This is a genomic window from uncultured Aquabacterium sp. (assembly GCF_913773725.1).
Taxonomy (GTDB): Bacteria; Pseudomonadota; Gammaproteobacteria; order Burkholderiales; family Burkholderiaceae_C; genus Aquabacterium.
Window position 1 is genome coordinate 1 of record NZ_CAJYGK010000144.1, and the last position, 44818, is coordinate 44818.

The 44818-nt window shown below is 61.8% G+C and carries 45 protein-coding genes, 2 tRNA genes and 1 pseudogene; 39 read left to right on the forward strand and 9 right to left on the reverse strand.

Annotated elements, in window-relative coordinates; all coding sequences use genetic code 11:
- From QZ709_RS16990 to QZ709_RS17075, 18 genes and pseudogenes are all read left to right on the forward strand, one after another.
- A pseudogene (locus QZ709_RS16990) lies at positions 1–269 on the forward strand (elongation factor Tu); the annotation flags it as partial.
- Positions 270–282: 13 nt separating this feature from the next.
- A tRNA-Trp gene (locus QZ709_RS16995) sits at positions 283–358 on the forward strand.
- A 90-nt stretch (positions 359–448) separates the two neighbouring features.
- Entirely contained in the window at positions 449–835 is a 387-nt protein-coding gene (secE, locus tag QZ709_RS17000; protein ID WP_273623886.1) for a preprotein translocase subunit SecE, read from the forward strand.
- A complete protein-coding gene (nusG, locus tag QZ709_RS17005) occupies positions 832–1425 on the forward strand; it encodes a transcription termination/antitermination protein NusG (protein ID WP_294638627.1) in 594 nt (197 codons plus the stop codon). The genes secE and nusG overlap by 4 nt, the downstream gene beginning before the upstream one ends.
- A 129-nt stretch (positions 1426–1554) precedes the next feature.
- Positions 1555–1986 carry a 50S ribosomal protein L11 gene (gene rplK / locus QZ709_RS17010; RefSeq protein ID WP_044397362.1) on the forward strand — a complete coding sequence of 144 codons (432 nt, stop codon included), beginning with the start codon at positions 1555–1557 and terminating at the stop codon, positions 1984–1986.
- Complete coding sequence (rplA, locus tag QZ709_RS17015) at positions 1987–2682, forward strand: 50S ribosomal protein L1 (protein WP_015012232.1); 696 nt, start codon at positions 1987–1989, stop codon at positions 2680–2682.
- A gap of 233 nt (positions 2683–2915) precedes the next feature.
- Positions 2916–3422, forward strand: coding sequence for a 50S ribosomal protein L10 (gene rplJ / locus QZ709_RS17020; RefSeq protein ID WP_044397358.1), 507 nt, complete (start codon positions 2916–2918; stop codon positions 3420–3422).
- 42 nt (positions 3423–3464) lie between these two features.
- Positions 3465–3842: a 50S ribosomal protein L7/L12 gene (gene rplL / locus QZ709_RS17025; RefSeq protein ID WP_294638628.1), complete on the forward strand. Its 378-nt coding sequence runs from the start codon at positions 3465–3467 to the stop codon at positions 3840–3842.
- A gap of 288 nt (positions 3843–4130) precedes the next feature.
- Positions 4131–8243 (forward strand): DNA-directed RNA polymerase subunit beta, encoded by a 4113-nt coding sequence (rpoB, locus tag QZ709_RS17030; protein WP_294638629.1) that lies wholly within the window; start codon positions 4131–4133, stop codon positions 8241–8243.
- Between the two features lie 131 nt (positions 8244–8374).
- Entirely contained in the window at positions 8375–12607 is a 4233-nt protein-coding gene (rpoC, locus tag QZ709_RS17035; protein WP_294638630.1) for a DNA-directed RNA polymerase subunit beta', read from the forward strand.
- Positions 12608–12757: 150 nt separating this feature from the next.
- On the forward strand, positions 12758–13294 hold the full coding sequence (locus tag QZ709_RS17040) for a hypothetical protein (protein ID WP_294638631.1): 537 nt from the start codon (positions 12758–12760) through the stop codon (positions 13292–13294).
- Positions 13295–13546: 252 nt separating this feature from the next.
- On the forward strand, positions 13547–14854 hold the full coding sequence (gene rsmB / locus QZ709_RS17045; RefSeq protein ID WP_294638663.1) for a 16S rRNA (cytosine(967)-C(5))-methyltransferase RsmB: 1308 nt from the start codon (positions 13547–13549) through the stop codon (positions 14852–14854).
- Positions 14855–14858: 4 nt separating this feature from the next.
- Entirely contained in the window at positions 14859–15464 is a 606-nt protein-coding gene (locus tag QZ709_RS17050; protein ID WP_294638632.1) for a DUF4390 domain-containing protein, read from the forward strand.
- A gap of 26 nt (positions 15465–15490) precedes the next feature.
- A complete protein-coding gene (locus QZ709_RS17055; protein WP_294638633.1) occupies positions 15491–17782 on the forward strand; it encodes an ATP-binding protein in 2292 nt (763 codons plus the stop codon).
- 204 nt (positions 17783–17986) lie between these two features.
- Positions 17987–18667 carry a response regulator gene (locus QZ709_RS17060; RefSeq protein ID WP_294638634.1) on the forward strand — a complete coding sequence of 227 codons (681 nt, stop codon included), beginning with the start codon at positions 17987–17989 and terminating at the stop codon, positions 18665–18667.
- Between the two features lie 52 nt (positions 18668–18719).
- Positions 18720–18795: transfer RNA gene (locus QZ709_RS17065), tRNA-Phe, on the forward strand.
- 374 nt (positions 18796–19169) lie between these two features.
- A complete protein-coding gene (locus tag QZ709_RS17070; RefSeq protein ID WP_273624977.1) occupies positions 19170–19766 on the forward strand; it encodes a DUF6088 family protein in 597 nt (198 codons plus the stop codon).
- Positions 19759–20787 carry a nucleotidyl transferase AbiEii/AbiGii toxin family protein gene (locus QZ709_RS17075; protein WP_294638635.1) on the forward strand — a complete coding sequence of 343 codons (1029 nt, stop codon included), beginning with the start codon at positions 19759–19761 and terminating at the stop codon, positions 20785–20787. The genes QZ709_RS17070 and QZ709_RS17075 overlap by 8 nt, the downstream gene beginning before the upstream one ends.
- On the opposite strand, the gene QZ709_RS17080 is transcribed toward QZ709_RS17075, so the two are convergent.
- Genes QZ709_RS17080 through QZ709_RS17095 form a run of 4 tightly spaced genes read right to left on the reverse strand, consistent with a single transcriptional unit; the run spans position 20762 to position 23303 of the window.
- Complete coding sequence (locus tag QZ709_RS17080) at positions 20762–21229, reverse strand: LacI family transcriptional regulator (protein ID WP_294638636.1); 468 nt, start codon at positions 21227–21229, stop codon at positions 20762–20764. The genes QZ709_RS17075 and QZ709_RS17080 overlap by 26 nt on opposite strands.
- On the reverse strand, positions 21226–22584 hold the full coding sequence (locus QZ709_RS17085) for a recombinase family protein (RefSeq protein WP_294638637.1): 1359 nt from the start codon (positions 22582–22584) through the stop codon (positions 21226–21228). Before QZ709_RS17085 ends, QZ709_RS17080 begins: the two co-directional genes overlap by 4 nt.
- Positions 22581–23087: a DUF2924 domain-containing protein gene (locus tag QZ709_RS17090; RefSeq protein ID WP_294638638.1), complete on the reverse strand. Its 507-nt coding sequence runs from the start codon at positions 23085–23087 to the stop codon at positions 22581–22583. Before QZ709_RS17090 ends, QZ709_RS17085 begins: the two co-directional genes overlap by 4 nt.
- On the reverse strand, positions 23088–23303 hold the full coding sequence (locus QZ709_RS17095; RefSeq protein WP_294638639.1) for a hypothetical protein: 216 nt from the start codon (positions 23301–23303) through the stop codon (positions 23088–23090).
- A gap of 306 nt (positions 23304–23609) precedes the next feature.
- On the opposite strand from QZ709_RS17095, the gene QZ709_RS17100 reads away from it, so the two are divergent.
- The 14 genes from QZ709_RS17100 to QZ709_RS17165 all read left to right on the forward strand — a co-directional run bounded on the left by QZ709_RS17100 (position 23610) and on the right by QZ709_RS17165 (position 36433).
- On the forward strand, positions 23610–25811 hold the full coding sequence (locus QZ709_RS17100) for a hypothetical protein (protein WP_294638640.1): 2202 nt from the start codon (positions 23610–23612) through the stop codon (positions 25809–25811).
- 160 nt (positions 25812–25971) lie between these two features.
- On the forward strand, positions 25972–26256 hold the full coding sequence (locus tag QZ709_RS17105) for a DNA-binding protein (RefSeq protein WP_294638641.1): 285 nt from the start codon (positions 25972–25974) through the stop codon (positions 26254–26256).
- The gene (locus tag QZ709_RS17110; protein WP_294638642.1) at positions 26253–26723 is read left to right on the forward strand and encodes a hypothetical protein; all 471 of its coding nucleotides are present in this window, start codon (positions 26253–26255) and stop codon (positions 26721–26723) included. The genes QZ709_RS17105 and QZ709_RS17110 overlap by 4 nt, the downstream gene beginning before the upstream one ends.
- Before the next feature lie 5 nt (positions 26724–26728).
- Complete coding sequence (locus tag QZ709_RS17115) at positions 26729–27043, forward strand: hypothetical protein (protein WP_294638643.1); 315 nt, start codon at positions 26729–26731, stop codon at positions 27041–27043.
- Complete coding sequence (locus tag QZ709_RS17120; RefSeq protein ID WP_294638644.1) at positions 27040–27927, forward strand: ATP-binding protein; 888 nt, start codon at positions 27040–27042, stop codon at positions 27925–27927. The genes QZ709_RS17115 and QZ709_RS17120 overlap by 4 nt, the downstream gene beginning before the upstream one ends.
- 2 nt (positions 27928–27929) lie before the next feature.
- Entirely contained in the window at positions 27930–28535 is a 606-nt protein-coding gene (locus QZ709_RS17125) for a hypothetical protein (protein WP_294638645.1), read from the forward strand.
- A 13-nt stretch (positions 28536–28548) separates the two neighbouring features.
- Entirely contained in the window at positions 28549–30225 is a 1677-nt protein-coding gene (locus QZ709_RS17130; RefSeq protein WP_294638646.1) for a DEAD/DEAH box helicase, read from the forward strand.
- 155 nt (positions 30226–30380) lie between these two features.
- A complete protein-coding gene (locus tag QZ709_RS17135; RefSeq protein WP_294638647.1) occupies positions 30381–30644 on the forward strand; it encodes a DUF6511 domain-containing protein in 264 nt (87 codons plus the stop codon).
- On the forward strand, positions 30644–31399 hold the full coding sequence (locus tag QZ709_RS17140; protein ID WP_294638648.1) for a hypothetical protein: 756 nt from the start codon (positions 30644–30646) through the stop codon (positions 31397–31399). Before QZ709_RS17135 ends, QZ709_RS17140 begins: the two co-directional genes overlap by 1 nt.
- The gene (locus QZ709_RS17145; RefSeq protein WP_294638649.1) at positions 31396–33588 is read left to right on the forward strand and encodes an AAA family ATPase; all 2193 of its coding nucleotides are present in this window, start codon (positions 31396–31398) and stop codon (positions 33586–33588) included. The genes QZ709_RS17140 and QZ709_RS17145 overlap by 4 nt, the downstream gene beginning before the upstream one ends.
- Before the next feature lie 299 nt (positions 33589–33887).
- Positions 33888–34355, forward strand: a complete 468-nt coding sequence (locus QZ709_RS17150) for a hypothetical protein (RefSeq protein ID WP_294638664.1) — start codon at positions 33888–33890, stop codon at positions 34353–34355.
- Between the two features lie 2 nt (positions 34356–34357).
- Positions 34358–34561 (forward strand): hypothetical protein, encoded by a 204-nt coding sequence (locus QZ709_RS17155; protein ID WP_294638650.1) that lies wholly within the window; start codon positions 34358–34360, stop codon positions 34559–34561.
- On the forward strand, positions 34554–34934 hold the full coding sequence (locus QZ709_RS17160) for a DUF6362 family protein (RefSeq protein WP_294638651.1): 381 nt from the start codon (positions 34554–34556) through the stop codon (positions 34932–34934). The genes QZ709_RS17155 and QZ709_RS17160 overlap by 8 nt, the downstream gene beginning before the upstream one ends.
- 200 nt (positions 34935–35134) lie before the next feature.
- Positions 35135–36433: a site-specific DNA-methyltransferase gene (locus tag QZ709_RS17165; RefSeq protein ID WP_294638652.1), complete on the forward strand. Its 1299-nt coding sequence runs from the start codon at positions 35135–35137 to the stop codon at positions 36431–36433.
- Between the two features lie 7 nt (positions 36434–36440).
- Here QZ709_RS17165 and QZ709_RS17170 read toward each other — a convergent pair whose 3' ends face one another.
- The 5 genes from QZ709_RS17170 to QZ709_RS17190 form a co-directional block, all read right to left on the reverse strand.
- Positions 36441–36719, reverse strand: a complete 279-nt coding sequence (locus QZ709_RS17170; RefSeq protein WP_294638653.1) for a type II toxin-antitoxin system RelE/ParE family toxin — start codon at positions 36717–36719, stop codon at positions 36441–36443.
- The gene (locus QZ709_RS17175) at positions 36719–36928 is read right to left on the reverse strand and encodes a hypothetical protein (RefSeq protein ID WP_273624995.1); all 210 of its coding nucleotides are present in this window, start codon (positions 36926–36928) and stop codon (positions 36719–36721) included. The genes QZ709_RS17170 and QZ709_RS17175 overlap by 1 nt, the downstream gene beginning before the upstream one ends.
- 68 nt (positions 36929–36996) lie before the next feature.
- A complete protein-coding gene (locus QZ709_RS17180) occupies positions 36997–37449 on the reverse strand; it encodes a DUF3489 domain-containing protein (RefSeq protein WP_294638654.1) in 453 nt (150 codons plus the stop codon).
- Between the two features lie 40 nt (positions 37450–37489).
- On the reverse strand, positions 37490–37711 hold the full coding sequence (locus QZ709_RS17185) for a hypothetical protein (RefSeq protein WP_294638655.1): 222 nt from the start codon (positions 37709–37711) through the stop codon (positions 37490–37492).
- Positions 37712–37757: 46 nt separating this feature from the next.
- Positions 37758–37964 carry a hypothetical protein gene (locus tag QZ709_RS17190; RefSeq protein ID WP_273624998.1) on the reverse strand — a complete coding sequence of 69 codons (207 nt, stop codon included), beginning with the start codon at positions 37962–37964 and terminating at the stop codon, positions 37758–37760.
- Between the two features lie 355 nt (positions 37965–38319).
- On the opposite strand from QZ709_RS17190, the gene QZ709_RS17195 reads away from it, so the two are divergent.
- Genes QZ709_RS17195 through QZ709_RS17225 form a run of 7 tightly spaced genes read left to right on the forward strand, consistent with a single transcriptional unit; the run spans position 38320 to position 44712 of the window.
- The gene (locus QZ709_RS17195) at positions 38320–38847 is read left to right on the forward strand and encodes a hypothetical protein (protein WP_294638656.1); all 528 of its coding nucleotides are present in this window, start codon (positions 38320–38322) and stop codon (positions 38845–38847) included.
- A complete protein-coding gene (locus QZ709_RS17200; protein ID WP_294638665.1) occupies positions 38771–40672 on the forward strand; it encodes a phage terminase large subunit family protein in 1902 nt (633 codons plus the stop codon). Before QZ709_RS17195 ends, QZ709_RS17200 begins: the two co-directional genes overlap by 77 nt.
- Positions 40673–40690: 18 nt before the next feature.
- Positions 40691–40897 carry a hypothetical protein gene (locus QZ709_RS17205; protein ID WP_294638657.1) on the forward strand — a complete coding sequence of 69 codons (207 nt, stop codon included), beginning with the start codon at positions 40691–40693 and terminating at the stop codon, positions 40895–40897.
- Between the two features lie 2 nt (positions 40898–40899).
- On the forward strand, positions 40900–42405 hold the full coding sequence (locus QZ709_RS17210) for a phage portal protein (protein ID WP_294638666.1): 1506 nt from the start codon (positions 40900–40902) through the stop codon (positions 42403–42405).
- Positions 42402–43520: a head maturation protease, ClpP-related gene (locus QZ709_RS17215; RefSeq protein WP_294638659.1), complete on the forward strand. Its 1119-nt coding sequence runs from the start codon at positions 42402–42404 to the stop codon at positions 43518–43520. Before QZ709_RS17210 ends, QZ709_RS17215 begins: the two co-directional genes overlap by 4 nt.
- Positions 43521–43541: 21 nt before the next feature.
- Entirely contained in the window at positions 43542–43886 is a 345-nt protein-coding gene (locus tag QZ709_RS17220) for a head decoration protein (RefSeq protein WP_294638661.1), read from the forward strand.
- Positions 43887–43917: 31 nt separating this feature from the next.
- On the forward strand, positions 43918–44712 hold the full coding sequence (locus tag QZ709_RS17225) for a major capsid protein (protein ID WP_294638662.1): 795 nt from the start codon (positions 43918–43920) through the stop codon (positions 44710–44712).
- Positions 44713–44818: the final 106 nt, after the last annotated feature.

Below are 44818 nucleotides of genomic sequence, written 5' to 3' on the forward strand. Positions count from 1 at the left end.
CCGCTGAAGTGTATGTGTTGAGCAAGGACGAAGGCGGCCGCCACACTCCCTTCTTCAACAACTACCGTCCTCAGTTCTACTTCCGTACGACTGACGTGACTGGCGCCATCGAGCTGCCAGCCGACAAGGAAATGGTGATGCCTGGTGACAACGTGTCGATCACTGTGAAGCTGATCAACCCCATCGCCATGGAAGAAGGTCTGCGCTTCGCTATCCGTGAAGGCGGCCGTACCGTGGGCGCTGGCGTGGTTGCCAAGATCATTGCTTAATTAGCGTGTTCGTAGGGGTATAGCTCAATTGGCAGAGCGTCGGTCTCCAAAACCGAAGGTTGTAGGTTCGATTCCTACTGCCCCTGCCACTTGAATGTGGCTCAAACAAAGCCCGCCAGGATCTGGCGGGCTTCGGTGTCTTGTGTGATGCCGTGTGAAATGAAGTGGAAATATTAAACATGGCTGCCTCACAGGTTGAAACCGTCAGTTCGGGTGCAGACAAGGCGAAGCTCTTTGCTGTTGCTGCCTTGGTCGTTGCTGCTGTTGCCGGCTTTTATTTCTTGGCAAAGCAAGGTGTCTATGTTCAATGGGGCGTCTTGCTGGTTGGCTTGGTGGCAGCGGCAGGCGTATTCCTGATCTCCGAGTCCGGTCGTCAGTTTGTTGCTTTCGCCCGTGATGCATGGCGCGAAGTCAAAAAGGTGGTGTGGCCTACGCGCAAGGAAACACTGCAGATGACTGCTTATGTGTTTGCCTTCGTTGTCATCATGGCGCTTTTTCTGTGGTTTACGGACAAAACCCTGGAATGGGTTTTTTACGACCTCATTTTGGGATGGAGAAAGTCATGACAACCGATGCTGTGATGGTAGATGGTGGTGCTTCGGCGCCTGCGGCGTCTTCTAATCCTGATTTGCGCTGGTATATCGTCCATGCCTATTCAGGCATGGAGAAGGCTGTAGAGCGCAATATTCTTGAGCGTATTGGCCGCGCAGGAATGCAAGACAAGTTTGGTCGCATTCTCGTTCCCACCGAAGAGGTGGTGGAGATGAAAAACGGCCAGAAGAAAACAACTGAACGCCGACTGTTTCCGGGCTATGTCTTCGTCGAGATGGTCATGGATGACGATACGTGGCACTTGGTAAAGCACACCAACAAAGTGACGGGTTTTGTCGGCGGTGCGAAGAATCGCCCTGCCCCGATCTCTGAAGAAGAGGTGCAAAAGATCGTTAGCCAGATGCAGGAAGGCACTGACAAGCCTCGCCACAAGATCGAATTCATGGTGGGTGAGTTGGTTCGTGTCAAAGAAGGCCCATTCACTGACTTCAATGGTTCGGTGGAAGAGGTCAATTACGAGAAGAATCGTCTGCGTGTGTCGGTGATGATCTTTGGTCGTTCGACTCCTGTGGAATTGGAATTTGGTCAGGTTGAAAAAACCTGATCTGAAAGTGGCCCTCGCATTTTTCGGCTCAATGCGAGGATTTGTTTGATGAGTCGTTAACCCCGGGGAGCCGGTTTTCGTACGCGACGGTGCACGAGAGCTGGCGTTACAACCCGCAAGGAGCAAAACATGGCGAAGAAAATCGTCGGTTTTATCAAGCTGCAAGTTCCAGCTGGTAAGGCCAACCCATCCCCACCAATCGGTCCTGCACTGGGTCAACGTGGTCTGAACATCATGGAGTTCTGCAAGGCGTTCAATGCCCAGACCCAGGGCGTTGAGCCAGGTCTGCCACTGCCCGTGGTGATCACTGCGTTTGCCGACAAGAGCTTCACCTTCATCATCAAGACGCCACCAGCGACGACCTTGATCAAGAAGGCCATCAAGCTCGAAAAGGGTTCTTCCAACGCGCTGAAGACCAAGGTAGGCAAGATCACACGCGAACAGCTCGAAGAGATCGCCAAGACCAAGATGAAGGACATGAATGCTGCTGACGTGAACGCCGCTGTGCGCACGCTGGCTGGTTCTGCTCGCTCGATGGGCGTGACGGTGGAGGGTTTGTAAATGGCCAAGTTGACTAAAAAGCAAAAGGCCCTGCAGGGCAAGGTAGACAGCACCAAGCTGTACGCTTTCGCTGATGCCGTGGCTTTGGTGAAGGAAGCAGCTACTGCCAAGTTCGATGAATCCATCGACGTGGCTGTGCAGCTCGGCATCGACGCCAAGAAGTCTGACCAAGTGGTGCGCGGCGCTGTGGTGCTGCCCAACGGCACAGGCAAGACAACTCGCGTTGCCGTGTTTGCACAGGGTGCCAAGGCTGAAGAAGCCAAGGCTGCCGGCGCTGACGTGGTTGGTATGGACGACCTGGCTGCCATGGTCAAGGCCGGTGACATGCCTTTCGACGTGGTGATTGCTGCTCCCGACGCGATGCGTGTGGTGGGTACGCTGGGTCAAATTCTGGGCCCACGCGGTCTGATGCCTAACCCCAAGGTTGGCACAGTGACTCCCGACGTTGCCACGGCTGTGAAGAACGCCAAGGCTGGTCAGGTGCAGTTCCGTGTCGACAAGGCCGGTATCGTGCACAGCACCATTGGTCGCCGTTCGTTCGACAACGAAAAGCTCCAGGGTAACCTGGCTGCGTTGATCGACGCGCTGAACAAGGCCAAGCCTGCTTCGAGCAAGGGTCTGTACCTGCGCAAGGTGGCTGTTTCCTCCACGATGGGCGTTGGCGTCCGCGTGGACACACAGTCCATCGCAGCGTAATTGCAAGAAATCTTCGGGTCTTTCGCGAGGCCCGATGTGGTGGGCTGGGAGTGCTGCACAAGAACTCCCAGGCCATCCAAGACCGTTGGTGTGCGCTGCTGCACTTAATCCGTTAGAGGGCCAACGCAGATGGCGATCCCGCTGCAGATGGAATTCGTTCCGAAACAGTTGGTCGCTGCAACAAGAGCGTGCATGAGGGTGAAAACCTGATTGCGCAAATGAAGGAGTAGACCTTGAGTCTTAATCGCAGTGAGAAAGAAGCGGTCATTTCTGAAGTGACCAGCCTCGCCGCAAAAGCTCAAACGCTTGTGATCGCGGAATACCGTGGCATCACGGTCGCCGACATGACCAAACTGCGCGTTGAAGCACGCAGCAAGGGTGTGAGCCTGAGTGTTCTGAAGAACACCCTGGCCCGCCGTGCTGTGGCTGGCAGCCAGTTTGACGTGGTGGCCGACCAGATGACTGGTCCCCTGATCTATGGCTTCTCCGAAGATGCCGTGGCCGCCGCCAAAGTGGTGGCCGATTTCGCGAAGACCAACGACAAGTTGGTGATTCGCGGCGGTGCTTTCGGTGGCAAGGCCCTGGATGTCAACGGCGTTAAGCAACTGGCCAACATTCCTTCCAAGGAAGTGTTGCTGGCCCAGTTGTGTGGCTTGCTTATGTCGCCTATTTCCCGCACCGCAGTGGTGTTGGGTGCCTTGGCGGCGAAAAAAGGCGAAGGCGAAACTGCCGCTGCTTGATAGCAGTGCAGTCACGTGTTAACCAATTGTTAGGAAATCAAAATGGCATTCGATAAAGACGCATTTCTGACCGCTCTCGACAGCATGACGGTCCTGGAACTCAATGACCTGGTGAAGGCCATTGAAGAGAAGTTTGGCGTGAGCGCTGCAGCCATGGCTGCTCCTGCTGCCGCTGGTGCTGGCGCTGGCGCTGCTGCTGCTGAAGAAAAGACAGAATTCAACGTGGTGCTGACCGATGCTGGCGCCAACAAGGTTTCCGTCATCAAGGCAGTGCGCGAAATCACCGGTCTGGGCCTCAAGGAAGCCAAGGACCTGGTGGACGGCGCTCCCAAGAACGTCAAGGAAGGCATTGCCAAGGCAGACGCCGAAGCCGCTGTCAAGAAGCTGGTGGAAGCTGGCGCCAAGGCCGAACTCAAGTAATTCGGTTCCTTTCAAGGGCTGGAGTGCTCCTCAAGGGCCTCCAGCCTTTGGCGCTTTCAGAGCGCACTCGAAAACCGGCTTGGCTCTTCATTCAAGGGCCCTGCAACAGCCCAGGTTTTCGAGTGTCTTCTGACAACCCCGACAGCAGAAGATACCTTGGTTCGGGTGATGTGCAACGCATCGCCGTCCGCCATGGTTGGTAGTGGCCAACCGCCAAGCCCGCACAGGAACGCACCTTGCGGGTCAGTCGTCGAAGACCCAGGACTCATGTCTTTGCCCGGAGATCTCATGGCCTATTCTTACACCGAACGCAAGCGAATTCGCAAAAGTTTCGGCAGCCGCGATAGCGTGCTCGAAGTTCCTTACCTGCTGCAGATGCAGAAGGATGCGTACACCGCTTTCTTGCAGGCTGATACGCCCCCCCAGAAACGAACCATCGAAGGGCTTCAGGCCGCTTTCGACGCAGCTTTCCCTATCGTCTCTCACAACGGTTTTGTGGAGATGAAGTTCATTGAGTACAACTTGGCCAAGCCTGCCTTTGATGTACGTGAATGCCAGACCCGTGGTCTGACGTTTGCGTCAGCCGTGCGTGCCAAGGTGCAGCTCATCATTTATGACCGCGAGTCTTCGACTTCGCAGTCCAAAGTGGTCAAGGAAGTGAAAGAGCAAGAGGTCTACATGGGCGAAGTGCCCCTGATGACTGACAAGGGCTCGTTCATCATCAACGGCACGGAACGCGTGATCGTGTCCCAGCTGCACCGTTCGCCCGGCGTGTTCTTCGAACACGACAAGGGCAAGACGCACAGCTCGGGCAAGTTGCTGTTCTCCGCCCGCATCATTCCTTACCGTGGTTCGTGGCTGGACTTCGAATTCGATCCGAAGGACATCCTGTACTTCCGCGTGGACCGTCGTCGCAAGATGCCCGTCACCACGCTGCTCAAGGCCATTGGCCTGAACCCCGAGTCGATCCTGGCCAACTTCTTCGTCAACGACAACTTCCGCCTGATGGACAGCGGCGCACAAATGGAGTTTGTGCCCGATCGCCTCAAGGGTGAAGTTGCCCGTTTCGACATCACCGACAAGAGCGGCAAGGTCGTCGTCGCCAAGGACAAGCGCATCACCGCGCGCCACACGCGCGAGCTGGAGCAGTCCGGCACGACCCACATCAGCGTGCCCGAAGACTTCCTGATTGGTCGCGTCGTGGCCCGCAACATTGTGGATGCGGACACCGGCGAAATCATCGCCAAGGCCAACGAAGAGCTGACCGAAGCCCTGCTTAAGAAACTGCGCTCCGCTGGCGTGCGTGACCTGCAAGTCATCTACACCAACGAACTCGACCAAGGCGCCTACATCTCGCAAACCCTGCGCATTGATGAAACGGCCGATGAGTTCGCTGCGCGCGTGGCCATCTACCGCATGATGCGCCCCGGCGAGCCGCCGACGGAAGACGCCGTGCAGGCCCTGTTCCAGCGCCTGTTCTACAACCCCGACACGTACGACCTCTCGCGCGTGGGCCGCATGAAGTTCAACGCCAAGATCGGCCGCGACGAATCCACAGGCCCCATGGTGCTGTCCAACGAAGACATCCTGGCCGTGGTCAAGATCCTCGTGGATCTGCGCAATGGCCGTGGCGAGGTGGACGATATCGACCATCTGGGCAACCGCCGCGTGCGCTGCGTGGGCGAACTGGCTGAGAACCAGTACCGCACTGGCCTGGCGCGTATCGAAAAGGCTGTGAAGGAACGTCTGGGTCAGGCTGAGCAAGAGCCGCTGATGCCCCATGACCTGATCAACAGCAAGCCGATCTCGGCTGCTCTGAAAGAATTCTTCGGCGCATCGCAGCTGTCGCAGTTCATGGACCAGACCAACCCTCTGGCCGAAATCACGCACAAGCGCCGTGTGTCCGCTCTGGGCCCAGGCGGTTTGACCCGTGAGCGCGCAGGCTTTGAGGTGCGTGACGTGCACGTGACCCACTACGGTCGCGTCTGCCCTATCGAAACGCCTGAAGGTCCCAACATTGGTCTGATCAACTCGCTGGCTTTGTACGCCCGCCTGAATGAGTACGGCTTCATTGAGACGCCTTACCGCCGTGTGGTGGACGGCAAGATCACCAACGAGATCGACTACCTGTCGGCCATCGAAGAAGGCAAGTACGTGATCGCTCAGGCGAACGCGCAGCTGGACAAGGACGGCCGCCTCACCGGTGATCTGGTGTCTGCCCGTGAAAAGGGTGAATCCATCCTCTGCAGCGCAGACCGTGTGCAATACATGGATGTGTCTCCCGCACAGATCGTGTCGGTGGCTGCCTCGCTGGTGCCGTTCCTGGAGCACGATGACGCCAACCGCGCGTTGATGGGTGCGAACATGTCGCGTCAGGCGGTGCCTGTGCTGCGTCCTGAGAAGCCCCTGGTGGGTACGGGCATTGAGCGCGTGGCGGCTGTGGACTCCGGCACCGTGGTCACGGCCAACCGTGGTGGCGTGGTGGACTACGTGGACGCCACCCGCATCGTGGTGCGCGTGAACGACGCTGAAGCTGTGGCCGGTGAAGTGGGTGTGGACATCTACAACCTCATCAAGTACCAGCGTTCCAACCAGAACACGAACATCCACCAGCGTCCCATCGTCAAGAAGGGTGACAAGCTGGTCAAGGGCGATGTGATTGCAGACGGCGCCTCGACCGACTTCGGCGAAATCGCCATCGGCCAGAACATGCTGATCGCGTTCATGCCCTGGAACGGCTACAACTTCGAAGACTCGATCCTGATCAGCGAGCGCGTGGTGGCTGAAGACCGCTACACCTCGATCCATATCGAAGAGCTGGTTGTGATGGCCCGCGACACCAAGCTGGGTGCCGAGGAAATCACACGCGACATTCCGAACCTGTCGGAGCAGCAACTGAACCGCCTGGACGAGTCCGGCATCATCTACGTGGGTGCTGAAGTGCAGCCTGGCGACACGCTGGTCGGCAAGGTCACACCCAAGGGCGAAACCACGCTCACGCCTGAAGAGAAGCTCTTGCGCGCCATCTTCGGTGAGAAGGCATCGGACGTGAAGGACACCTCGCTGCGTGTGGACCAGGGCTCGTCGGGCACCGTGATCGACGTGCAAGTCTTCACCCGCGAAGGCATCCAGCGCGACAAGCGTGCCCAGCAGATCATCGACGATGAACTCAAGCGCTTCCGCCTGGACCTGAACGACCAGCTGCGCATTGTGGAAGCCGATGCGTTTGACCGTATCGAAAAGCTGCTGACCGGCCGTGTGGCCAATGGCGGCCCACAAAAGCTGGCCAAGGGCACCAAGCTCGACAAGGCGTACCTGTCTTCCGTGGAGAAATTCCACTGGTTCGACATCCGCCCTGCCGAAGACGAAGTGGCGACCCAGCTCGAATCCATCAAGAACGCGCTGGAGCAAACCCGCCACAGCTTCGACCTGGCTTTTGAAGAAAAGCGCAAGAAGCTCACCCAAGGCGACGAGCTGCCTGCTGGCGTGCTGAAGATGGTCAAGGTGTACCTGGCCGTCAAGCGCCGCCTGCAGCCTGGTGACAAGATGGCCGGCCGCCACGGTAACAAGGGTGTGGTCTCCAAGATCGTTCCCGTCGAAGACATGCCTTACATGGCTGACGGCACCCCTGCCGACATCGTTCTGAACCCGCTGGGCGTGCCTTCGCGGATGAACATTGGTCAGGTGCTGGAAGTCCACTTGGGCTGGGCTGGCAAGGGCATTGGTCAGCGCATTGGCGACATGCTGCAGCAAGAAGCCAAGGCTTCTGAGCTGCGCGCGTTCCTGGAAGAGGTTTACAACTCGCGTGGCCGCAAGGAAGACCTGTCGCAGCTGTCGGACGAAGACCTGCTGGCCATGGCGCAGAACCTGACGGCCGGCGTGCCTTACGCAACGCCAGTGTTCGACGGTGCTTCGGAAGAAGAAATCAAGGACATGCTGAAGATTGCATACCCTGATGACATCGCCGAGCGCAAGGGCCTGACGCCTACCCGCACGCAAGCCTATCTGCACGACGGCCGCACGGGTGACCGCTTCGAGCGTCCCACGACCATCGGCTACATGCATTACCTGAAGCTGCACCACTTGGTGGACGACAAGATGCACGCCCGCTCGACTGGTCCTTACTCGCTCGTCACGCAGCAGCCGCTGGGTGGTAAGGCGCAGTTCGGTGGCCAGCGTTTCGGGGAAATGGAAGTGTGGGCGCTGGAAGCGTACGGCGCCGCCTACGTGCTGCAGGAAATGCTGACCGTGAAGTCCGACGACGTGGTGGGCCGTACCAAGGTGTACGAATCCATCGTCAAGGGCGAACACGCCATCGAAGCCGGCATGCCGGAATCGTTCAATGTGCTGGTCAAGGAAATTCGTTCCCTGGGCCTGGACATCGAACTCGAACGCTCCTGAACAGGATCGGGATTATTAAAAAAGTGAGCTGCTAGCGCTTGTTGATAAAGGCTTTGCGTGTGTTTAAGCATCCAAAGCCCCGTGTATCAAGCGCTGCTAGCTATGATTTTTGACGAAAAGGAAAGAGTCACATGAAATCGCTACTCGACCTGTTCAAGCAATTCACGCCGGATGAGCATTTCGATGCCATCCGTATTGGCATGGCCTCGCCCGAGAAGATCCGTTCGTGGTCTTTCGGTGAAGTGAAGAAGCCCGAAACCATCAACTACCGTACGTTCAAGCCCGAGCGCGACGGCCTGTTCTGCGCCAAGATTTTTGGTCCTATCAAGGATTACGAATGCTTGTGCGGCAAGTACAAGCGCCTGAAGCACCGCGGTGTGATCTGCGAGAAGTGCGGCGTTGAAGTCACACAGACCAAGGTGCGCCGCGAGCGCATGGGCCACATCGACCTGGCCGCGCCGTGCGCCCACATCTGGTTCCTGAAGTCGCTGCCATCGCGTCTGGGCCTGGTGCTGGACATGACGCTGCGCGACATCGAACGCGTGCTGTACTTTGAAGCCTACGTGGTGACCGACCCTGGCATGACCCCGCTGAAGAAGTTCAGCATCATGTCCGAGGACGACTACGACGCCAAGCGCAAGGAATACGGCGACGAATTCGTCGCCAAGATGGGCGCGGAAGGTATCAAGGACCTGCTCGAATCCATCGACATCGACCTGTCGATCGAGAAGCTGCGCGGCGACCTGACCGGCTCCGAAGTCAAGGTCAAGAAGAACGCCAAGCGCCTGAAGGTGCTGGAAGCGTTCAAGAAGTCGGGCATCAAGCCCGAGTGGATGGTGCTGGAAGTGCTGCCCGTGCTGCCCCCGGACCTGCGTCCGCTGGTGCCCCTGGACGGTGGCCGCTTCGCCACGTCTGACCTGAACGACCTGTACCGCCGCGTCATCAACCGCAACAGCCGTCTGCGCCGCCTGCTGGAGCTGAAGGCCCCAGAAATCATCGCCCGCAACGAAAAGCGGATGCTGCAGGAAGCCGTTGATTCGCTGCTGGACAACGGTCGCCGTGGCAAGGCCATGACGGGCGCCAACAAGCGCGCTCTGAAGTCCCTGGCCGACATGATCAAGGGTAAGTCGGGCCGCTTCCGCCAGAACTTGCTGGGCAAGCGCGTGGACTACTCCGGTCGTTCCGTGATTACCGTGGGCCCAACGCTCAAGCTGCACCAGTGCGGTCTGCCCAAGCTGATGGCGCTGGAGCTGTTCAAGCCCTTCATCTTCTCGCGCCTCGAAGCCATGGGCATCGCGACGACGATCAAGGCCGCCAAGAAGGAAGTCGAATCCGGCACCCCCGTGGTGTGGGACATTCTGGAAGAGGTCATCAAAGAGCACCCCGTGATGCTGAACCGTGCGCCTACGCTGCACCGTTTGGGTATCCAGGCCTTTGAGCCCATCCTGATCGAAGGCAAGGCCATCCAGCTGCACCCCCTCGTTTGCGCGGCCTTCAACGCCGACTTCGACGGTGACCAGATGGCTGTTCACGTGCCGCTGTCGGTGGAAGCGCAGATGGAAGCCCGCACGCTGATGCTGGCCTCCAACAACGTGCTGTTCCCTGCTTCGGGCGAGCCCTCCATCGTTCCTTCGCAGGACGTGGTGCTGGGCCTGTACTACGCCACCCGTGACCGTATCAACGGCAAGGGCGAAGGCCTGGTGTTTGCTGACACCGGTGAAGTGCAGCGCGCTCTGGACGCTGGCGAAGTGGAACTGGCTGCGCGCATCACTGTGCGCATGACCGAGTGGACCAAGGACAAGGAAACGGGCGAATTCGTGCCTTCGACCTCGCTGGTGGAAACCACCGTGGGCCGTGCACTGCTGTCCGAGATCCTGCCCAAGGGCCTGCCGTTCTCGAACATGAACAAGGCGCTCAAGAAGAAGGAAATCTCGCGCCTGATCAACGTGTCCTTCCGCAAGTGCGGTCTGAAGGAAACGGTGGTGTTCGCCGACAAGCTGCTGCAAAACGGTTTCCGTCTGGCCACACGCGCTGGTATCTCCATCTGTATCGACGACATGCTGGTGCCTCCACAAAAGGCCAGCATCATCGAGCGCTCCGAAAAGGACGTGAAGGAGATTGCACAGCAGTACGCCTCCGGTCTGGTGACTTCCGGTGAGCGCTACAACAAGGTGGTGGACATCTGGGGCAAGGCCGGTGACGAAGTCTCCAAGGTGATGATGGCCCAGCTGTCCAAGCAGAAGGTGGTAGACCGCCACGGCAAGGAAGTGGACCAGGAGTCCTTCAACTCCATCTACATGATGGCCGACTCCGGCGCCCGCGGCTCTGCAGCCCAGATCCGTCAGGTGGCCGGTATGCGGGGTCTGATGGCCAAGCCAGACGGCTCGATCATTGAAACGCCTATCACCGCGAACTTCCGCGAAGGTCTGAACGTGTTGGAGTACTTCATCTCCACCCACGGTGCCCGTAAGGGTCTGGCCGACACGGCGCTGAAGACCGCCAACTCCGGTTACCTCACCCGCCGTCTCGTGGACGTGACGCAGGACCTGGTCGTGACCGAAGAGGATTGCGGCACTGCCAATGGTTCGCTGATGCGCGCCATCGTTGAAGGCGGTGAAGTGATCGAATCGCTGCGCGAACGTATCCTGGGCCGCACGGCTGCGGAAGACATCCTGCACCCCGAAAACCGCTCGGTGCTGGTGCCTGCCGGCACGATGCTGGAAGAAGACCTGATCGAAGAGATCGAGGCTGTGGGCGTGGACGAAGTCAAGGTGCGCACGGCGCTGACCTGCGAAACCCGCTACGGCCTGTGCGCCAAGTGCTATGGCCGCGACTTGGGCCGCGGTGGTTTGATCAACCTCGGCGAAGCCGTGGGTGTGATCGCTGCCCAGTCCATCGGTGAACCCGGCACGCAGCTGACCATGCGTACCTTCCACATCGGTGGTGCCGCTTCGCGTGCTGCCATCGCTTCGAGCGTGGAAGCCAAGTCCAACGGCGTGATCGGCTTCAATGCCACGATGCGCTACGTGAGCAACACCAAGGGCGAGCTGGTGGTGATTGCACGTTCGGGTGAAATCATCATCCAGGACGAGCATGGCCGCGAGCGTGAGCGCCACAAGGTGCCTTACGGTGCGACGCTGACCGTGAAGGCCGACCAGGCCATCAAGGCCGGTACGATTCTGGCCAACTGGGATCCGCTGACCCGACCCATCATTACCGAATTCGCCGGTCAGGTGAAGTTCGAGAACGTGGAAGAAGGCCTCACCGTCGCCAAGCAGGTCGACGAAGTGACCGGCCTGTCCACCCTGGTGGTGATCGACCCCAAGCGCCGTGGCGCTGCCAAGGTCGTTCGCCCCCAGGTGAAGCTGATCGACGCACAAGGCCAGGAAGTGAAGATCCCCGGCACCGACCACTCGGTGACGATCGGCTTCCAGGTGGGCGCTCTGATCCAGGTGCGCGACGGCCAGGACGTGGGCCCCGGCGAAGTGCTGGCCCGTATCCCTGTCGAAGGTCAGAAGACCCGCGACATTACCGGCGGTCTGCCCCGTGTGGCCGAGCTGTTCGAAGCCCGTACGCCGAAGGACAAGGGCACGCTGGCAGAAATGACCGGCACCATCTCCTTCGGTAAGGAAACCAAGGGCAAGGTTCGTCTGCAGATCACCGATCCCGAAGGCAAGGTGTGGGAAGAACTCGTGCCCAAGGAAAAGAACATCCTGGTGCACGAAGGCCAGGTGGTCAACAAGGGCGAATCGATTGTGGACGGCCCCGCCGACCCACAAGACATCCTGCGCTTGCTGGGCATCGAAGAGCTGTCGCGCTACATCGTGGACGAAGTGCAGGACGTGTACCGCTTGCAGGGCGTGAAGATCAACGACAAGCACATCGAGGTGATCGTTCGCCAGATGCTGCGCCGTGTGGTGGTCGAGAACGTTGGCGAGTCGAACTACATTGCCGGCGAACAGGTCGAGCGTTCCGAGATCCTCAACACCAACGATGCGCTGCAGGCCCAAGGCAAGATCCCTGCCACGTACTCCAACGTGCTGCTGGGTATTACCAAGGCATCGCTGTCGACCGACTCGTTCATCTCTGCGGCTTCCTTCCAGGAAACGACCCGCGTGCTGACCGAAGCGGCGATCATGGGCAAGCGCGACGAGCTGCGCGGCCTGAAGGAAAACGTGATCGTGGGTCGCCTGATTCCTGCCGGTACGGGTCTGGCCTACCACCAGGCGCGCAAGGCCAAGGATGCGATGGACGACGCCGAGCGCCGCGCCATTGCCGAAGCAGAAGCCGCCGAAATGGCCGCGACTGCCGACGACTCCGAGGTGGAGAGCAGCGCTTCCGCGTCTGACGCCGCTGCCGACTAAGCCCTTGGGCTTTGTCTGAAAGCGCTCCCGTCCTGCCGCTAGGTGGGCCGGGAGCGTTTTTTATTGGAACCGTCTTTCTCTTTTTCTCTGTGCTTTGGCTGTTGGTGCCATGGCCCGCCAGGGCCGCGCATTGCCTTGTTTGTGCCCTGTATGTGGTCGTCCCCCCTGTTCTGGATCTTGGTTGCGGTGATGGTGTTCTGGGCGCTGGGCGCCTACAACCGCCTGGTGCGCCTGAGGGCTGCAGCGCAAGCGGCTGATACCCAGTGGCAGGAGGTGCTGCGCCGCTGGGTACAGATGTCACAGGCCTGGCGGGCGGCATCCCCAGTGCAAGCTGCTGATTTGGCAGACGGCGCTGCCTTGGCGGTGAATGAGCGGCTGGAGCACGCGAGCCAGGTGCTGGAAGCAGCCCTGGTGGCCGCCCAAGCGCGGGGTGGAGAGCGCCTGCCCAGCCACCCGGAATGGGACGCTTGCCGCGCCCTGCTGGCAGCTTGGACTGACATGCTGGCCAACGCTGGCGGCACCGAGGGGGCAGAGATGGCGCCCTGGCGTGCGCAGGCTGCCGATTTGCAGGCCGTGACCACCATCGCCGCGCGCAATGCGGAAGAGGCCATGCAGGCGTACCAAGCGGCCATTGGCCAGTTCCCCGTCAGCGTGTTGGCGCAGGTTTGTGGCTTTGGTCCAAGGTAGCGGCCCTCTTGCGCTACCGGCGAGATGGCCGCCCCTCTTTTTTGAAGCTGTTGCACACTGCTGCGTGCTGACTTGTCACTGGATTCCTTGATGAACCCCTCTGCCCCACGCCCTGCGCGCCCCGCCCGACCCACCTCCCGACCTGCGGCCCCGAGCGCTCAGGGCGCCACTTCACGCTCGCCCGCCGCAGCGTCCGGTGCGCCAGCGTCTGCGGCGCCTGCGGGCACCGGCGTGCCCTTGTGGCAGCAGCTGATGCTGGTGTGCCAGGCGCTGCAGGGCATTCGTGGCGGGCAGTCGGGTACGGCGGTGATCGAGGGCGTGGAACCGCGTCTGCGCCCCGGTGTGCAGGCGCTGTTGTTCCAGGTGCTGCGCAACCTGGGCCGGGCCGATGCGCTGCGCAGCCAGCTCGTCGCCCGCAAGCCGCCCCCGGCGGCAGACGCGCTGCTGTGCACGGCGCTGGCGCTGGCGTGGGACCCGCAGGCCGCGCCCTATGAGCCCTTCACCTTGGTCAACCAGGCGGTAGAAGCCGCCAAGCGCGGCCAGGCCACGCGGGGGCAGGCCTCTTTCATCAACGCCTGCCTGCGCCGCTTTTTGCGTGAGCGTGATGCACTGGTGGCCGCCACCGATGGCGACCCCGTTGCGCGCTGGAATCACCCCGCCTGGTGGATTCGCCGGTTGCGGCAAGACTATCCGGCAGATTGGGAGCGCATTCTGCAGGCCAACAACGCACACGCGCCCATGGCGCTGCGGGTTAATCAACAAAAATGCACTCTGGCGCAATACCAGCAAGCGCTAGCAGCTATCAATTTAGAAGCGAAGGTGGTCGGGCCGCAGGGCCTGGAGCTGGCACAACCCGTGCCGGTGCAGGTGCTGCCGGGGTTTGCTGATGGCTGGGTGTCGGTGCAAGACGCTGCTGCCCAGCAGGCGGCGCCCCTGGTGCTGCAAGGGCTGGATTTGACGCAGCCCTTGCGCGTGCTGGATGCCTGCGCTGCGCCGGGTGGCAAGACAGCGCATCTGCTGGAACATGCGCCCGCGGGCTCGCCGCTGCAGGTCACGGCGCTGGAGGTGGATGCAAAGCGCAGTGCGCGCATCCACGACACGCTGGCGCGGCTGGGCTTGTCGGCGCAAGTGCTGGTGGCCGATGCGTCGCGCCCCCAGGACTGGTGGCAGTCGCAGTGCGGCGGAACCCCCTTTGACGCCATCTTGCTGGATGCGCCTTGCACCGCCTCGGGCATCGTGCGCCGCCATCCTGACGTGCGCTGGTTGCGGCGCGAATCGGACGTTGCGCAGCTGGCGCAGCTGCAGCGCCAGATTCTGGAAGCGCTGTGGCCGCTGCTCAAACCGGGCGGACGCCTGCTGTATTGCACCTGCTCGGTCTTCAAGGCCGAGGGCGATCTGCAGATCCAAACGTTTCTTGCACACAACACCAACGCCCAGTTGCTGCCCTCTCCAGGCCATTTAATTCCAGGAGTGGGGGAAAAATCCGGGCCTGTCCGGGACAATCCGGCAGGTGACCACGACGGTTTCTTTTACGCCCTGTTGCAAAAATCGGCCCATTGAGTCCATGGTGATTCGCTGGCTACGCTTTGTCGTGTGCTGCTGGGCCCTGTGGTGGGCCCCCGGCGCAGCTGTGTTTGCGCAGCAGGACGCAGGCGAGGCGCAGGGTTTGCGCATAGAGCGTACAGAAGACGGCCTCTACCTGGGCGCGTCGTTCGACTTCACCTTGCCCGATCTGGCCGAGGATGCCTTGCACAAAGGCATTCCCATGTTTTTCGTGATGGAGGCCCAGGTTCGGCGCGATCGCTGGTATTGGTCAGACCGTGTGGTGGCTGAAGCCACGCGCTACCTGCGCCTGAGCTACCAGCCGCTCACGCGCCGCTGGCGGCTCAGCACCTCTTCGGTGCCGTTCACCAACAGCGGACTGGGCGTGGTGCTGGGGCAGAATTTTGACGAGCTGGACGAAGCCCTGTCCGCCATGCGGCGGGTGATTCGCTGGCGCATTGGAGATGCCGATGTGCTGGAGCCCAACGCCGCGCACACGGTGCAGTTGCGCTTCCGGCTGGACATGTCCCAGCTGCCGCGGCCCTTGCAGATTGGCGCCGTGGGTCGCTCGGACTGGAACCTGCTGGTGTTCCGCAGCCAGCGGCTGCCTTCGCGCGCGCAGCCTTAACCCCGCCTTTTTCTGAAATGCCTACTGTGCCGGACGCTTCCTCCGCCCCCCGATCCGCCTCCGCCGAAGCCGCCAGCCGCGCCTCGGTCGCCGTGCGCTGGGCTGTGGGCGTGGGCGCCGCCATCATGACGGCCATTGGCCTGGTGCTGCTGTTCCTGCTCACACTCGCCACCAACAACCGGGCGCTGTACGAGCGCAACTACGCGTGGCTGTTTGGCGTCAACGTGCTGGTGGCGGCACTGCTGCTGGGGGTGCTGGTGTGGATTGGCGCCCGGCTGGTCTTGCGATTGCGCAAGGGGCGCTTTGGCAGCCGTCTGCTGGTCAAGCTGGCGGCCATCTTTGCGCTGGTGGGGCTCATGCCGGGGGTGCTGATCTATGTGGTGTCGTACCAGTTCGTCACGCGGTCGATTGAAAGCTGGTTTGACGTGAAGGTGGAAGGCGCGCTGGTGGCGGGGGTGAACCTGGCTCGGGTGTCACTGGAGTCACAGGCCGCTGACATGGCCGCCAAGACGCGCACGGCCAGTGCGCAGGTGGCCCAGGGCTCATCGGCCACCGTGGGGCTGGCGCTGGAACGCATCCGCGACCAGCTGGGCGCCACCGATGTGGTGCTGTGGAATGCCGCCGGCCAGCCGATTGGCAGCGCGGGGCAGTCCCGCTTCAGTCTCAATCCCGAGCGGCCCAGCGCCGCCTTGCTGCGCTCGGTGCGTGAGCAGCGCGCTGTCACCCAGATCGAGGGGCTGGACGATATTGCCGACCCCAACGCCGTGCAGATGGCCCGCGTGAAAGTGCTGGTGCTGGTCGCCAACCCGGGGCTGGGCCTGTTGACAGAACCCCGGTTTTTGCAAGCCACCTTGCCGTTGCCCCCCGCGCTGGTGTCCAACGCCATCGAGGTCCAGGAGGCCAACCGCGAGTACCAGGAGCGTGCGCTGGCGCGGGGCGGTCTGCGCCGCATGTATGTGGGCACGCTCACGCTCAGCCTCTTCCTGGCAGTGTTTGGCGCGGTGCTGCTGGCGGTGTTGCTGGGCAACCAGCTGGCGCGCCCGTTGCTGGTACTGGCCGAGGGCGTTCGGGAGGTGGCCGCAGGCAACCTCAGCCCGAAAGCTGCCTTGCCGGGCAAGGATGAACTGGGTGGACTGACCCGATCATTTGCCATGATGACGCAGCAGCTGGCCGATGCGCGGGCGGCGGTGGAGCAAAGCATGGTCAAGGTCGATGCTGCCCGCTCGAACCTGCAAACCATTCTGGACAACCTCACCTCCGGGGTGATCGTGCTGGGGGAGGGCGGGATCATCCGCTCTTCCAACCCTGGCGCCACCCGCATTCTTCGCGCACCGATGGCGGCGTACGAAGGCCGACCATTGTCCGAAGTGCCTGGGCTGGCTGATTTTGCGGCAGCCGTGGAGCGGCATTTCCTGGCGTTTTTTGGTGACCGCGACCGCCACGGGCTGGACCACTGGCAGCAGCCTTTCGAGTTGCATGCATCGTCTGCTGGTGCGGGGCAGCACGCGACCAGCCTGGTGGCGCGGGGGGCGGAGCTGCCCGATGGGGCGCAACTGTTGGTTTTTGACGACATTTCAGAGATTGTTTCCGCCCAGCGTGCGCAGGCCTGGGGCGAGGTGGCGCGCCGCCTTGCACACGAAATCAAGAACCCGTTGACCCCCATCCAGCTGTCTGCCGAACGCCTGGAAATGAAGCTGTCGGGCAAGGTACCGCCTGCGGAACAGGCCATCCTGGCCAAGTCGGTCAAGACCATCGTGGACCAGGTCGATGCGATGAAGCGCCTGGTCAACGAGTTCCGCGATTACGCGCGGCTGCCAGCGGCAGAGCTGCAGCCCCTGGACCTCAATGCCTTGATCGCCGATGTGCTGCATCTGTACGGGGAAGAAAACGCCTCAGTCCCCGTGAAAGTCGAGCTGGACCCGCGTTGTCCTCGCATCGCAGGCGATGCGCAACAGCTGCGCCAGGTCGTGCACAACCTGCTGCAAAACGCCCAGGACGCCACCATGCAGGCACGGGCAGAGGGCAAGGAAACAGAGCCGTTCGTTCGCATCTCGACCCGGTTGAGCGAGTCCTCGGGGCGGGTGCGGCTCATCGTTTCAGACAGCGGCACGGGCTTTCCGCCTCACATCCTGCAGCGTGCCTTCGAGCCCTACGTGACCACCAAGGCCCGGGGCACAGGCTTGGGTTTGGCGGTGGTGAAAAAGATCGCCGACGAGCATGGCGCCCGCATTGATCTGTCCAACCGCATGGAAAACGGCGAGTTGCGCGGCGCGCAAGTGTCGCTATCATTTGCCCCAGAAACCGCGGTGGTGTCTTAGTCACCCTCCGCACAACTCCTGCGGACTGTGTTAGTGCACACCTCGGGTGGTCGGTAAGTTGGCACCGGTGCTTGCGCATGGCGCCAACGGATCGTGGCCTCGGCACAGCCCACCCGGGCTGCAGTCCAGACTCCCGCCCAAAAGAAGCTGTGCAGAGAGTCTCATCGTTACCGCACGGCAGCATTCCTAGGCGCTTCTATACACATGGCAAATATTCTGGTGGTCGACGATGAACTTGGCATTCGCGACCTGTTGTCTGAAATCCTGAACGACGAGGGCCACAGTGTGGACCTGGCGGAAAACGCCACGCAGGCCCGTGCGGCCCGCCTCGCCAACCAGTACGACCTGGTGCTGCTGGATATCTGGATGCCCGACACCGATGGCGTGTCCCTGCTCAAGGAGTGGGCCGCCGCCAGTGTGTTGACCATGCCCGTGATCATGATGAGTGGCCATGCCACCATCGACACCGCGGTGGAAGCCACGCGCATCGGCGCTTTCTCCTTCCTGGAAAAGCCCATCACCATGCAAAAGCTGCTCAAGGCGGTGGAGCAGGGGCTGGCACGCAACCACGCGCGCCCGGCCGCTCCTGCCGCGGCAGCGCCCGCCGTCATGCAGGCGCCGGTGGACCCGAACGTGACCACATTTGCTGCCATCACCGTGCCTGTGGGCGTGGACCCCGGCCCGCACGCACACCAGGGCTTTGATCTGGACCGCCCTTTGCGAGAAGCGCGTGACGGTTTTGAAAAGGCGTACTTCGAGTTCCATCTCGCGCGTGAAGGCGGCTCCATGACCCGGGTGGCCGAGAAAACAGGCCTGGAACGCACCCACCTGTACCGCAAGCTGCGCCAGCTCGGCGTGGATTTGGGGCGCAGCAAGCGCAATTAATTTTCATAAATTCCGTTTTGCTGGAAATTCTCTGGTTATAATTTGAGGCTCAGGCCCGGTAGCTCAGTCGGTAGAGCAGAGGATTGAAAATCCTTGTGTCGGCGGTTCGATTCCGTCCCAGGCCACCAAAATTCAAACCCCAACCACTCTCGGTTGGGGTTTTTTCTTATGTGCTCCCGCCAGACCCCGCGAACATGCGCGGAACGCTGAGTAGGTTTGCGGACTTCGACCGTCCGGCTGCCAGCCTCCCTCTGGCCACATGGCGCTCTCTCCGGGCCATTCCTCTCTCCTTTCTGACCGGCTCAAAACTGCCCGAAGTCCGCAGGCGACACGCCAGCAACCTATGTAAATCAACAGCTTGCGCGTTGATTGATCAAACGGTTGTTTTTTGGCATCGGTAAGCAATCTGTGATTTCGTCCTTGGCCAGCACCGCCATGCACTCACCTGTTGTTTGCAGTTTGTCAGAAGTAGATATACACTTCTGACAAACGGAGCCTGACCATGAGCCATCTTGCTGAAACCATCTTGTCTACTGCACAAGCCTTGCCCGAAGGCGGCTTGCTGTCGGCTAAAGAGTTCCTGCATCTAGCCTCCAGAGCTGCGGTGGATCAGACCCTCACCCGTTTGACACGCGAAGGCAAGCTGATGCGCGTTGGGCGAGGTGCCTACGCCGCACCGGTGATCAGCCGCTTTGGTGCGCGCCCCCCCTCGACCGAAGCCGTGGTCAAGGCCATCGAGTCGGCCAGCGGCGAGGTGATCGTTGCCAACGGAGCCACCGAAGCCAACGCACTGGGTTTGACCACCCAGGTGCCCACCCGTGAGGTATTCCTGACCTCGGGGCGCTCGCGCAAATTGCAGCTCGGCAACCGAACCGTCGAGCTCAAGCATGGCAATCGATGGCAGCTGGTTCTGGGTGCGCGTCCGGCCGGCATGGCGATCCGTGCCCTTTCCTGGCTGGGACCTGAGCAAGCATCCTCGGCACTGAAGATGCTGCACACCAAGCTAGCACCGGCGGAATGGGCGGCGATGCGCTCCGCCCGAGCCGTCCTGCCCAGTTGGATGGCGCGCGCGGTGAGCGAGGTCAGCGAACATGCCTGAATCCTGGTTTGAACTCAGTTCCGCTGACCAGTCCGAAGCCCTTGAGGTGGCCGCAGGTCGGAGTGGCAGGCCAGCACACCTGCTGGAAAAAGACATCTGGGTCGTCTGGGCCTTGTCCGCAATCTACGACTCGCCGCTGGGCGATAGCCTGACCTTCAAGGGCGGCACGTCACTGTCCAAGGTGTACAAGGTCATCGACCGCTTCTCTGAAGACATCGATCTGACTTACGACATCCGCGAACTGGTGCCGGATCTGTTGCGCGACGGCAATCCCATACCGGCGTCAGCAAGCCAGGAGAAAAAGATTACCAGTGCGGTGCGCAGCCGCTTGCCACAATGGATCGAGCAAACTGTCCAACCCGTCATCGAGCAGGCATTGGTGGCCAGCGGGCTGCAAGCCGAGCTGAGCCTGGCCGGCAAAGACAGTGACAAGCTCATCATCACTTATCCGGCGACCAAGAAGGGAACAGGTTACGCCGCAGCTACGATCCAGTTGGAGTTTGGTGCGCGAGCCACCGGCGAACCCCATCAGCGACATCACGTGGCCTGCGACATCGCCCCGCTCATTGACGGGGTGACATTTCCGACAGCGCAGCCCTTGGTGATGGCGGCAGAGCGTACCTTTTGGGAGAAGGCGACGGCGGCACACGTGTACTGCCTGCAAGGGCGGCTGCGAGGTGATCGCTATTCGCGCCACTGGTATGACCTCGCCGCTTTGGCCAAAACGACGCACTTCGCTTCAGCGGCAAGCGATCACGAGCTGGCGCGGCAGGTGGCCGAACACAAGTCCATGTTCTTCGCTGAGAAAGATGTCGACGGCGGAAAGGTCGATTATTTCCAGGCGATCTCGGGGGATCTCCGGTTGATCCCGCAGGGGCCGTCACTGGACGCGCTGGAGAAGGACTACGCAGCCATGCTGGAAGATGGACTGCTGGCTTTTGAACAGCCCACCTTTGAAGCCGTGATGGCGAGCTGCGCAGCTATTCAAGACGAGATTAATCGTCTGGCTCGGCGAGACTGACAACACGGCACACGGACTGAATCTGCGCCCGCTGCTCATCCCACAGCAGCGGCGTGCCCGACGCGAGGTCAAACAGCGTCACCTCTGACGGCAGCGTTTCGTCGAGAATGGCGGCCACGATGTCCGGCGCCAGCGTCGTGAGGTTAACCATCCGGCTCACGTAAGACCGATCCATACCCTCGCGCTCGGCAACCTCCGTCAGGCTTTCTGCCTCCCCGGATTCCAGCATCGCCAACCAGCGGTGACCACGCGCCAGCGCCATTTGAATGGGCGTCGGTTTGTCGTTGATGGGCCTGGGCTTCAAGGTATTGCCGTCGGGAAGTCTCACCACCTTGCGACCGCCACGCCGCTTGATCTGGATAGGTACCGACAAGGTCAACCGACCGTCACTGGTGCTGACCACATCCGGCTGGCCAGTCTTTTCGATGCGCACCTCATTCATGCTGCCACCTCCGCTGCTTCCTTGGCTGACTCAGGCCGCAACTCGAGCACCAGCCGCTCGATGCCGTTCGGTCGCAGTCGGACCTCGAGATCGGTGGGCGAGACGATCACCTTCTCGATCAGCAATTTGAAGATCCGGGTTTGCTCAGCGGGGAACAGTTGATCCCAGATCGCATCGATGCGCGTCATGGCGACCGTCACCTTGGCCTCGTCCAGTGACGGGTCCAGCTTCGCTGCGCGCGGCAGGATGTCGGCCAGCAAGTCCGGCGAGCGCAAGATTGATCGGACCTGATCAAACACAGCGGCTTCCAACTCGGCAGCTGGCAGGCGTGGTAACCCCGAGGCGCCGGCATGCTCCTTGGCGTCTCGTTGAGGGATGTAGTAGCGATACCGCCGGCCGTTGCTTTTTTTGACCGTGTGCCACGGTGACAAGGCCCGCCCATCATTGCCGAAGACCATGCCCTTGAGCAGGAACGGCACCTTCGAGCGGGTGTTGTTGCCACGCACGCGGCTGTTGGTCGACAGGATCGCATGCGCTTTGTCCCACCACTCCTGCTCCACAATCGGAAGATGCTCAGCCGGGTACCACTGGTCCTTGTGGCGCAACTCGCCAAGGTAGGTCCGGTTGTGAAGCAGTGCGTACACGAGGGTCTTGTCGATCAGCTTGCCCTCGCGCACCCGACCGTCCTGCGTGGTCCATGACTTCGAGGTGACCCCGTCCAACCGCAGCTCCTTGACTAGCAAGGTGCTCGATCCCAATTCCACAAATCGCCGGAAAATGTGCTGTACCACCTTGGCTTCCGCCTTGTTGGGCACCAGACGCCGGTTCTCGACGTCATAGCCCAGCGGGGGAATGCCGCCCATCCACATGCCCTTTCGTTTGCTGGCTGCGATCTTGTCGCGGATGCGCTCGCCGGTGACCTCGCGCTCGAACTGGGCAAAGGACAGCAGGATGTTCAGCATCAAGCGGCCCATCGACGTGGTCGTGTTGAACTGCTGGGTCACAGACACAAAAGACACCCCATGCCGTTCGAACACATCGACCATCTTGGAAAAGTCGGTGAGGCTTCGCGTCAGCCGGTCGATTTTGTAGATCACCACCACGTCAATCAGCCCAGCCTCGATGTCGGCCATGAGCCGCTTCAGAGCTGGCCGTTCCATGTTCCCGCCGGAAAACGCCGGGTCGTCATAGTCATCGGCCACCGGAATCCAGCCCTCAGCCCGCTGGCTGGCAATGTAGGCATGGCCGGCGTCACGCTGCGCGTCGATGGAGTTGTATTCCTGATCGAGTCCCTCGTCAGTGGATTTGCGCGTGTAGACCGCGCAGCGCATCCGGCGCTTGAGAACCTCGCTCATCGACGGACTCCCTTGCGGGCTGATTTCTTGGGCCGGACGTTGGTCTTGAGGCCAAAGAACACCGGCCCCGACCACCGGGTGCCGGTGATCTCACGCGCCAGTTGCGACAGGCTGGTGTAGGGTTGGCCGCCGTGCAGAAAAGTCCCGTCGGCTTGGACTAGCACTTCGTGTTCAACGCCCTGGTAATGGCGGCAGAGCACCGTGCCCGGGGTCAGCGCGTAATCGGCCGACCGGGTCTGTGATTTCTGCTTGCCGATCTCCAGCAGGTTGTCGATACGACGCTGATTGCGCTCAAGCAGGTTGCGGTCGGTCTTGCGGCACTCGATGATCTGCAGTTTGTAGGCGATCCGGCGCTCGAGAAACTGCCGGTTGTGCGTCGGGGTGTCCGCTCCGAACAGGCGCCGCCAGAGCGACTTGATCTCCGGCATGCCCAGCTTGGGCAGGTTGGAAATTTGCGCCACGACCGTGTCGGGCGTAGGGGCAATAGTGATTCGAGGTTTCATTCAGGGCTCCATCGATGGGTTGTTGTCGATGTCTGAATGAACGCTCTGTTCGACCGGAAAGCCAAGTACAAACGGCGTCTCTAGTGGCGTATTTGCGGACTTGGCGAAATCGGGCTGGCGCAAGCGGAAAAGCCCGGCGGCCACGAGGCCAGCGAGCTCGGCACAGCGCTGCTCAGCCGTCATCCGTTCGGGTGGGAGGGTGTTGATCTGCAGCATTGGTAGGGCCTCGCATCATTTCCAACGGTTTATCTATGTCGGATTATGAAAATTGGCCCAGCGGCTGACATCCCGAAATTGCGCGTGTATGGGTAAGCCTGCGCAACAAACTGACTGAGCAGCGAAATTGTCGGCGTACGCAAAATGAGTTGTAACCGCTTGAAAATTGCGCAAATGCCCTCATTTATCTGTCAAGTTTTGCATTTTTCCTAACCGCCGCTCAGCGAAGCCCAGGAGAGATTGGCAGCACGGTCGGCCGGCTCCTAAATCCGCTTCCCTGACAAAAACAACCGCAAAGGGGAGCCGATGGCCAAAACGTTCAAGAACATTCCTTCACTGCACCGCTTGCTGGAGTCGGCGCCGTTGGAGTCGGTCCGTGATCTGCTGCTCAAGATCGACGAGCAAGGCTACGCCGCCTGTTTCGATGACGTTGACTGGCCTGAGGCGGATTCGGCTGATGACATCATCGAAGCCTGCCGGTTGGCAGTTCTGGAGGTGGCGGCCTTCCTGCAACCCGATGCGGGTGTTCCCCTCGAGCAGCATGCGTCACGCATCCTCAACTTGGCGGAAGGCCGGGGTGTGGAGGCTGTTGCCAAGGTGGCTGACCGGATTTTTGATTCGGCGAATTCAGCAGCGTTTGCACAACAGCGGGATGACTACGGCCGGGCCATCTACCTCTACTTGCACGAGGGCGAACTGTTCGATGACGCCGAGAACCTGTTCTATGCCGACCACTATCGCAACCTCGGCCGCATGTATGAAGCCTTTGAGGTCGACGCCAACGGTGGCCTGGATTTCCAGTGGGACGATACGGTCAAGGCGTCGTTGGAGGCGAAGTTGCAACAGGCGCTGGAGTTGCCAGACAACTGCAGGATCGACCACATCCGGGTGACCGGCAAGCGTGAGGATGGCACAGAGGTGGCATCCCACCTGCTGATCATTCGCCATGCCGGCCCGCTGTCAAGCGTGGCGGCCATGAAAGATGGCCGCAAGAAACCGATGTACTACCGGCCAGCGATCGAGGCCACGCTGCTGTTTTCCCCTGACGAAGCGATTGTTGAGGTTTTTGCGGCCAGCCCAGGGGTACGACCTGTCGTGGCGTCAGCGTTCGCCGAGGTGGGCTTGAAGCACAACCTGTCCGATCGGCCACTGACGCTGCGCCAATACAACCTGAGCCGGTTTTTGACCTCGCTGCGGCTGGATGCGCCCAGCGTGGCCGGCTTCGATATCGAATCGGTGACCGTGGTCGAGGCCGAGGTGCGGCCACAGAATTTCAAGCATCGCGCTTCGTTGCGCGTGGCCATCGGGGACGATATCGAGACCGTGGCCGCCGATTTGTTCGGACCGAACAACATTTTCAAGCGCGCAGCGCTGGTCAGCCGCATTGTGATTGCCGTGCGCTACTCGGCCGACGGCGAAGCCAAGACCAAAACGCTGAACATCACCCTGAGCGATCCCAATCGTTGCAATCTGCGCAGCAACCGTGATCCGAAGCAGCGCGATTTTGGCTTCAAGCTGCTGGAACACTGGGGGCTGATGCAACAGGTGCGGCCGTTGGATGCGGCCGAAGAGTGTGCGGCCTTTCCTGCCTTGTTGCGCCTCTACGATGAACATGCAGAAACGGTTTCGCGCCGCCATCTGGATACCCGGGGTATCTTGCTCGACCCTTTGCTCGAGGGCGGATTTCTTGTTCGCCGGGGGCGTCACAGCAGCATCGAAGTCGAGTTGGAAAACGGCGAGACGCAGTTGGTGACCGTCCAGTCTTCACCGACCATAGGGCACGTCCGTTACGAATGCCCGGTTTCGCTTCAATGGGTGGAACTGCCGGCCCAGTCGTTGGATTTCTTCGAGATCAAACGGGAGTGGGTCGAAGAGCGCATCATCAAGGGTCTCAAGTCCTCACTCCAGCCTGTCGGACAGATGCTGCAGGAGCAAGGCTTGATATTCCTCGGCATGCTCGATCTTGATGGCGAATCCATCCCCGCCTACCTGGCACGTCAGCTGTCCGATCAGCGCGTCATACGCGACTGCGACATCCAGCTGCGTGCCCACCAGAATGCCGGCATCGGGGTGGTGCTGGCGTGCTCCGAAACGGCACCGGCTTTCCTGGGGTGTCATGTCGTGGCGCCATTGACCACGCTGCTGCTGGTGGACGCTGCCGAGCCCACCGTCGATCTCGTCCGTCTCAAGAGCGTCTACGCTCAGGGCAAGGTGCTGGCCCGGGGTGGCCAGACGGTGGACTTCATTGTCGAGCACAACCGTTCAGGGTCACTGTTCATTCCCGGCAAGCCGGTTCTGACCGTGGTCGGTGAAAAGCAGATCAAGCTGGTTCAGCGACTGGTGGATGCCTACCGCTCTGAGAATCCGGCGGTGCTGACCAAGGACCTGATGGATGGCCTGGGTTCCGCTAGCCCAAGCCAGGCTTTCCGCAACTGGAAAGAGCATATCGAAGACATTTATATCGGCAAGGCCGGGGGCAAGCGCGGCGCCTGGAAGCTGCTCATCTAATTCGGTTTTTCCATCACCCACGCGGGCTGCCTTGTGCAGCCCGTTTGCATTTCTGGGCCGGCATCACCGTCTCATGAGCGTCTAAGTTTTACCGGATGAGCGTCTGAAGTCATATCCGGAGGATGCGCAGTGTTCCTCAACAACCCCATGGAGCGCTGCAATGCCAAATCCAACGGTCACCCACCCGAGATCGGGTGAAACCCCGCCGGTCATTCCCTCCGGCACCGATCCTGCCACCAAAACCCGGCTCTGCCAGCAGGCACTTGCCGAACGCTGGGGGCTCTCGCCAAAGACCCTAGAGCGCTGGCGTGTGCTGGGTATCGGCCCGGTCTACATCCGCCTGCCTGGCAAGGTCGTCTATCGCATCGAGGACGTCGAGGCGTTCGAGCGCAGTTCCCTGCGCCAGAGCACCGACCAAGCTTATCGCGAAGGAGGTGCGGCATGAACCGTCTCTCTCCCGATCAGGCATTGGCCACCCCAGCCGGTGAACTTGCTGCGCTTGCCAGCGAGTCGCTGTTCCAGCTCAAAAACGACGCGGCTGATCTCCTGGCCATGGCCAAGGCCATCGACCAGCACGTCGATCGCGCACTGGATCTCAAGTACGCCGACCGCGCCCATCAGCTGCGCTTGGCAGCCGGCAAAGACACCGGCGTCGTCCACTTCGACGACGGCCATGTCCGCATCACCGCTGATCTGCCCAAGAAAGTCGACTGGGACCAGAAGCGGCTCGCCGAGATCACCCAGCGCATCGCCGCCAACGGGGACGACCCGTCCGAGTACGTGGAGATCAGCTACCGGGTCTCGGAAACCAAGTTCAACGCGTGGCCCGAGTCGCTCAAGAGCGCCTTCGCCCCGGCACGCACCCTCAAGACCGGCAAGCCGGGCTTTCGTCTCGCTCTGCTTCAGGAGTAATCAAAATGAAAACCAAACCTACGCTGCTCGAACTGTTGCGCAAACAGCCGGAGATGTACCTTCGGGATCTGCCCGAAACCATTCGCATCCCGGCGCTGGACGGCAACCGCCCCGACGAAGTGGTGCGTCGCCTCGAGGACGCCACCCTCGATGACGTGGCATTCGCGATCCAGGGCCTGGATTCGGAATCCCGTCTGATCCATCGCCGTCTGAGCGGTCTGCGCGACCTGTACGAAATGGCCCGCAAGCGCGGCGCACTCGGCGTGACCACCGTCGCGGACGCGTTCGCCAACATCAGCACCGAGGAGGCCGCCAAATGAGCCTCCCCATCATTACTGCAGACCAGCGCCTGGCCGAGCGCCGTGGTGTGAAAGGCGTGCTCGTCGGCAAGAGCGGCATCGGCAAGACGTCACAGCTCTGGACGCTGAAACCCACGGCCACGCTATTCTTTGATCTTGAGGCTGGTGATCTCGCGGTCGAGGGCTGGGCCGGCGACACGATTCGCCCGCGCACCTGGCAGGAGTGTCGTGACTTCGCGGTGTACATCGGCGGGCCGAACCCGGCGCTGCGCGACGACCAGCCGTTCAGCCAGGCCCACTTCGACGCTGTGTGCGCGCGCTTCGGTGATCCGACGGTACTGGACAAGTACGACACCGTGTTCGTCGACTCCATCACCGTGGCCGGTCGCCTGTGCCTGCAATGGTGCAAGGGCCAGCCCCAGGCCTACTCCGAGAAGACCGGCAAACCCGACAGCCGGGGTGCGTATGGGCTGATGGGCCAGGAAATGATCGGCTGGCTGACCCACCTGCAGCACACGCGCGGCAAGAACGTGTGGTTCGTCGGCATCCTCGACGAGCGGCTGGATGACTTCAATCGCCGCGTGTTCTCGCTGCAGATCGACGGCTCAAAAACCGGACTTGAACTGCCCGGCATCGTCGATGAGGTCGTCACCCTGGCCGAGCTGAAGGCCGATGACGGCGCCAGTTACCGCGCCTTCGTCTGCCACACGCTGAACGCATGGGGCTACCCCGCCAAGGACCGCTCCGGGCGACTCGATCCGATCGAGGAGCCAAACCTCGGCCGCCTCATGGAAAAGATCGCCGGCCCGGCCAGGCCCGCCACCGAACGGCTCGCTTTCGCGCGCCCAGCGTCCGCTGCCTCGTCCGTCCCCAACACCGAATCCACTTCGACTCAGGAGTCCTGATCATGACCTACTTCGATTTCAATTCCGCTTCCGAACAGACCTCTTTCGACCTGATCCCCAAAGGCACGCTGATGCGTGTGCGCATGACCATCAAGCCGGGCGGCTTCGATGATCCGTCGCAGGGATGGACCGGCGGCTACGCCACCCGCAACGACAACACCGGCTCGGTCTACCTGAACTGCGAGTTCGTCGTGATGGAGGGTGAGTTCGCCCGTCGCAAGATGTGGTCGCTGATCGGCCTGCACAGCCCGAAAGGCCCTGAGTGGGCCAACATGGGCCGCACCTTCGTCAAGGCGATCCTCAACTCTGCGCGCGGTGTTCATCCTGGCGACAACAGTCCAGCCGCGCAGAACGCGCGCCGCATCAGCGGGTTTGCCGATCTCGATGGCATCGAGTTTCTCGGCAAGGTCGACTGGGACAAAGACCAGAACGGCCAGGACAAGAGCGTGATCAAGGCCGCGATCACGCCCGACCACAAGGACTACGCAGCCTTCATGGGTGGCGCGCAGGGAGCAGCGAAAGCGCCAACACCCGCAAACGGGTCGAACGCGTATGCCCAGGCTACGGGCCGTGCAGCCGTGCCGGGTCGCCCGAGCTGGGCACAGTAAGGGGGACGCCGCCATGATGCTTCGCCCCCGCCAAGCCCTGCTGGTCGAGCGCTCTTTGGCGGCGCTCGACCAACACGGCAACACCCTGTCTGTTGGCCCCACCGGGTCGGGCAAGACCATCATGCTGTCGGCGGTGGCCGGCAGCTTGTTGGCCGAGCCAGATGCCAAGGCCTGCATCCTCGCTCATCGCGATGAGCTGACCGGCCAGAACCTGACCAAGTTTGCACGGGTGAATCCTGGCGTCAGCACCTCCGTGTTCGACGCCAAGGACAAATCCTGGTCCGGTCGCGCCACTTTCGCGATGGTGCAAACGCTGTCACGCGACAACCATCTCGCTGCCATCCCGATCCTCGATCTGCTGGTGATCGATGAAGCGCATCACGCAGCCTCGGCATCGTACCGCCGCGTAATCGACCGCGTGCTGGACAAGAACCCGCGCGCCCAGATTTTCGGGGTGACGGCAACGCCTGCCCGCAGTGACGGCAAGGGACTGCGAGAGGTCTTCAGCAACGTCGCGGATCAAATCACCCTCGGCGAGCTGATCGCCTCCGGCCATCTTGTGCCGCCACGCACCTTTGTGATCGATGTCGGCGCCCAGGAGCAGTTGACGCGGGTGCGGCGCACTGCAACCGACTTCGACATGACGCAAGTCGAGGCGATTCTCAACAAGACGCCGATCACCGATGCCGTGATCCGTCATTGGCGCGAGAAGGCTGGCGACCGCAAGACGATCGTGTTCTGCTCGACCGTCGCCCATGCCGAGTGCGTGCGCCAGGCCTTTCGAGATGCCGGGGTATCCGCCGTGATCGTGCACGGCGAGCTGCCTGATGCTGAGCGAAAGGCACGCCTGGCCGAGTACGAATCCGGCAGCGCGCAGGTCGTGGTCAATGTGGCTGTGCTCACGGAGGGCTACGACTTCACGCCCACCTCCTGCGTGGTTCTGCTGCGACCCAGCTCGCACAAGTCCACGCTGACCCAAATGATCGGGCGTGGCCTGCGAACGATAGACCCAACGGAGCATCCTGGCGTCATCAAGACCGATTGCGTGGTCCTGGACTTCGGCACCGCGACCTTGATGTACGGTTCATTGGAACAGGGCGTCAATCTCGACGGACACCAGCATCACGGTGAAGCGCCCACCAAAGACTGCCCGTCCTGTGAAGCCACCGTCCCGCTGGGCTGCCGCGAATGCCCGCTGTGCGGATTCGTCTGGGAGAACGAGACCGCCGAGGAAGGAGATGCGCTGGCCGATTTCGTGATGACCGAGATCGATCTGCTCAAGCGCTCCAACTTCCGCTGGTGCGACTTGTTTGGCTGCGACGACGCACTGATGGCGACAGGCTTTAACGCCTGGGGTGGCGTGTTCTTCCTGAACGGCCGCTGGCACGCCGTGGGCGGCGGTAAGGACCTGCCGCCGCGCTTGCTGGCCGTTGGCGACCGCACGGTTTGCATGGCCAAAGCCGATGACTGGCTGAACGACCGCGAGTCGGCGGACTCCGCACACAAGACCCGGCGCTGGCTGAACGAGCCGCCTACGCCCAAGCAACTGCAGTATCTGCCCCAGGCGCTGCGCGCCGACTTTGGCATGACGCGCTATCAGGCCTCGGCGCTGCTGTCCTTCCAGTTCAACAAGTCGTCGATTCAGCGCCTCGTGGTCGCTGCCAACGATGCCCACCGGGAGGCCGCGTGAAATGTGCAGTCTGCTCACGAAAGGCCAAGGGCTTGGGCTACTTCAATCCACGCTTGCCGCGCAGCGACCCACGACGTTACTCGGACCGCTGGGTGTTCTGCTCCATGCGCTGTCAGAACGCGTTCTGCAAGCTCATGACGAAAACGGAGGGGCAAATGATCGATCCCAGTGAGATGGAGCTCGCCGCCATGGCGTCCTGCCTGGCGCCGCTTGGCGAGTATGTCGGCGCCATCGGTATGCAGCGACCACTGGCGGACTACAGCAAAGACGAAGTGCTGATGCTGATCGACGTGGTGGTGACAGCCTACCAGGAACACATGCTCGTCGAGCACGAGCGGATGGCAGAAAAGGATCGCGCCTTTCTTGAGGAGCGGCTCGCCCGCCAAGGCAAGCCGGTTTCGACGGGAGTGCCTCTCTGATGCTGGATTTCAATCACCGTCCCAAGATCCATGAGCAGATCGGCGTGCTCATCGACGCTGCACTTAGCGCCGATCGTGACAAGCAACCCCGTCGCAACTATCTCGGTGCGTCTCGCCTGGGTGTTGCCTGCGAGCGCGCGCTGCAATACGAGCATCTGCAAACCCCTGTCGACCCGGGTCGAGAGATTCCCGGACGCGTGCTGCGCATCTTCGAGGTGGGACACGCCCTCGAAGAGATGGCCATCCGCTGGCTGCGCATGGCCGGATTCGATCTATACACGCAAAAGGCCAGCGGCGGTCAGTTCGGCTTTTCCGTCGCGGGCGGCCGCATCCAAGGGCACGTCGATGGCGTCTTGAACGGCGGCCCCGCAGCGCTGGGAATGAGCTTTCCGGCCCTGTGGGAGTGCAAGACCATGAACGACAAGTCCTGGCGGGATACGGTCAAGCACGGCGTCAGCAAATCCAAACCGGTCTATGCCGCGCAGATGGCGGTCTACCAGGCCTACATGGAAGCGAGCGTGCCAGGCATCTCGTCAAACCCGGCGTTGTTTACCGCGATCAACAAGGACTCCGAGGAGATCTGGTTCGAGCTGGTGCCGTTCGATGGCGGCCTGGCGCAGCGGATGTCCGATCGCGCGGTTCGTGTCATCACGGCGACCGACAGCCAGGAACTGTTGCCGCGCCATGCGACTACACCGACGCATGTCGAGTGCAAATTCTGCCCCTGGCAGGACCGCTGTTGGGGTTCGACATGATGGCCGACAACATCATCTGGCTCGACTTCAATGACGCCCCCGAGCAGCGCGACGAACTGGCCACGGACACCGATGCGCTGCGTGCAGGGTTGCTGGACCGGCTCGAGGCCGTTCTCCACTACCTGTTTCCGCAGGGGCGCATCCGGGCTGGCAAATTCTATGTAGGCGATGTGGATGGCAACCCGGGCAGAAGTCTGGTGGTTGAGCTGGACGGGACACGGCGCGGCCTGTGGAAAGACTTCTCCACCGACGAGGGTGGCGATGTCATCGATCTGTGGGCGCGGTCGCAGGGTCGCTCCGCACGCAGCGACTTCCCGCGCATCGCTGGCGAGATCCGGCAGTGGCTCGGTCTTGCTCCACCGATCATCACGCCGATGCGCCGCGATGTTCGCAGCGTGCCGATGGACGACCTCGGCGCTTACACCGCCAAGTGGGACTATCTGTCACCCGAGGGCGAACTGATCGCCTGCGTCTACCGCTACGACCCGCCGACCGGCAAGGAATATCGTCCCTGGGATGTTCGCGCCCGCATGTGGCGCGCGCCGGACCCCAGGCCGCTCTATAACCTCCCGGTCATCTCGAAGGCGCGAGAGGTCGTCCTGGTCGAAGGCGAGAAGTGTGCGGCTGCATTGATCGCTTGCGGCATTGCGGCCACCACCGCAATGAACGGCGCCAAGGCTCCTGTCGACAAAACCGACTGGCATCCGTTGGCGGGGAAATCCGTGGTCATCTGGCCGGACCGGGATGCACCCGGCTGGGACTATGCTGAAAGTGCCGCGCGTGCTTGCGTGGCTGCGGGCAGCACATCCGTGGCGATCCTGGTACCGCCCACCGACAAGCCACCCAAGTGGGACGCCGCAGACGCGGTCGTCGAAGGGCTCGACTGCGCGGCATTCATCGCCCAGGGCGAACGCCGCGTGGTCAAGGCAGCGGTTCCCGCTCTGCCCACCTTCACGCTCGGCGAACTGCTCGACGACAACTCACCGCTGCCACCCGATCTGATCTCTCCGCGCGTGCTGACGCCGGCAGGCATGTTGGTGTTCGGCGGTGCGCCCAAGGTCGGCAAGAGTGACTTCCTGCTGTCGTGGCTGGCGCACATGGCCGCTGGCGCTGCGTTTCTGGGTATGCAGCCACCCAAACCGCTGCGGGTGTTCTACCTGCAGGCCGAGGTCCAGTACCACTACCTGCGCGAGCGCGTGAAGGATGTCCGCCTGCCGTCGCATCGGCTGCTGGACGCCCGCGCCAACTTCGTGGCCACGCCGCAGTTGCGGCTGGTGCTCGATGACGCGGGGCTCGCCCAGGTGATCCCAGCGATCATGAACGCCTTTGGCGGTGAGCCTCCCGACATCATCGCCATCGATCCTATCCGCAATGTGTTCGACGGCGGTGATGCCGGTGGCGAGAACGACAACGGCGCCATGTTGTTCTTCCTGTCGCAGCGGGTGGAGCGGATTCGCCAGGCGGTCAATCCGGACGCCGGGATCATTCTTGCGCACCACACCCGGAAACTGGGCAAGAAGCAGTTTGAGGAGGACCCGTTCCAGGCCTTGGCCGGCGCGGGAAGCCTGCGTGGCTACTACTCGACCGGGATGTTGCTGTTCCGGCCGGATGAGACGCGCACGACCCGTCAGCTGATCTATGAGTTGCGCAACGGTGCCGGCATTCCGCTCAAGCACATCGACAAGGTTCAGGGTGAGTGGCGCGAGGTCGACGCCAACCAGCGGCTGGTGATGAAGGAATACGGCGAGCGGCTGGATGCTGAGCGTCGGCGCAAGCGCGACGCGATCCTGGAGATTCTGTTTCAGGAGGCCGCCAACGGGCGCTGCTACACCGCCAATCAGTTTGCCGAAGGCTTTGAAGGCAAGGCTGGGCTGGGTGGCGAGCGCACCATCCGCGAGCGGCTATCGGCCCTGGCGACCCAGGGCTACATCAAGTATTTCCGGAATGCTGCTGACTACGGTTTGCCGTCCTGCGGGCGCACCAAGTTCGGCTATCTGTGTGTGGAAGGCATGGCGTTGCAGATGGCCATCGGACCGCCTGATCCGGACACCGGGGAGGTCGTGATGCAGACACATCTCGTCCTGCCCACCCACTACAAATGCCCGCAATCGGGGGCCGCCATGCCGGTCGAGAACCCCGAGGTGTGGGTGTACCAAGACGATCTCAACGATACCCAGGAGCCCGCATGAATACGCATCGTCAAGTTGGCAAAATTTCTGCCAACTGGAACCCACTTTTTGCCAACTGGATTCAGTTGGCAGACCCTTGCCAACTTCAATCCAATGTAAATCAACCACTTGAGCGCAAGTTGGCAAGTTGGCAAGTTGGAAACGCTGCCAACTTGCCAACTGACGCAAACCCGCATGGTTACTGGGTTTGCGCGGATTCTTCAGTTGGCGAAAACTCCCCCTCCTACTACGTAGGAGAGGGAACAGTGGTTCCCTCTCCCTCACGTAGGGAGATTTCCTTCGATGGTTGTGGCAGGGATCTGAATCGGCGGGTGGTACTCGCACTTGATCTCGGGACCACCACCGGTTGGGCATTGCTGGCCCGGGAAGGTGACATTGCACACGGGTTTGCGAGTTTCCGACCCCAGCGCTTCGAGGGGGGTGGCATGCGGTTTCTGCGCTTCAAGCGCTGGTTGGGGGAGCTCAAGACGATCGCCCAGGACATCCATGCGGTGTACTTCGAAGAGGTACGCCGTCATGCAGGGGTGGATGCCGCCCACGTCTACGGAGGCCTGATGGCCACGCTCACTACCTGGTGTGAGCACCAGAACATCGCCTATCTCGGCGTGCCCGTCGCCACGATCAAAAAGCACGCTACTGGCAAAGGCAATGCGGGCAAAGCCGAGGTCATCGCAGCCATGCGTGCCCTGGGCCACCCGGTCACCGATGACAACGAAGCCGATGCCCTGGCCTTGTTGCACTGGGCCATCGAGACGCAGGAGGCCTGACCATGAAAACACCGACACCTCACTACCGCTGCCCTCTGGGGCGCCTGCAGCCCCAGTCGCCCGATCTGGATGCCATCAAGCAAAGCGGCTGGCAGGAGCAGCGCATCCTGGTCGTGCATGCCGATGACAGCCGCCTGGACTTTCTTGAGCAGGAGGTCGTTCGACGCATCGGCCAGCGTCTTTACGGCGGGTCTCGCCATGGCTAAGTGGACGATCGACGATGTGGCCTTGCGCTTCAGTCAGGCGGCCGATGTGGCTCGACGTCTGCCAGCGGTTCGGGTCCAGGGATATTTCAACTGCTGGCCGGCGATCAAACGCGCCGAACATGAAAACTTGGGTGCGGATGACCGGCCACCGGTCTATTTCCCGCCCAGCCCGGAGTCGGTCGATCGGATGCTGGAAGTGATGCGCTGGGTGCTCTGGCTGGAAGAAGAGCAACGGCACCTGGTGTGGATGCGCGCCAAGCGCTACGGCTGGCGGGAAATCGGTATCCGCTTTGCGTGTGACCGCAGCACCGCCTGGCGACGTTGGCAGATGGCCCTGGCCAAGGTGGCGCTGCACCTCAATCTGGAAGATTGATCATGAAATTGCATGAAATCGCCAGCGTCTTACAAGGTCTGCGCAGACCTGCGTAACGCTGCGGGTTGAACCCGAAATCAGGCGTGCAACATATCCGCCGGATTGGCGTAGTATTCCAGCTATCTTCTGGACAGAGGTGCGAGGCAGCCGCCCACCCTGATTTGGATACTACCTAACCCCACGAACCCGCCCTGAGCACCATGCTCTTGGCGGGTTTGTCGTTTCAAGGCTCCCAGACCATCGTGCAAATCGAATATCGTCCGATCGAGGCGTTGATTCCTTACGCCCGTAACAGCCGCACGCACTCGGATGCCCAAGTTGCGCAGATCGCGGCATCCATCCGCGAGTTTGGCTGGACCAATCCGGTGCTGGTCGACGGCAGCAACGGCATCATTGCCGGTCACGGTCGGGTGCTGGCGGCACGTAAGCTGGGCTTCGAGAAGGTGCCGGTCATCGAACTGGCGCACCTGACCGAGTCGCAAAAGCGTGCCTATGTGCTGGCGGACAACAAGCTGGCTGAGAACGCCGGCTGGGATGATGAACTGCTACGTATCGAACTGGAGGCCTTGCAGGCTGCCGGTTTCGATCTGTCGCGGACCGGCTTTGCCGATGATGAACTGGCCGCGCTGATGGCGGAATTGGCAGGCAACGAGGGACTGACAGACGATGACGCCGTACCGGAGGTGACCGACGACCCCGTAAGCCAGCCAGGCGATGTGTGGCTGCTGGGTGAGCATCGCCTGCTGTGTGGCGATGCCACCGACCCTGTGGCACTGGAGACCCTGATGGGCAGCGATCTGGCCGACATGGCGTTTACCGATCCGCCCTACAACGTCAACTACGCCAACACCGCCAAGGACAAGCAGCGCGGCACTCACCGACCCATCCTTAATGACAACCTGGGTGAAGGCTTTGCCGGATTTCTGTCGGCGGCCTGCGCCAACCTGCTGGCCTACAGCAAGGGCGCGGTTTACATTGCCATGAGCTCCAGCGAGCTTGACACCCTGCAGCTCGCATTTCGCGGCGCCGGTGGCAAGTGGTCCACCTTCATCATCTGGGCCAAGAACACCTTCACACTGGGTCGCGCTGACTACCAGCGCCAGTACGAACCCATCCTGTATGGCTGGCGTGATGGCGTCGATCACTTCTGGTGCGGTGACCGTGACCAGGGTGATGTCTGGTTCATCAACAAGCCGGTCAAGAACGATCTGCATCCGACCATGAAGCCGGTTGAACTGGTCGAGCGGGCAATTCGCAACAGCAGTAAAACGCGGGACATCGTGCTCGATCTGTTTGGCGGCTCCGGCACGACCCTGATTGCCGCTGAGAAAACTCAGCGCCGCGCACGGCTGGTGGAGCTTGACCCCAAGTATGTCGATGTGATCGTCAAACGTTGGCAGGATTACACGGGCAAGGCGGCCACATTGGCCGCCACCGGTAAAACCTTTGCGGAGTGCGCAACGTCAGATCAGCTCGCCCCTGAACCGCAGGAGGCGTGAGGCATATTCAGTGGTCCACGCGCTTGAGGTCGCGGTAGAAATTCTCGTGAGGCCCAGCCATCAGCAGCTTGATAGTTTGTGGGTCCAGAACGCGATAGGCGAGCAGGCACAGCTGATTGATCATCTTGAACTTGTAGACTTGCACGCCAGCCAGATCGCCAACCTTGGCCTCACCGATATCGGGGTCACTGGCGATGGCGCGCACCGCATCATCAAGCGCCGCCTTCTGCTGACGGTGCAGCTTTTTGACGGTGCGCTCGAAAGTCGGGGTAACGAGTAGACGCATCAGCCGAACTGATACTCGCCCACAGGTTCTTCCTGATCGGCGATCAGAATGTCACGGATCACGCTGAAGGGCAGATCCGGGTTCTCCGCGGCAATCTTGCCGATCTGAGACCAATATTCGATTTGCTTGGGTACCGAGCGGTGCTCGATGGTGCCGTAATGCCTGGCGGTCTCGACCAAGGCTTCTGGCAGCTTGACGTTGATGGCCATGGAAACCTCCTTAAAGTGGCTCCATTGTAGTCCATCATGGACCAAAACGGAACCCTGTTTGATGCCGGTTAGGCAACCCGGTAAACGCGCTGGTCATGCTCATCCTTGCTGGAGCTCAGTGTCAGGCCCAGCTTCTTCTTGAAGGCCCCGGCAAAGGTGCCGCGTACCGTATGTGGCTGCCAGCCCGTGGCCTCAACGATCTGGCTGATGGTGGCGCCTTCTGGGCGCTGGAGCATAGCGATGATCTGCGCCTGCTTGGTGTTCTCCCGGGTGCGCGGCGCGGCTTTGATCGGCTCGGCCAAAGCCGGTGGCACCGCCAGTCCCAGCGTCTCGTAAGCCAGGTCAGTGACCCGGTGGCTCTCACCATCGATTTGAATCAGCCCCTGCCGCAGCAGGCTGCCCAACACCTTGTCTCGGGCACCGCCCTTGAGGTTGTCGGGAAACCAGCTCAGTTGGCCACCGGACGACTGGATGGCGGTGTTGAGGATCAGGGCCTGGGTGTCGGTCAGTTTCATGGTCATCTCCTTGTGATGGATCGGTGTGCGTTGAATTGGGGTGCGCTTACTCGGCGTACTCGCCTTCCTTGAAGTAGGCATCGGTCACTTCCTTGAGGGCATTGACGTGGTGCGTCACGTCACCGACGTGGCCCCAGGTCACCGCATCCGGGCTGACCCCAAAGTGGTCATCGCGCATCTGTTGCAGCCGCTGGAGCAAGGCGTCGAATTCGCCGGCCTTGGCGATAAAGCTGTCCAGGGCGGTGGGCTTGGCGGTCTGGGTGGTCATGGTCGGGTCCTTTTTGCGGGTGGGTGATCGTGTCTGTATGAACGCTTCATTCGGCCGGCTTAGCAACTCGTTTCTGGGGGATCTGCCGAGGTTTTTTGCCGGCCTGCTGACCTGCCTCAAAAGCCGCCTGCAGCGCGGCTTTGATGTTCCAGACCGCCAGGTCATGGAAGTCCAGCCGGTCGCTGTTGCGCGTGTCCAGGGTCTCAAGCCCGAGGATGGTTTGGGCGATGTGATCGAGCGTCGGGTGGGTCATGGTGTGGGCTCTGGTTGATTGCGATGACCGTATGAACGCTTCATTTCCGGAAGAAGCCAAGTTGAATCTGGCCCCTGTCGCATCAATCCCACGCAGGGACGGGCAGTGGCTCGCAACGCTTCGCTATTTCATCGCCGGGGACCCTGGCGACCTTAGCCAGTGCGGGGCGGCGGACCCGCGAGATTTGCGCAGGCACAGGCCGCGCTACGGTTTCGCTTCGCGGCTCAATTCAAGGCACCACAGGGCCTGGCCGTGATCCGAGACGAAATGGCCGGCATCAGTGTTTCGCTTGACGGCGAAATGTCGGCGCTCACAGCCCAGCTTTGATTTCCCCTTTACCCACGAGCCACCCTGCATGGCAACTGCCCCCATCGAATCGCTGGCCAAGCTGCTGGATCTCACCCCGCGTCGGGTGCAGCAGCTGGCCAAGGAAGGCGTGATCCCCAAGCCGGCGACGCGTGGGCAGTACGACATCATCCCGTCGGTCGTGGCCTACATCCGCCACCTGCGGGCGGTGGCCAGCGGCGACGGCGGTGATCTCCTGACTGAAAAAACCCGCCTCGCCCGTGCCCAGGCCGAAAAAACCGAAGTCGAGATCGCTCGCCTCAAGGGCGTGCTGGTGCCCGCTGCGGAAGTCGAGCGCGCCTGGGCCAGCATGATCGCCGCCGCCCGGGCCAAGTTATTGACCCTGCCGGTGCGCGCCACCCCGTTGGTGCTGCCGCTTTCTGAGGAGTCGGCCATTGAACGGCTGCTGACGGACATGGTGATGGAGGCCTTGTCGGAACTTGCTGAGGCCGCCCTTGACGATGATCCAGACCTTGCTAACCCGGGTGCGCTCGCTGTGGCGGCCACCACCGACGATGACGGTGAGCCAATGGGCTGACACGCATCTTTACCTCTCGCCCGAGGACAGCGCGGAGTCGGGCAAGTACCTGAGCGATCGTGCCCCGTATCAGCGCGGCATCATGGATGCGTTCAGCGAACCCGGGGTCGAGGAGGTCGTCATGATGTCCTCGGCGCAGGTGGGCAAGACGCTCATCCTGAAGTCCTTGATTGGCTACTTCATCGATCTCGACCCGTCGCCGATTCTGGTCGTGCAGCCCACCATCGAGATGGGAGAGACCTTCTCCAAGGATCGTCTGGCGCCGATGATCCGCGACACCCCAGCCCTGGTCGGCAAGGTGCGCGACGCCAAGAGCCGCGACTCGGGCAACACGATTCTCAAGAAACACTTCCCCGGCGGGCATCTGACGATTGCCGGGGCTAACAGCGCGGCGAGCCTGTCCAGCCGTCCGATCCGGATTCTGCTCTGCGACGAGGTCGATCGCTACCCGCCCTCGGCCGGTACCGAAGGCGATCCGGTCAACCTGGCCCGCAAGCGTACCGCCACCTACCGCGCGCGCAAGAAGGTGGCGCTGGTTTCGACGCCAACCCTCAAGGGGCACAGCCGGATCGAGCGCGCCTGGCTGCAGTCGGATCAGCGACGCTACTTCGTGCCGTGCCCCCATTGCGGTCACCGGCATGTGCTGGAGTGGGCCAATGTGCTGGTCAATGAAGCGGACTTGGCGCAAACATCGCTGGTCTGCCCATCCTGCGGTGCCCTGATCCGCGACAGCGACCGGCCGCTGATGCTCGCGCAGGGGCAATGGATGGCCCAGTGCCCGCAACGCCCGATTCCCGGGTTTCATCTGAATGAGCTCTATTCGCCTTGGCGCAAGCTCTCGGAGATCGCCAGCGATTTCCTGCGCGCCCGGGGCAACCCCGAAGAAGAAAAGACCTGGTGGAACACCGCCATGGGGGTGCCTTTCGAAAGCGTGGGCGAGCGAGCCAGTGCCGACCTGCTGGCCCAGCAGCGCGAAGCGTACGCACCGGACCACCTGCCGGCAGGCGTGCTGACCGTCACCGCTGGCGTGGATACGCAAAAGGATCGACTGGAAATCGAGCTCGTGGGCTGGGGTGCAGGTGAGGAGTCTTGGGGTATCGAGCACATCGTGCTGCACGGCAACCCGGCAGAACCAGCGCTGTGGCAGCAACTGGATGGCTTGTTGATCAGCACCCGTCTGCCCACTGAGGATGGCCGAGCACTGCGCATCGCTGCCTGCTGTATCGACTCTGGCGGCCACCATGTGCAGCCAGTGTATGAGTTCGCCACCCCGCGTGCGGCGCGCAACGTCTGGGCGGTCAAAGGCCAGTTCGGTCCGCGCCCGGTCTGGCCCAAGCGGCAGACGAAGTCCAAAAAATACCGGGGCCACATGGTGCGCCTGATCGGTGTCGACACCGCCAAGGACACGATCTATGCGCGCTGGCAAGTTGCGTCAGGTAAACCTGGCTACTGCCACTTTCCGATGTCGTATGACGAGGCCTGGTTCGAGCAGGCCACTGTCGAAAAACGCGTGACCCGTATCGATACCAGAGGCAATGAGGTGCGCGCCTGGCAGAAACCCTCCGGGGCGCGCAACGAAGCGCTGGACTGCCGCGTGTATGCCTATGCCGCGCTGCAGGGACTCAAGATCGAGCGCCGCCTCGTGCTGGCCAAACTGGCTGGCGCAGCCATCGAAGGCGAGCTCATGACATCGCAACACGAGCCCGTCGTCGCCAGGCCCAACGAGGGCTCGCCTCGACTGAGGCAAGCGACGGCGCCTGCTTCCGGACACCACCATTCACCAGCACGTCGGGTCGCGGCATCCGCCTACCTGCGCCGACGTTGAGCATCGAGGAAACCTCACATGGCCTTTACCCAGGACGACGTCGTCCGGATCGAACGTGCCCTGGCCAAGGGCGAGCACATCGTCCGGTTTGCGGACCGCACCGTGGAATACCGCTCGGTGCAAGAACTGATCGAGGCCCGCGATCGCATGCTCAATGAGCTCTCGAAAGTTGGCGGGCGTCGTACCCGGATCGTGCGCTTGTTTCATGCCGGCAAGGGGTGGTGAGCATGCCCGCGTCCTACCCTTGGTTGGCGCAGCGCGGCTTTCTGATGCCCCAGCGCCTGACCCGTGTTCAAGCCAGCTATGACAGCGCCGGCAACGGTCGTCGTCTGGGCGGCTGGAAGGCGCCCGATGGCGGGCCAAGTTCGGCGTCGCTTGGCGGTCTGCAGCATTTGCGCAACCGATCGCGCGCCGCCACGCGCAACGACCCCTATGCCTTCTCGGCCATAGACCGGCTGGTGTCGAACACCATCGGTACCGGGATCACCCCCAAACCCCGCCATCCCGACGATGGCGTGCGGCGCCAGTTGCAGGCGTTATGGGAGGACTGGTGCGACGAAGCCGATGCCGACGGTCGCACCGACCTCTATGGGCTGCAGGCGCTGGTTTGCCGGGCGGTCTACGAGTCGGGCGAGTGCTTCATTCGCCTGCGGCCCCGGCGGCTTGAGGATGCCATGGCGGTGCCCCTGCAGTTGCAGGTGCTCGAGCCTGAGTTCGTGCCGCACGACAAGCATGATCAAGGCCGTGGCGGCAATGTCATCCGCGCCGGCATTGAGTACAACGCAATCGGACAGCGGACCGCCTACTGGATGTACCGCGCCCATCCCGGTGATGGCCCGAGTCCTGCATTGGGGTTTAACGATCTGGTGCGCGTCCCGGCCGAGCAGGTGTTGCACATCTATGAGCCGCTGCGCGCGGGTCAGTTGCGTGGTGTCCCCGTTCTGGCACCGGTCTTGGCACGACTCAAGTCGCTCGACGACTTTGATGACGCGGTGCTGTTTCGGCAGGAAGTGGCCAACCTGTTTGCCGGCTTCATCCGCAAACCGGCGCCCGAGGATCTGCCGGTCGATCCGGTAACGGGTGCCCCCATCCAGACCGATGCCGATGGTTTCACCCCAATGGTGGGGCTGGAGCCCGGCACCCTGCAGGAACTGCTGCCTGGCGAAGAGGTGGATTTCTCCAATCCGCCCGACGCCGGCAACACCTACCCGGACTTCATGCGTCAGCAGTTGCTGGCCACCGCTGCCGGGGCAGGTTTGCCCTTCGAGTTGCTGACCGGGGACCTGCGCAATGTGAATGACCGGGTGATCCGGGTGGTGTTGAACGAGTTTCGGCGGCGCATCGAGCAGCGCCAGTTTGGCGTCTTCGTCCACCAGATGTGCCGGCCTGTGCGTGCTGCCTGGCTGGACATGGCGGTGCTGGCCGGTGCCATCGCGCTGCCTGATTACCCTCGACAACGGCGCGCGTATCTGCGCACCCGCTGGGTGCCGCAAGGCTGGTCCTACCTGCACCCGGTGCAGGACGTGCAGGCCCGGCGCATGGAAGTGCGTGCCGGCTTTACCTCGCGTTCGGAAGTCGCACTGCGCCAAGGCTACGACGCTGAACTCATCGACGCAGAAAACGCGGCCGACATCGCCCGCGCTGATGCCTTGGGCCTGGCCTATGACTCGGATCCGCGCGCCAACCCGGCAGCGCCCACACCAACCATTTCCAATCTTGAGGAGCAGGCATGAGCCACCTTCCCCAGGCTGCGCCAACGCGCAGCTGGTACCGCATTCAGGCCAAGACTGATGCCGATCAACCGAAATCCATCGAAGTGCTGATCTATGACGAGATCGGGCTTTGGGGCATCAGCGCCGCCCGCTTCATCGACGAGCTCAAGGCGATGGACGATGGGCAGGCTGCGATCACGATCGCCATCAACAGCCCGGGCGGTGATGTGTTCGACGGGTTTGCCATTCACAACGCGCTGCTGCGTCTGGGTGCGCGCTGCACCGTGCGCATCGACGGCCTGGCCGCATCGGCTGCCAGTGTCATCGCCTGTGGCGGGCATCAGGTGGTGATGGCGGCCAACGCCATGCTGATGATCCACAACCCGTGGACCTTCACCTACGGCAGTGCCCACGACCTGCGCAAAACCGCTGACATGATGGACAAGGCGCGCGACGGCATCCTGGCGGCCTACCGACGCAAGGCTCCTGCCATCGAAGACGCCACGCTCATTCAGATGCTCGATGAAGAGACCTGGTTGAGTGCCGACGAGGCCTTGGCGCTGGGCTTGGTGGACGTCATTGGCGAGTCTGTGGCACTGCAGGCCTGCCGGGGCTCGACCAATGTGCTGGCGCGCTTCAAGCATCCCCCCGAAGCCTTGCTGGCAGCCAGTGCTGAGTTGATTCCCGAAGAACCAGCCCAGGCGCCCGAACCCCAGCCAGACCCGACCCGGCTCTCACGCAATGCTGCGCGTTTCTCTCAAGCCTGCCTCGCCTGCGGGTTGGCTGAATTCACTGAGGAGTTGCTGATGAACACCCCCCTTTCCGATGACGGCGCGGTGTCCGCGCAGATTGAGCGTCTGCAAGCGATTCGCACCTTGTGTGCCAGCGCCCGGTTGCCGGAGCTCGCTGCCGACTACGCGCGCTCCGGGCTGAGTGTGGAGGCCGTGCGTGCGCGGCTGTTTGATCGATTGCTGGCCGCGCAAGGCGCTGCGATCGACAACAAGGAGTCGCCGCTAACCCCCGATGCCCACGCGGCGGCCAGCCCGAACACGAGCGCCATTTACGCCGCGCGCAAGAAAAAGCCCAGCCGCCCGGCGGCCGTCAAAACGGCCACGCGCCAAGCGCCCACCCCTTAATCATCACCAGGAGCACACACCATGAACATCCAAACCGAGGCCGTCCACACGGCCGAATTCCTTCTCTCCGAGGGCAACCGCGAGATCTCGCGCGAAGCCATCACGGTCGCTGCCGGTGACGCGCTGCCTGCCGGGCAGGTCCTGGGCATTCAGACCGCCTCTGGCCATTACGCCGCCTACAGCCCGGCAGCCACCGATGGCACCGAGGTGGCGGTGGGCATCTTGCACGCCGCACTGCCGGCATCGGCAGACGTACGCAATGGCGTGGCCTTCGTGCGCCTGGCTGAGGTCGCCGCAGCGCGGCTGACGGGTCTGGATGCCGCAGCGATTGCCGATCTCAAATCCCGTCACCTCATCGTGCGCTAACCCACGTGCCTAACCCATTTCGGAGACTTCCATGCCCCAGACTCTCGACATCTTCAACGACGACGCCTTCGGTGTCGCTTCGCTCACCGCCGCCATCAACAACCCGCCCGAAGGCCAATATGTGCCCACTCTGCTCGACAGCCTCTTTGAGGAAGAGGGCATCACGACGACCTCGGTCATGATCGAGCGCGATGGGGATGCTCTGGCCCTGGTGCCAGCCACCGAGCGCGGTGCACCGGGTGACGTCACCGTGGGATCGAAGCGCGACATGATCCCGTTCTCGACCCTGCACCTGGCCACCACGGGGGCCATCAAAGCGGACGAAGTCCAGGGCGTGCGCGCCTTTGGCTCTGAGTCGCAAACCCAGACGGTGCAGAACCTGGTCACCCAGCGCCTGCTCAAAATGCGCCAGCGTCTGGAAGCGACCCTGCGCTATCACCGCTTTGGCGCGGTCACCGGCAAGATCTACGATGCGGACGGTTCGCGCGTCCTGTTGGACTTGCATCAGCGCTTTGGTATCACCGCGCAGTCGGTGGCCATGACACTGGGCTCCGAAACCACCGACTTGCAGCAAAAGATTCGCGATGCCAAGCGCAAGAGCGAGGATGTGATCGGCGACTCGGGCGTGATCACCGGCTGGCTGGGCATTTGCGGTCGCGGTTTCTACGATGCCTTTGTCGGCCACGCCACCGTTAAGCAGGCCTACGACCGTTGGAACGATGGTCAATTCCTGCGTGACGATCTGCGCAAGGGCTTCACCTTCGGCGAGGTGACCTGGAAGGAGTTCTACGGCAAGGTCGGCAGCATTATTGATCGGGCCCCATAAAGATTGAACTTTCTGCTGATTTTCGCGTTCGAAGCAGCATGGACAAAGAAGACGCGAGATACCAAACCCTGGAGCAGCTTCACGAGCGGCGCAAGCAAGTCATCCG

What these genes read in the sequence shown, in the direction of transcription:
- secE (WP_273623886.1), top strand. Translation starts at nt 449, where the DNA reads ATGGCTGCCTCACAGGTTGAAACCGTCAGTTCGGGTGCAGACAAGGCG.
- nusG (WP_294638627.1), top strand. Translation starts at nt 832, where the DNA reads ATGACAACCGATGCTGTGATGGTAGATGGTGGTGCTTCGGCGCCTGCG.
- rplK (WP_044397362.1), top strand. Translation starts at nt 1,555, where the DNA reads ATGGCGAAGAAAATCGTCGGTTTTATCAAGCTGCAAGTTCCAGCTGGT.
- rplA (WP_015012232.1), top strand. Translation starts at nt 1,987, where the DNA reads ATGGCCAAGTTGACTAAAAAGCAAAAGGCCCTGCAGGGCAAGGTAGAC.
- rplL (WP_294638628.1), top strand. Translation starts at nt 3,465, where the DNA reads ATGGCATTCGATAAAGACGCATTTCTGACCGCTCTCGACAGCATGACG.
- rpoB (WP_294638629.1), top strand. Translation starts at nt 4,131, where the DNA reads ATGGCCTATTCTTACACCGAACGCAAGCGAATTCGCAAAAGTTTCGGC.
- rpoC (WP_294638630.1), top strand. Translation starts at nt 8,375, where the DNA reads ATGAAATCGCTACTCGACCTGTTCAAGCAATTCACGCCGGATGAGCAT.
- QZ709_RS17040 (WP_294638631.1), top strand. Translation starts at nt 12,758, where the DNA reads ATGTGGTCGTCCCCCCTGTTCTGGATCTTGGTTGCGGTGATGGTGTTC.
- rsmB (WP_294638663.1), top strand. Translation starts at nt 13,547, where the DNA reads ATGCTGGTGTGCCAGGCGCTGCAGGGCATTCGTGGCGGGCAGTCGGGT.
- QZ709_RS17050 (WP_294638632.1), top strand. Translation starts at nt 14,859, where the DNA reads ATGGTGATTCGCTGGCTACGCTTTGTCGTGTGCTGCTGGGCCCTGTGG.
- QZ709_RS17060 (WP_294638634.1), top strand. Translation starts at nt 17,987, where the DNA reads ATGGCAAATATTCTGGTGGTCGACGATGAACTTGGCATTCGCGACCTG.
- QZ709_RS17070 (WP_273624977.1), top strand. Translation starts at nt 19,170, where the DNA reads ATGAGCCATCTTGCTGAAACCATCTTGTCTACTGCACAAGCCTTGCCC.
- QZ709_RS17075 (WP_294638635.1), top strand. Translation starts at nt 19,759, where the DNA reads ATGCCTGAATCCTGGTTTGAACTCAGTTCCGCTGACCAGTCCGAAGCC.
- QZ709_RS17080 (WP_294638636.1), bottom strand. Translation starts at nt 21,229, where the DNA reads ATGAATGAGGTGCGCATCGAAAAGACTGGCCAGCCGGATGTGGTCAGC.
- QZ709_RS17085 (WP_294638637.1), bottom strand. Translation starts at nt 22,584, where the DNA reads ATGAGCGAGGTTCTCAAGCGCCGGATGCGCTGCGCGGTCTACACGCGC.
- QZ709_RS17090 (WP_294638638.1), bottom strand. Translation starts at nt 23,087, where the DNA reads ATGAAACCTCGAATCACTATTGCCCCTACGCCCGACACGGTCGTGGCG.
- QZ709_RS17095 (WP_294638639.1), bottom strand. Translation starts at nt 23,303, where the DNA reads ATGCTGCAGATCAACACCCTCCCACCCGAACGGATGACGGCTGAGCAG.
- QZ709_RS17100 (WP_294638640.1), top strand. Translation starts at nt 23,610, where the DNA reads ATGGCCAAAACGTTCAAGAACATTCCTTCACTGCACCGCTTGCTGGAG.
- QZ709_RS17105 (WP_294638641.1), top strand. Translation starts at nt 25,972, where the DNA reads ATGCCAAATCCAACGGTCACCCACCCGAGATCGGGTGAAACCCCGCCG.
- QZ709_RS17110 (WP_294638642.1), top strand. Translation starts at nt 26,253, where the DNA reads ATGAACCGTCTCTCTCCCGATCAGGCATTGGCCACCCCAGCCGGTGAA.
- QZ709_RS17115 (WP_294638643.1), top strand. Translation starts at nt 26,729, where the DNA reads ATGAAAACCAAACCTACGCTGCTCGAACTGTTGCGCAAACAGCCGGAG.
- QZ709_RS17120 (WP_294638644.1), top strand. Translation starts at nt 27,040, where the DNA reads ATGAGCCTCCCCATCATTACTGCAGACCAGCGCCTGGCCGAGCGCCGT.
- QZ709_RS17125 (WP_294638645.1), top strand. Translation starts at nt 27,930, where the DNA reads ATGACCTACTTCGATTTCAATTCCGCTTCCGAACAGACCTCTTTCGAC.
- QZ709_RS17130 (WP_294638646.1), top strand. Translation starts at nt 28,549, where the DNA reads ATGATGCTTCGCCCCCGCCAAGCCCTGCTGGTCGAGCGCTCTTTGGCG.
- QZ709_RS17135 (WP_294638647.1), top strand. Translation starts at nt 30,381, where the DNA reads ATGATCGATCCCAGTGAGATGGAGCTCGCCGCCATGGCGTCCTGCCTG.
- QZ709_RS17140 (WP_294638648.1), top strand. Translation starts at nt 30,644, where the DNA reads ATGCTGGATTTCAATCACCGTCCCAAGATCCATGAGCAGATCGGCGTG.
- QZ709_RS17145 (WP_294638649.1), top strand. Translation starts at nt 31,396, where the DNA reads ATGATGGCCGACAACATCATCTGGCTCGACTTCAATGACGCCCCCGAG.
- QZ709_RS17155 (WP_294638650.1), top strand. Translation starts at nt 34,358, where the DNA reads ATGAAAACACCGACACCTCACTACCGCTGCCCTCTGGGGCGCCTGCAG.
- QZ709_RS17160 (WP_294638651.1), top strand. Translation starts at nt 34,554, where the DNA reads ATGGCTAAGTGGACGATCGACGATGTGGCCTTGCGCTTCAGTCAGGCG.
- QZ709_RS17165 (WP_294638652.1), top strand. Translation starts at nt 35,135, where the DNA reads ATGCTCTTGGCGGGTTTGTCGTTTCAAGGCTCCCAGACCATCGTGCAA.
- QZ709_RS17170 (WP_294638653.1), bottom strand. Translation starts at nt 36,719, where the DNA reads ATGCGTCTACTCGTTACCCCGACTTTCGAGCGCACCGTCAAAAAGCTG.
- QZ709_RS17175 (WP_273624995.1), bottom strand. Translation starts at nt 36,928, where the DNA reads ATGGCCATCAACGTCAAGCTGCCAGAAGCCTTGGTCGAGACCGCCAGG.
- QZ709_RS17180 (WP_294638654.1), bottom strand. Translation starts at nt 37,449, where the DNA reads ATGACCATGAAACTGACCGACACCCAGGCCCTGATCCTCAACACCGCC.
- QZ709_RS17185 (WP_294638655.1), bottom strand. Translation starts at nt 37,711, where the DNA reads ATGACCACCCAGACCGCCAAGCCCACCGCCCTGGACAGCTTTATCGCC.
- QZ709_RS17190 (WP_273624998.1), bottom strand. Translation starts at nt 37,964, where the DNA reads ATGACCCACCCGACGCTCGATCACATCGCCCAAACCATCCTCGGGCTT.
- QZ709_RS17195 (WP_294638656.1), top strand. Translation starts at nt 38,320, where the DNA reads ATGGCAACTGCCCCCATCGAATCGCTGGCCAAGCTGCTGGATCTCACC.
- QZ709_RS17200 (WP_294638665.1), top strand. Translation starts at nt 38,771, where the DNA reads ATGATCCAGACCTTGCTAACCCGGGTGCGCTCGCTGTGGCGGCCACCA.
- QZ709_RS17205 (WP_294638657.1), top strand. Translation starts at nt 40,691, where the DNA reads ATGGCCTTTACCCAGGACGACGTCGTCCGGATCGAACGTGCCCTGGCC.
- QZ709_RS17210 (WP_294638666.1), top strand. Translation starts at nt 40,900, where the DNA reads ATGCCCGCGTCCTACCCTTGGTTGGCGCAGCGCGGCTTTCTGATGCCC.
- QZ709_RS17215 (WP_294638659.1), top strand. Translation starts at nt 42,402, where the DNA reads ATGAGCCACCTTCCCCAGGCTGCGCCAACGCGCAGCTGGTACCGCATT.
- QZ709_RS17220 (WP_294638661.1), top strand. Translation starts at nt 43,542, where the DNA reads ATGAACATCCAAACCGAGGCCGTCCACACGGCCGAATTCCTTCTCTCC.
- QZ709_RS17225 (WP_294638662.1), top strand. Translation starts at nt 43,918, where the DNA reads ATGCCCCAGACTCTCGACATCTTCAACGACGACGCCTTCGGTGTCGCT.